Consider the following 57,671-nt stretch of genomic DNA (forward strand, 5'->3'; position numbering starts at 1 on the left):
CTCATCGGGCTGACTGCGAATCTTTACTTTCGCCGGAAAAAGAGGGCGGGATTGGCCAATTGCTTTCTGACCGGCACCGTTGTGGCCTTTCTGATTGCGGCCCATCTGGCCATAAACACGCTGTCCCCGGCTGTCTCTTCTCAGATTCTGGCCAATGCAATCCGGCCGGAAATGGAGACTTCCGATCAGGTCATCATCCATGGCCCGCTGGAAAGCGCATCCTCGATGGCGTTTTATCTGCGGCGGCCGATCCGGGTGCTGGACACAGAAGGCGGGGACCAGACCCAGCAGGGCATGGACCTGTCCGCGTTAGAACAGCTCTGGAACGGCCAGCAGCGCATCTTTCTTTGGACACCTATCGATCAGGCGCCTGCTTTGCCGCAGCCTGTTTTTGTTCTGGGCCGCAGTGGAGGAAAAGAAGTGCTGAGCAACCAGCCCAGCTCTCACGGCGCTGAATTCTAGGCCCACCTAAGGGACGACAGGAAAGGCGCAACGGGCACAGGCGAAAGCCGGAAAATTGACACGCAAAGGAGACACCCTGTTTCCTGCCATCAGGGACGCGCGATGAGCTTTCCCTGGTTCAGATGGAACTGCTGGCCGCGCCATGTGACGGTGTCTCCCGCATAGCTCCAGACCCAGACGCAAAGTGCCAGAAGATCGCGAAGCGGAAGCAGCCAGAGATCGCGCAGGACAGCTCGGTCCCGAAGCACTCCCACTCCGACCGCCAGGGCCAGCAGGACACGAGCGGCCAGCACCATGCTGAGCAGCGCGATGCTAAAAAGATCTGCACCTGAAGCGAGGACATTGAGGAGCGCCCAGGGCAGCCCGAACGTAAACAGGACGCCGGCATATCCCCGCTTGCGCGAATCGCGCATTCCTCGCGCCCAGCGCAACTGGTGCTGCCAGAATTGACGGAAGCTGTAGGCAGGGACCGCGGTCTCGACGACCTCGTCGCACAGCTCCACCTGGAACATCTTTGCAGCAATCCGTGCGCCGACCTCATAATCGTCAGCCAGATACTCGACCAAGGGAAGCAGCCCACCAATGGCGTCGAGCGCTGCCCGGGAAAGGGCCAACGTAGAACCCAATCCAAAACGGACGCCACCTTCGAGTTTGCGTGCTGTCAGCACTCCCGCGGCGAAGTCCGTAGCAATGCCCAGAGATTCGATTTTGGACCAGACCGTTCGATGAGCGCGACCACGGTAAAGGGCCGTAACCAATCCCACCTTTGGGTCCTGAAAAGGGGCCATGACGCGAGACAGGTAATAGGGAGAAACCCGGATATCGCTGTCATTGATGACAATGTATGGATGCCGTGCCTGAGAGAGCATCTGGGCCAGATTGCTGACTTTTCCGTTTGGGCCCAGGATTTCCGGCGTAACCATCAGGCGAATCTGGGTCTGGGGAAATTCGACCCTGAGCCGTTCGACGGCCGCAACTGCGGGGTCTTCGAGGGAATTCACTCCAAAAAGAATTTCGTATTCGCCAGAGTACTGCTGACGGCAATGGCTTGCAAAGGCAGCATACATGTCGGGATCAAATCCCTTGAGAGGCTTCAGAATACTGACCGGCGGGTGGAAGGCATCGTCTTTCCGACGCTTTCTGTGCACAAATGAGCGGGCGCTCCACAGTGCTGCAAAATAAAATCCCATTCCGCACAAAGCAAGAAGGGTGGTGATGCTTTCAACCAAAACGGCGAGCATGAAAAGTCAGTGTACAAGCATCCGTCCGGTTGAAAAAGGAAACGGCCTCCGGAACGAGGAGGCCGCACAAGAAAAATCTCTTGAAACGATGGGCGTTACTTCATGTTGCCCTGGCTGTCCATAACGATACCGCCGGGGGTGTTGTTCTTTTTCTCTTCGTTGGCTTTACGGGTACCCATCGCCTTTTCACGCCATTGATCAGCCTGCGCAATATCTTCCTTGCGGGCCTGGTCGTTACCGCATTCCAGGTTGGCCTTCTGGCGATACATCAGGTTCATGTAGGCCATGGCGTCGTCATAGTTCGGCCGGATATCAAGCGCCTTTTGCAGATACTGCAGACCTTCGCTGACCAAAGGACCATTTTGCTCGGCGAGCTTCTGGCAGGCGGCCTTTGGCATCTTGGGGTTACCATCGCCCTGGTCCTGCAGGCCAACGGCGGAAAGGGCGGCGACCTGATTCTTGTGGGCCACGCCCCAGTCAATCACGCCAATGGTATAAGCGGCTTCAGCATCCTGCGGGTCCACAGCCAGTACCTTCTGCTGCCATTCCTTGGCCTTATCAAACTCGTCAATCTGGAAGTAAAGACTGGCGATTCCCTTCAGACTGCTGACGTCTTTCGGGTCTTTCGCCAGAACGTCCTGAAAGCCCTGAATGGCAAGGTTGGCGTTTTTCAGGTTCTCCGGAGTCTTCAGATCGGGAACAACCTGCTGGGCATAGGCAGTGGCCAGGTAGAGACGCGCCATGGGAAGAGTCGGATCCAGATTCACCGCGTTCTGGAAGTGGCTGATGGCCTCTTCATATTTGGCATTTTTATAAGCGGCGACGCCTTTGTTCAACTGGTCGCGAGCCTTGAGGCGGTTGCACCCGGTCATCATGGTCAGCAACGCCAGGAAAGCCGCCGCCGTGGCCGGAATATGTGCGAGTCGTTTCATTCTGTCTCTCATCTCCTTATGAATCGCCTGATTGCCTGCATGTGCGGACGGTGCATTTCCTGAACCAGCCCTGCGGCCGTCGCCCGGTGCCCCTTGATCGCCCTGAGGACATGGGCGGCTCCCGCTTCCGCAACGCAAAGAGGAACGCAAGGGACTCTCTCTGCGCTGTGATTGTAATTGCTTTCCACGGAATGGCAAACCCCTGGCGATGGAGGCAAGGCCATTACTGGCCAGCCGCAATCTTGGGTGTGACCAGACCGATGTGATCAATTCCCAGTCCACGGGCCATGTCCACGATCTCCGCCACCTCGGAATAGTTCAGGTCCGGATCGCCTTTGATAAAGATGACCTTTTCTGCGCGGATGGAGAAGATTGCGTTGAGACGGTTCTGCAGGTCAGCCTTGGGAACCGTATCCTGATTGATCATATACGTTGGCTGTCCACCGCCATGCGTAACAATCGAAACAACGATATTCAGATCATTTTCTTTCTGCTGGTTGGGGTTCTTCGGCGGCTGGGGCACTTGCGCCTCCAGACCATGCGGCGTGACCGGCACAATCACCATAAAGATGATCAGCAGTACCAGCAGAACGTCAATCAACGGGGTCACATTAATATCAGCATTCAGTCCACCCGGACCGGAGCCACTTCCCATTGCCATAAGTCAAATCCTCATTTCCACAGCAGCCGGAATCATTGGCCGCCAATCTGGTTTGTGCGCTGTTCGGTCAACAGACCCACCTGTTCCACACCCGAGGTACGCACGGCATCAATGGCATCCATGACTGTGCCGTAATGGGCGCGCGCATCTGCGCGGAAATATACCATTTTGTTTATTTTGTTTTGCAGCAGGTCATTGACCTTGGGGCCGAGGTCTGAGAGAGAGACCTGGTTCTGTCCCAGGAAGACCTTGCTGTCGCGGGTCACAGCCACCACGACTGCATCTTCATGGTCGGCATCAGGCATTGCAATGGCATTCTCTGACTTGACCAGGTCCACATTGACCTTATTTTGCAGCATGGGGGTGATGACCATGAAAATAATCAGGAGCACCAGCATCACGTCCACCATGGGGGTGACGTTGATGTTGGAGTTGACCTTCCTGCCTTCGTCTCTAACAACTATCGCCATTTTTATGCTCCGTTGATGTACTTCCCTTCAGGAAAAACCGCCAGAGGGCGAAGCGGAGGACCGCTCCGCCCACAGCGCAGGATTCCCGCCTTCCGGCAAAAGGCCAATCAGCGACGGCCGCTCTGCTTCAGGAAGTAATCAATCAGTTCGCTTGAGGAGTTGTCCATTTCGACGTCAAAGGCCTCCACCTTATTGGTGAAGTAGTTGAACGTCATCACGGCAGGAATGGCAACCAGCAGTCCGAAAGCAGTGGTGACCAGGGCCTCAGAGATACCGCCGGCCACAGCACCGATGCCCGAGGTCTTCTGGGTAGCAATCTGGCGGAAAGCGTTCAGAATACCGACGACCGTACCGAAGAGACCGATGAAGGGGGCGGTGGAACCGATGGTGGCCAGACCACCCAAACCGCGCTTCAGCTTGGCATGCACAATGGCTTCGGCCCGCTCCAGGGCACGCTTGGAGGATTCAATCTGCTCCTCGGTCACAGCGCCTCCGGTCCCGAAGCTGCGGAACTCCTGAAGTCCGGCCGTGACAACTTCAGCCAGGTGGGACTTCTTGTTGCGGTCAGCAATCTTGACGGCCTCGTCGAGCTTACCCTCCTTGAGCGCGCCAGCAACCCGAGGAGCAAACTCACGCGACTGCTTGCGGGCAGCACCGAAATACAGCCAGCGGTCGATCATGACGGCCAGCGACCAGATGGACATAATGAACAGGATGATGACGACGCCACGGGCCAGCCATCCCATGTTGCCCCAAAGTTCGAGGGGGCTGAAACCTACCGTCTGCTCCTGAAAAAATGCCAGAGAAGCCGGGTGAGCTACTGCATGTGTAAGTTGAGCGAGAATCACTGAAATCTTCCTCCTGCGGAGTTTTCTTCTTTGCTGCTGCCTGCGCGATCTTCCGCGCCAGGACAAACCTTCGGTTCGCCCCGTCTCCAGACTTTACACCCTGGGGCCGGGACCGGACAAAACTACGGACCCTCAGCCGCCCAGCGTGAAGACCACGTTGACCTGAGTTTCCACCTCTACCGGCTCGCCATTGAGCAGATAGGGTTTATAGCGCCAGGTCCTCACGGCATCGAGCGCCGCCTGCTGCAACATGGGTGGCCCGCTGACGACATGGAGATTTTCAATCGTACCTTGCTTGGAAATCGTAGCCTGTAAGACCACGGTCCCCTGAATACGGGCCGCTTTGGCGATAGCCGGATACTGTGGTTGCGTCCTTACGATCAGGTTCCCCTGCATAACGCCGGACGAGACGGCAATCTTCTTCGGCGGAGCGGCCTTCACGACCGGGGCCGGCCCATTGCCGATGCCGCCCAAAACACCGCCCAACACTCCACCAGAGGACCCACCCATGCCCTCCATTCCGGCCACACCGGCACTCGGCGGGGGCGCCTCCTCGTGCACCATCTTGATTTCCTTGGGGATCTTGGTGAATGTCATCTGGTTATTCACCAGCTCGGAAACCACCTTGTGGACCACAGGGGCCTGCGGCGGCGGAGGCGGCGGGGGTGGAGGCGGAGGCGGAGGCGCAACCAACAGGGTCGACATCATGGCCTTTGGCAGCGCTTCAGGATAGATCAGCGGGTAAAGAATCATTCCAGCAAGGATGGACCCGTTCAGCACAAACCCGATAATCGTAAAGTATTTGCTCTTGGTCTTGATCCTGCCGCCTGATTCCATCAAGGCATCTTCAAACATGGCCTTACCTCTTCCAAGCGAAACTCGTTACCACCTATAGACACCGCACAGGCATCTATTTGTTCCCAACAACAAATTTATTTTTCTGGAGCGGGTGGAACACTTCCGAAAAAGCTGAGTGAGACAACCTATATCACATCGCGGCCACATCTGGAAACGTTTCACCGCAGCAAAAAAGATTTTTTCTTACTGTCATTGCAAACCGGATTCACACCTCGGCCCTTCAGACCCGGGCCTTCTTCGCCGCTGGCAATACGGCCGCTTTTCCTCGCTGCTGCCTCCACTCCTGATATGCAACCAGCATAGGTGCCGCCACGGCGATCGAGGAATAGGTCCCGATGAGAATGCCGACGACCAGGGCAAAGGAAAATCCGTGAAGCACTTCTCCACCAAAGAGATAGAGAGAGAGCACGGTGAGGAAGGTCAAGCCGGAGGTCAGGACGGTCCGGCTCAGCGTTTGATTGATGCTGCGATTGACCAGGTCGGCCAGCGGTTCGCGACGGGACATGCGGAGGTTTTCCCGGATACGGTCAAAGACCACGATGGTGTCGTTCATCGAGTACCCGACCAGAGTGAGGATGGCAGCAATCACAGTAAGAGAGATCTCTTGATTCGTAAGACTGAAAGCGCCCACGGTGATCAATGTGTCATGGAAGACAGCAACGACGGCCGCGACACCATAAATCAATTCGAAGCGGAACCAGAGATACACCAGCATCCCTAGCAGCGAATACAGGATGGCCCACATGGCCTGATTGCGCAGTTGCGCGCCGACCTGGGGCCCGACAATTTCGACATTGCGGATGGCAAAGCCGGACAGGTACGCATCCTGCCTGAGTGCATCGAGCACTGCGGGAGTCACTTGGCCGGAAAGACTGTCTATGGAAGCAATCAGGCCGCTATGGCGGTCTCTGTCATTCAGGATCGCGGCCGCCTGCTGGGCATAATGCTGCTGGGAAGCCTCGCTCTGGCCCAGATGCTCAGGGTCCTTCTGTGCCAGCCAGCTGGCCAGCGTGCTTTGCCCGGCATTATCAAGGTCCAGCTTGCCCGCATTGGCCTGCCCGCCGCGGACATAGTTGCTCTCAAGCGCCTGCAGGATCGCTGCGCGACCCTGATCGAGGGCATTCTCACTCGTGCGGCTCAGGGCAAGCGATATGATCACTTCATTGTTCGCCACGGCCCCATAGCGCTGAATGCGGACGTCCTTGATTCCGGCCTTGTCCGTGGCCGAACGGATCCGGTCGAGGTCGGGCGCCTGGTCAAACTTGACGCGAACGACGGTGCCACCGCGAAAATCCACATCCAGGGGAAGATGGTGCCAGAAAAGCAGTGAGAGCACCCCCGCCACGCTGAAAATCAGCGAGAAGCCCAGAAAGTACCACTTCTTCCCGAGCCAATCAATCTTTACATCATGAAACAGTTCCACGGAATTTCCTCTGTTTGCCACGAAACGGCCAGCAAAACCACGGCCGGCATCGAAGCAGACCGCTTTTAGCTACTTAAATCGATATCGGCTCACCCGGACGCTTTTTGTTCAGGTGCGCATCAAAAATCACCCGCGAGACAAATACGGCGGTAAACAGGTTTGCCAGCAGACCAAAGGTCAGCGTCACAGCAAATCCCCGGACAGGGCCGGTGCCAAAAATAAACAGAATGGCTGCTGAAACGATCGTCGTCACGTGGGTGTCCACAATGGTCGTCCAGGCATGATCAAAGCCCTGCTCCACGGCGGCCGAGGGCGACTTGCCAGCACGCAGTTCTTCCCGGATACGCTCAAAAATGAGGACGTTGGAGTCCACACCCATACCAATGGTCAGGATGACACCAGCAATGCCAGGCAGAGTGAGCACCGAGTGGGTAAAGCCCATAAAACCGAGCAGGATGACTAGGTTCAGGAAGAGGGCCAGATCAGCATTAATGCCCGCACCACGGTAATACACCAGCATGAAAATCATGACTGCGAGCATCCCGACTACGGAAGCAAGTACACCCTGACGGATGGAATCGGCCCCGAGTGAAGGTCCTACAGTGCTTTCCTGCAGATAATGAATCGAAGCAGGCAGAGCACCGGTGCGCAGCAGCATGGCGAGGTCCTTGGCATACTGCTCCGTAATCCCGCCGCCGGAGATGGTGCCCTGGTCGCGGATGGTGTCACGGATGGTGGCCACCTCACGGATCTTATTATCAAGAACGATACAAAGCGGTTTGCCCTTGTTTTCCGTCGTGAAATCAGCAAAGTGGTTTCCGGCGGCAGCCGTCAGATAAAAGACCACCTCTGGCTCATTTGTATTGGGATTGCGGCCAGGCTGGGCATCGCGAATATCGGTCCCGGCCACCTCGGGTACACGCTTGATTTCGTACACAGACTCATTGCTGTTGGGGCCGGCCGCGCCGGGGATGGCACGCATCAGCTCTGCGTCATAAGGAACAGAGCCGCCCAGGGCCTGCAGGGCCGTCTGCTCATCGGGCCACGGACCACCCTCAACCAGATGGAGCTCCAGGCGTGCGGTGGACTGGATTACGTCCTTGACCCGCGCAGGATCATCCACACCGGGGAGCTCGACCAGAATCTGGTAGGCGCCCAGGTTGTATTCCTGAATGACAGGCTCGCTGACCCCGAGTGAGTCCACGCGGGTGCGGATGACTTCGATGGCCTGCTCCAGGGCGCGTTTTTTCAGGTCAGCAACGACAGTGGGCTTCATGGTAAGGGTGAAGGTGTTGTTTTCACCAGAAGCGATATCGTACTGGGTGCCGTAACGCTGGTTCAGGACCGACCGGAGGTCACCGGTGCGGTCGGCCGGTACTCCGGAGATCTGGATCGTCTCCGGATGGGCGGCAGGATCGGGCTTGGTAATGGAGCCTACGGAGATGCCATTCTGCTGAAGGTCGGTCTGCAGGCGCGCCTCATCATTGTCTGTCTGGGAGGCGACGGCCTCGTCGACCATGACCTGTAAAATCAGGTGCGTACCGCCCCGCAGATCGAGGCCCAGGTGAATGCGGTCCAGAATGGCCTGCTTCAGGGCAGTGCCGCTCAGTCCTTTGGGGATGCCGAAAATTCCGAAAAGAAAGACCAGCAGGACCGCAAAGATCAGAATCGTCTTTTGAGTCAGATTTTTACGCATGGGTTTTTACTTCGCAGGCTCGTCTGTGGTGACCGATGCAATGGCACTCTTTACGACTTCCATCTTAATGTTGTCCGGCGGCACGCGAAGCTGAATGGCGTCGTCCTTAATCGACAGGATGGTGCCGCGGATACCGCCTGATGTGGTGACCCGGTCGCCTGGCTTCAGGTTATGGAGCATCTGCTGCCACTGCTTCTGGCGCGCCTGCTGGGGGCGAATCAGCAGCAGATAGAACACTGCAATAATCACCACAAAGGGCAGAAATGTAACCAGACCCGGCGGTAGAGCGGCGGCCAGCAAAAGATTCGGTGTCAAGCTGCAATCCTTTTCATGACAAAGAACAACGTCTTTGCACAATGAGAAATCATGATTGTATCCAGGGAAGAGGAAATTTGGCAGCACTGGACTGCAAGCCGCTTCCTCCAGGAACACAAACGGTTCCCTGCTTCCGGGCACTACAGAGGAGGAATGCAGGGAGACCCTGGTTTTATAGCTTTTCAGCAGAAACGGTCTCATGTCAAGAAGCGATGGTCTCAGGCCACCGCGGCGGGTTTGACCACATGCAGCGCTGCCGCTATACTCAAAAGGTAATCCTGCGGGAGTAGCTCAGTGGTAGAGCATCGCCTTGCCAAGGCGAGGGTCGCGGGTTCAAATCCCGTCTCCCGCTCCAGTCAGCCGAAGAAAAAACTCCGCGCGGACTGGCTTTCAAGCCGCCTTCTGAAGTAAGATTTCCTGTCCAAGGCGCGGTACCCAAGTGGTAAGGGAGAGGTCTGCAAAACCTTTATGCGTCGGTTCGATTCCGACCCGCGCCTCCAAATCTCCTTTCGGCCCTCCTCATCCGGTCCTCCGTCTCAAGCCCTGCTGCGGGTTCCAGGTATTTTTTTCCTCTGGCCAGGACCTTCCGATTGCGGCCCTCACAAGCCCATTGCAGGAATCCCATAGGCAGCACCTATCCATTGCATGGGAAATATGTATTGGAACTATCTTCTTCCGCGGTGCTACATTCAACTGTCCGGAGAAACAAGAGGGTCTCTCTTTGCGTGGGATGCGCCAGGATGCTGACAGTATCCGGTTCCATGAGAGACATGGTGGTTCTCCGCGAAAGCCAGTTTGAACCTACGCAGCAAGGGAGCAGGAAATATGTCTACAGAAGCAAAATGCCCTTTTCATACGGGCCGGGCGGTGTCCAACCGCGACTGGTGGCCGAACCAACTGGACCTGAGCATTCTGCACCAGCATTCCTCTTTGTCCAACCCGATGGGTGAAGAGTTCAACTACGCGGAAGAGTTCAAGAGCCTGGACTATGAGGCGCTGAAGCAGGACCTGCGGGCGCTGATGACCGATTCGCAGGAGTGGTGGCCTGCGGACTTTGGCCATTACGGTCCTCTATTTATCCGCATGGCGTGGCACAGCGCCGGGACTTACCGCATCTATGACGGACGCGGAGGAGGCGGACGGGGACAACAGCGCTTTGCACCGCTGAATAGCTGGCCGGACAATGTAAGTCTGGACAAGGCGCGGCGCCTGCTATGGCCCATCAAGCAGAAGTATGGAAGGAAGATCTCCTGGGCCGACCTTATGATTCTGGCTGGAAATGTGGCGCTTGAGTCGATGGGGTTTAAGACCTTTGGCTTTGCTGGCGGACGCGAGGACACCTGGGAGCCGGACATGGACGTGAACTGGGGATATGAAAACACCTGGCTGGGCAATGACAAACGCTTCTCAGAAGAACGCGAGCTGACCAATCCCTTCGGGGCGACCCACATGGGGCTGATCTATGTAAATCCGGAGGGTCCGGACCGCAATCCTGATCCAGTCGCTGCGGCACACCATATCCGCGAGACATTCCGGCGGATGGCGATGAATGACGAGGAGACGGTGGCCTTGATTGCAGGGGGCCACACCTTTGGCAAGACCCACGGTGCTTGTCCGATCTCCCACGTGGGAGCCGAACCGGAAGGAGCGGACATCGCAGAACAGGGGCTGGGATGGAAAAACAGCTATGAGACCGGCAAAGGCCCTCACACCTTTACCAGTGGAATTGAAATTACCTGGACAACCACTCCCACACAATGGAGCAATGATTTTTTTAAACACCTGTTTGAATACGACTGGGAACTGACCCAGAGTCCGGCGGGTGCGCACCAGTGGAAGCCGAAGGGAGACGCCGGGAAGGGCACGGTGCCGGATGCGCACGACCCGGAAAAACGTCAGCATCCGGGAATGCTGACGACGGACCTCTCCCTGCGATTTGATCCGGTGTATGAAAAGATCTCGCGGCGTTTTTATGAGCATCCGGAGGAGTTTGCCGATGCCTTTGCGCGCGCCTGGTTCAAGCTGACCCACCGCGACATGGGACCGCGTGCACGTTATCTGGGGCCAGAGGTGCCGGAGGAAGAGCTGATCTGGCAGGACCCGATTCCGGAAGTAGACCACGAACTGGTGGATGAGAACGATGTCGCGGAACTTAAAAAGAAGATCCTTGCATCAGGTCTTACTGTCTCTCAACTGGTCTCCACGGCCTGGGCCGCAGCCTCGACCTTCCGCGGATCAGACAAACGCGGGGGAGCCAATGGAGGCCGGATCCGGCTGGCTCCGCAAAAGGACTGGGAGGTGAACCAACCAGAGCAGTTACAGAAGGTGCTCCAGACATTGGAAGGCCTTCAGCAGGAGTTTAACCGTGCGCAGCAAAATGGTAAGAGAATTTCGCTGGCCGATCTGATTGTGCTGGCCGGATGCGCTGGTGTGGAACAGGCTGCAAAGAATGCAGGCTTCCAGGTAACTGTTCCTTTCCGACCGGGACGTATGGACGCCTCACAGGAACAAACCGACGTGGAGTCCTTTTCCGTGCTGGAACCCTTTGCAGACGGCTTCCGCAATTATTTGAAATACAAGAACGGCGTGCCTGCTGAAGTACTGCTGGTGGACAAGGCGCAACTGCTGAAACTGACCGCACCGGAGATGACGGTGCTTGTGGGTGGAATGCGGGCGCTGAACGCCAACTTCAAACAGTCAAAGCACGGTGTCTTTACCCACAGGCCAGAAACGCTGACGAACGACTTTTTTGTAAACCTGCTCGACATGGGCACAGAGTGGAAGCCAGTCCCGGATTCTCAGGACCTGTTTGAGGGCCGTGACCGCAAGACAGGCGAGCTGAAGTGGACGGCCACTCGGGTAGACCTGATCTTTGGCGCGCACTCGCAACTGCGGGCCCTGGCCGAAGTGTATGGCAGCGCGGACGCGCAGGAGAAATTCGTCCATGACTTTGTGAGAGTATGGAACAAAGTCATGGAACTGGACCGCTTCGATCTGTCGCGGGCCTGAGGATTTCTGCAAGCATGACATAAGCTCCTCAACTGAAGCTGCAGCAGCGAGTTGAGGAGCTTTTTTGTATGTATACAAAAGCAGGAAGTACAGGAGCGGATTGCACGCTTCTGGGAGTGACAAGCAGGCCTGGGCTACACTGAAGGGTGCGGCGACTGCTTGCCATTTCGATGCTGCTGCTATTCGGGTTGCCCCTGCTGGCCCCGGTGCTTGCCTCTGACATCGGTGAGGCGGGCCTTCCGGCATGTTGCCGGAGGAGCGGGAAGCATCACTGCGCCATGGCCGGAACCATGATGCGGCAGCAAGGTCATGCCATCAGCATGATTGCTGAGAAATGCCCCTATACTCCGGCAGTCGCTCGGCTCCTTCCCTGGACTCCCCTTGCGCCATCCATAGAGGCGGCGATCTTTGCCGGAGTCATCCGTCATCCGGCGGTCCATGCTCAGGCAGAGGCGCTGTATCGCGTCTCCTTTGACCGGACGCGGCAGAAGCGCGGCCCTCCCGTGTAATTCCACTTTTGTGTTCTGTTACGGAGACCTGTCGCCTGGCGGGCGCTGGTACCACGCAGTTTTTTCCCTTGCGTGATTCGGGCTTGCTCAGGATGACAGACCCATGCGGGCTTCCGGAACAGCACACTGCCCCTCTCGTTCCCATTTCACTTCTTTTGCCAATAGAGGAGGCTTCTGCCGAGATGCGCAGAGTTGTCATGCTGTTTTTCCTTGCGTGCATGGGTATCAGCCAGCACGCGCGCGCCACTGTTTTTGGACAGGTGGAAGGCATTGTGCACGATCCGCAGCACCGACCCATTGCCGGGACACAGGTCGTGTTGCGGTCCGTGACTTCCGACTTTTCTCTTCATACGCAATCCGACCAGGACGGGGCGTTCCGCTTTGCGGCCGTACCTGTAGGGAAATACGTGGTCCGTGTTGAGCAGCCGGGATTCCGTCCGGAGGAGCAGAACATCACGGTGGTCTCGAATGCGTCGCCTATTCTGCACTTTGAACTGGGCGTGGCCGGGACACAGGAAACCACGGTGGTGACAGCTGTGGCAGAGGGTCCCAATGTGGACACGGCCACGACGACCACTCTGGTGACACGGCGGGAGATCACACGCGCGCCTGGAGCGGACCGGACCAATGGTTTTGAGATGATTACAAATTACGTTCCCGGGGCCTATGAGACCCACGACATGCTGCACATCCGCGGCGGGCACCAGGTGAGCTGGCTGATTGACGGTGTCCAGATCCCCAACACGAATATCGGCAGCAATGTGGGAGCGCAGATAGATCCAAAGGACATTGACTACCTTGAGGTACAACGCGGCAGCTATTCCGCCGATGTGGGCGACCGCACGTATGGTGTGTTCAACGTCGTGCCGCGCACCGGATTTGAGGGCAACAATCAGGGCGAGCTCATTTTAAGCGCCGGAAATTTCTACCAGACGAACGATCAGGTGAACTTCGGTAGCCATTCCGAGAAGTCTGCCTATTACCTGAGCCTGAACGGAAACCGCAGCAACCTGGGGCTGCAGCCGCCCATCAGCAAGGTCTACCACGATGCGGTGAATGGATACGGCGGCTTTGGCTCATGGATTTACAACCGCACTCCGCAAGACCAGTTCCGACTGGTGACGCAACTGCGCACGGATTACTTTCAGGTACCGTATGATCCTGATCCGGACAGCTGGGAAAACCAGGAATACAACTCCAGTGGGTTGCGTGATGGTCAGCATGAAACGGATGGACTGGTCGCCTTCACCTGGGCGCATACCTTTCATGATCAGTCACTGTTACAAATTTCGCCTTTTTATCACTACAATAGCGCAGACTATGAACCAAAACCATATGATTTCCCGGTGGCCACGACCAGCCGGCGGGCTTCCCACTATGCCGGTCTGCAGGGCTCGATGGAAGCGGAGATTGCGCGTAATACTCTGCAGGCCGGGATCTACACCTTCGGGCAGCATGATGGGTACACGTTTGGCAGCATCTTCAACGACCTGAGCTATCCGGATTTTTCCGTCAACGACGCGGCTTCCGGTGGCTTGATTGAAGAATATCTTTCGGACAACTACAAGGTCACGTCCTGGCTGACGCTGATTGCCGGCCTGCGCCAGTCCTGGTTTCACGGTGGGTTTACGGAGAAGGCGACGAGTCCCCGCATCGGGGCCGCAGTGAAGGTGCCGAAGCTGGGCTGGGTCTTTCGTGGATTTTATGGGCACTACTACCAGCCTCCACCGCTGCTGACGGCTTCAGGACCAGTGCTTCAGTACGCGAACGCGACCAACACCTCCTTTCTGCCGCTGCATGGCGAGCGAGACGAGGAACACCAGTTTGGCGTGCAGATCCCATTCCGGGGATGGATGCTGGATGCGGACACCTTCCGTACCAGGGCCAGGAATTTTCTTGACCACAGCACACTGGGCGAATCGAGCCTGTACTATCCAGTGACGATTGACGGCGCTTTGGTCAGGGGGTGGGAACTGACGCTGCTCTCACCGCGTCTCTGGCGCTATGGGCAGGCGCACCTGGCGTACTCTAACCAGATTGCCGAACAGCGCGGCGCGTTGACGGGAGGGCTGGTCTGCAATCCTGAAACTTCAGAAGACTGTGAAGGCGAATGGACATACACGCCGCTCGATCACGACCAGCGCAACACGCTCAACGTTGGCTTTGACGCCTCGCTGCCATGGCGCATCTTTGCTTCGACGAATGTCTACTACGGTTCGGGATTTGTGAATGGCAGCCCGAACAAGGAGTATCCGGGAGCGTATCTTCCGCAGCACACGACGTTTGATCTGTCAGTGGGAAAGACCTTTGCTGAAAAGCTGACGGTGTCCGTTACTTCGCTCAATGTGGCCAACCGCAGGGTGCTGCTGGACAACAGCCTTACGTTCGGGGGGTTCCACTATAACGACCCGCGGGAGATTTATGGGGAGGTGAGATACCGCTTTCGATATTGAAGAAAGGTGCGACGGGCAGACCATGGTCCTGACCATGCCTGCCCGGCATCCATTCACACCTATTTAGTGAGCCTCCATCTGATTGAGCGCTGAAAGCACCTCTTCACTATGGTGCGAGGGGTCTACTTTCGTCCAGACTTTGACGATCTTTCCCTGAGGATCAATCAAAAATGTATTGCGATTGGCGATTTTGAAACCGGCATAGTTGCCAAGCGATCCATACTCGGCCACGACTTTTTTGTCCGCGTCGCTCAGCAGCGTGAAGTTGAGGCCGTCCTTGGCGCAGAACTGTTTGTGACTGTCCACCGAATCCACGCTGACGCCCAGAATGACGGCGTTGGCCTTCAGAAACTTTTCCTGGTCGCGCTGGAAGTTATGGGCTTCAATGGTGCAGCCCGAGGTCATGTCTTTGGGGTAGAAATAAAGGACCACCCATTTTCCACGGAAGCTGTCGAGGCTGACGGGCCTGCCTTCCTGCGAGGGCAGAGTGAAATCAGGCGCCTGCTGGCCGACCTGGGGCATGGGTTGATTGTCGTCCGCAAAACTACGAGCAGCCACAAAAAGCACTCCGACGACAATGACGGCTGCAACTACAAGCAGAGAAATCCTGGACACGGCGAAAGTCCTCCTGTATGGGTGAGCCTATTATCCGCGTTCGAGAGCAATCATCGCAATCCGGGCGGCATTGGCGCGCAAGATCATTGTGTCTTTATCAAAAATGAGTGTGCGTCCCGCTTCGATGGCGAGACAGGTTGCACCGGCACGCTCCATGGTTTCGATGGTTTTTATCCCAATGACGGGAACATCGAAGCGCATGTCCTGTTTGGGTTTGGCGACCTTGACCACGGTGAGGCTGCGGTCGAAGGTCGAGGCCTGCCCTTCGGCAGCCAGGGTCCTCATCAAGGCCCCCGCACGCTCGATGGCAGCATCGGTGCCTTCCATGGCTTCGACCGCGACACAGGCTTGACTGGCCACAATTACGGTCTGGCCAATGTCGAATCCTGACACGGCCTGCGCCACTGCCCGTCCATAAGCAATGTCTTTCTGTTCATTCTCTGAAGGGGCACGTTCCGTCATGACTCCAGGCGTGGCGAGAAGCGGTTCGAGGTAGGAGGTGGAAGAGATCAGCTCGATGCCCTCATCACTGAGCACCTTGGCGACGGCACCCAGAAGCATGTCTGTGTTCTTCGTGCGCAGAGAAAGCAACAGCTTTGCCAGACGCCAGTCGGGACGGATGCTGGAAAAGATCTGCTTGTGCTTTACTTGTCCGGCCATGACCGCGCGGGTCACCCCCTCCTGATGGAAAGTCTCGATGAGCCGGGATAATTCTCCCAGAGAGAACCAGTAGATGCGCACTCCGGGGTCTGCCGCGGCGCGGACCTCCATCTCCGGTTCTGTTTCTTCTTTGATTGCAGCAACCACAACTTCCAGACCGTGCGCGCGGGCCGCCTCCAGGAGCAGAAACGGGAAGCGGCCATTGCCGGCGATGAGTCCCAGCTTGTTTTTCCCTTTTTCCAACACTTCCAATTGATTTCTCCCAATTCCAAAATCAAGCCGGCAATTTTGGATGCAGTTTGTGGAAACCGGTAGCATCCTGGTATGCCTTGGCAAAGGCGCAGAGTTTCGCGTCCTGATAGTGAGGGCCAAGGAAGGTGATACTGACCGGGGTACCCGGCCCACCGATGGAATCGTCCTCGCCCGTATCCTGGCTGGGCGGCGCTAGGGCGTCGTTGCCGCGGATCCCGTTGGGCACAATCACGGCGGGGTGACCAGTAAGATTGGTCACGACCAACTGCTCACTGTTGGTAGAGGCGACGATGATATCCACCTGAGCAAAGAGCTTGGCCATTTCACGAATGGCCAGGGTCCGTGCCCGATTGGCCTGAATATACTCGACGGCGGGATAAAAGCGGGCGACGCGAAAGATATTGGGCCAGTCCTCAGGGCCCTGCTCGGTCAGCAGTTTGTCCCGCCCGCTCATGGTAAGGTCGTCAAAGGCGGCCGCGGCCTCGGCTTCCAGCAGTGGCGTCATCGCGCCGAAAGGCAGATCGGGCAGGTCGAGTGGAACAAGACTTACGCCCATGGCATGGAGCTTTTCGAGGGCCGCCAGATCATATTTGCGGTCATAAGCGCGGCGCGCGCGGGCCGCATCGCGCTCTCTTCGCTTCTTCTTTTCTTCCTCTGTGAAAGGCCCGGAGGACGGCTCCGGTCCTTCTGTGGCCTTCTCCGGTTCAAATTCCTTTTTCAGATATCCAACGCGTAGAGACCTCCAGTCAAAGCCGGCATCCCAGTTAAAAGCGGCCTCGCGTGCGGCCAGGTCCTGACCATCGGGGCCGTAAATGGCTTCCATGACCATGGCGCAATCTTCGACGGCCCGGCAGATGGGGCCGAGCTTGTCCATGGTCCAGCTCAGGGCCATGGCCCCGGTGCGCGGAACAAACCCGAAGGTTGGCCGAAGGCCAGTCGTTCCACACCGTGTGGATGGCGAGGAAATCGAGCCCAGCGTTTCTGAACCAATGGAAAAGGCAACGCATCCGGCAGCGGTTGCTGAAGCTGAGCCCGCAGAAGACCCACTGGACCCCTGTTTCGGGTTCCACGGATTGCGCGTGCGGCCACCGAACCACTTGTCTCCCATGGCAAGGGCGCCGAGAGTGGTCTTGGCAATCAACACTGCGCCGGCCGCGTCCAGGCGCCTGACGACCGTAGCATCTTCATCAAATGCCTGTTTCTCAAATCCGCCTGCCCCCCAGGTTGTGGGATAGCCTTTGACGGCAAGCAGGTCTTTCGCGCCCCAGGGAAGCCCATGCAAAGGACCGCGATATTTTCCCGCCGCGATGTCTGCATCGGCTTCGCGGGCCTGGGCAAGAGCGCGGTCTTCTGTGATCGTCACCACAAAATGCAGCAGCGGATTGTAGCGCCGCAGCCGCGCAATATACATCTCGGTAAGATCAAGCGAGGAGACCTTTCGGCGGCGCACAAGATCACCCAACTCAACAACAGAGGCGAAGGCAAGGTCTTCCAGATTGGACGGGACCGTGATGATGGCCGGAGGACGACTGTAGCGCGGCGGCTGTTTTTCTGTGTTGATTTTTGCGCCCGGCGGCAGCGGATCGAAGATGTAAGCCGGAGGCACACTGTTGGGAAGGTGCAGCTTCCGGATGGCTTCATATGAGCTGCGCTGATCCTTCAGCCCCTGGAGCATCATCTGTTTCTGTTCCGGAGTCAGGCTGATTCCAGCAAGTGCCGCGGCCTGGTCGATCATTGCCGGCGTGATGGGCGGCAGTTTTTCTGTTTCCGCTGTGTCCTGCGCCTGCGCTGCCAGAGTGTAGAGCGCGCCGGGAAAGAGGGTGGAACCCAGACCAAGCTGTCCTGACAATGCCAGAAATGCACGGCGATCGAGTTGCATACGTAAACCAGCCTTTGGAAGAGTGAAAACGGCAGTATAAGCGAAAGAGCGGCTTGAAGGTCACACGAGGTGGACCGGCCCGGACCTGGTTATTTTTTCTTTGCCAGACGCCGGGACCGGCGCAAGGCCTCCCAGTCCTGCTCGGTCTGGTCGGCGTAAGCTTCAGCAAATTTCAGAATGGCTTCAGCAAAACGCTTACCGTTGCCCAGATATCCGGCAATCAGACATGGGTCCCCGGAGCGCGAGTGGCCCCGTGCCAGCAGTTCGCCACACATTTCAGCATATTCAAGCAGGCCCTGCCCCTTGAGGTCTTCAATTTCAATGCTGGCCTTATGATCATTCAGTTGCCGCACCAGGAAATGGCGGTGGCCAATCGTGGTCCAGCCAAGAAACGGGTCGGACTGGAACTGCATGGCGCGCTGTCCTTCGGCCACGCGCTGTCCCTGATGGTGGGGACCGTGATATTCAAGATATTCGGCATAGGCTGAGACCGGCTCTTCCTTTATCTGAAGAAAGAGCGGATCGCCCGAACCGTTGCCTTCCATAAAAACGAGATAGTCACGCAGTCCCACAGAACCGGTGCCAACAACCTTAAAGCCAACATCTACAGGACGATATTGGGCGAAAAAATGGCGGCGCTCCGGCAGCAGCGTTTGTCTGTACTCGTGCAGGGAGGCGAGCACCGCGCGGGCCTGTGCTGAAGACAGCCGCGTCAGCAAGGGCGGATCCTGACGAAAAATGCGTTTGCCGTCCTCTCCGGCCCTTCCCTTTGCGGGCACTGTGAGTTGTTCGAGGGTGTGTATCGGTGTTGCGCGCTCTGCCTTCAACAGCGCCGAAGAAACTGGAGTAATCCGCTGCAAGCGGTGGACCTGGAAGCGCACCATTTCCAGAACCGGCATACGCGCAAACATGTCTATATATTTGCGGTATTGAGAGACAAAGCGGTCCACGGCCTCTTCGCACACGGCACGCTTGTCGCCCACTTCGCGTCCGGCAAGAACAAGGCTGGTGGCCAGGCGCTTCAGGTCCCACTCAAAGGGCCCGCGGATGGTCTCGTCAAAGTCGTTGATGTCAAATACGAGGCGGCCATCAGGCGCGGCATAGGCGCCCAGGTTGCGGACGTGCGCATCGCCGCAGATCTGATTGAGAATGCTGGTGTGCGGCAGCAGAGAAAGGTCAGCCGCCATGACCGGTACGGCGCCGCGAAAGAAGCCAAACGGCGAGGCGGTCATCCGCTCATATTTCAAGGCAATCAGAGAGGGGACCCGCCCGCGCATGGAGGCTTCCATCAAGGCCAGCGGATTGTGACGCCGGGCCTCGGGCCGCCAATGAGCATGGTCCTGCCGCCGTACCTGCCTGCGATGCTGACGGCCACGCTCCCGCCGCTGTTGTGGATCGTGGAAGACCATAGCAAAGATGGTAAATGTATTGCGGGAAATATAGTGAATTGAACCTGATTTGTCAGCAGGGCTTGCTGGGTCTAGCAAATTTGTGAATCTGACGCTTGACAAAGAAAAATAGGTAACAGAATGTCTGGCAAGGAGGCATGGAAAACATGCTGGACAACAATCATGGACCCTCTGAAGATACCCAACCTAAGGCGGCCCATACCGGCGCGAATTTCTGCAGGATGCAGTTTTTACCGCCGACTTAGCAGCCATTTTCGGTAATGTGCAGGCTTCAGCACAAACGAATGACAATCGGACAAGCGGCCTCAAAAAGGCTGTTCGATACAAAGTGGAACGTTGGGGCCTTACACCGAAGACCGACGGACGGGAACTGGATGCTGTTCTGCAGGCGTCTGATGAAGAAGGTTACACCGAACCGATCCACATCTATGCGCGATGGATCGATGCGGGTGACACATACACGGTCTTCCATCATCTCCCCGCTACTGCTTTCTCGCATGGAGTTTCAGCCATAATTTCCGGAACCAAAGGTCCGGTAGAAGGCGATTATCGGCGAGACATGATGTCTACCGTCATCATCTCCGATCAGGGAGAAATTCAAAGGTCTGGCCCGAGTGAAGTAAAAGTCTGGATTAGAAATCCTTACGAAGGAATGTCTTTACAGGACACGATTGATCAGTTTGTTAAGGACAAAGCTGCTGGACGGTGGACCCATTGAGAAAAGAGCCAGGCTGAGGAGGCAGAAATGTACGACGTTGCCACGTGTTTCGCCGTGTGTTTGCTGGGATGCGCTGAGTTTATTGAATTTCCGCCCTTATATGCGACCTGTGTCACCGGTTGTACCGCAGCTTGCAGCGCAGAAGCCCCAAACCAAAGTTAGGCCATCATGTCAGGCGCGGCCCTTGCACCGCGCCTGCTGTCATTACAGTGCTGCAGGCTTTTCCCACTCTGCAAAAACAAACTGGCTGAGATCTTTTCTCTGGCGGGGGGAAAGCTCGTTCTTCTTCAGCTGTTCCGGCAAACTCTCCGGATCGCCCAGATAGCCCAGCGCTGTCACGGCACCCATGTCGTAATCTTCCGGAATATGGAATGCTTTGCGTGCCTTGTCGTGGTCGAATCCGGCCATCGAGTGAGTATGCAGGCCAAGAGAGGTGGCAGCCAGAGAGAGCAAAGCAGTGGCCGCTCCGGTGTCGTGCAGTGCGTGATAATTTGGAGTCCCATTATGCGCGAACTTCTTGCTGGCTACTGAGAGAACCAGCACGGGCGCGCTTTTGGCCCACTGCTGATTGAATTCGACCAGGGAGTCAAAAATTTTCTGGTACGTTGCGTCTCCGCGGCGGCCCACAAAAAACCGCCAGGGCTGCTCGTTGTAGGAAGATGCGGCCCATCGCGCCGCATCAAAGATCTTTCTTAAATCTTCTGTGGAGACACTCTTGTCAGCAAATGCGCGTGGGCTCCAGCGTGCATAGATGACATTGGCAACTCCCTCGGCTGCTGGAGCTTGCTTGAGCTTTTCCACTTCTTCCTGTGCGTGAGGCATGCATTTTCTCCTTTGTCCAAAACATTTCCGAACATTTTGATTCCTGCATTTGCCCCAAAGTAGCGGGGCTTGGTGAAAATCTGGCCATCTATAACTATGATGATTGCGTCGTTCGGGAGTTGTGCTTTGAAGAAAATCATTATATTCACTGCGATCCTCGCCGCGTGTCTGCTTCCCCTTTGGGCCCAGCAAACGCAAAAGCTTCCAGCCAAATGGGAGGAGCTGACCGGACCCGACTTTATCCGGGCCATCGAACAATCGCAGGGCGTTTGTTTGCTTCCTTTCGGCATCATTGAAAAACATGGGCCGCACCTTCCGCTGGGCACCGACCTGATCAACGTGCGTTATGCAACCGAGCAGGCCGCCCAGCAGGAATATGCCATCATTTTTCCTCCCTACTATTTCGGGCAGATTGCGGAAGCAAAACAGCAGCCGGGGACGCTTTCCTACAGCATGAAAATACAACTTGACCTGCTGCAGGAAACGACCGATGAAATGGCCCGCAATGGCTGCAAAAAGATCGTCATCGTGAACGGACACGGAGGCAATGAGAGCCTGCTCCCCTATTTTGCTCAGTCACAGCTGCAAATCCCGCATGACTACGTGGTCTATGTCTACTGGTGGCATCCGGACTACCCTGGCCGTCCGGCCGAGCACTCCAAAGTCGACATGCATGCTGGCGAGTCCGAAACAGCGCACACGATGATTTCCCGGCCCGACCTGGTGCACCAGGACCGCGCAGCACAAGAATCCGGTGCAGACCAGGCCCGCTTGCACCTGCCCGAGGGTGTGTACACCGGAATCTGGTGGTACGCCCGCTTTTCGAACCACTATGCCGGAGACGGCAGCGCGGCAACAGAGGAACTGGGCCAGGCCGATATGAAGGCCTGGGCCAATGGCATTGCCGCTGTTCTCCGTGCGGTGAAGGCGGACCAGACTGCGCCCGCATTGCAGAGGGAGTATTACGAGCAGGCCCAGCATCCGCTGGATACCCAGCAGTAGCTTTGGCGCTGCCGGCTGCGGATTGTGTGCAATTCTGAATCCGCAACGTGTATGGTATCCACATGAGCCTGAACCACCCGCGTCAGTTTTTGGGCCGCTTTGCGCTGGCATCGGCGGCCTGTTGCCTGTGTGCCTTTCTCTGCATTCCTCTCTCCGCGCAGACAGACAAGGAAAAACCTGCGCCAGACAAGGCTTCGGCCGAAAAGTCAGCAGAGAAGCCTTCTCTTCCCCCGCTTCCTCCCGATGCCCACGTCGAACAGACGATGCAGCTCAATGGCAAGACGCTGCGTTATACGGTCACAGTAGGCACGATTCCGGTATATGACAAGGAGGGGAAGGAAGCCGGGCAGGTCGTTTACACCGCCTATACCGTTCCAGGAGCCAACCGCCCGGTGACCTTTGCGTTCAATGGGGGTCCGGGAGCTTCTTCGGTTTACCTGAACTTCGGGGCGATTGGTCCGAAACATCTCTCGGCTGGAAACGAGGGAGACAGCCCGTCAGATCCGCCCACGCTGACGGACAATCCCGGAACATGGCTGGACTTCACAGACCTTGTCTTCATTGATCCAATTGGTACCGGGTTCAGCCGCTCGCTGGTACCGGAAGCTGAAACAAAGAAGCTCTTTTACAGCACAGTTCCGGACATTGAGTATCTTTCGCGCGTGGTCTACGAGTGGCTGCTGAAAAACGGGCGCATGGAGTCGAAAAAGTATCTGGTGGGTGAGAGCTACGGCGGATTCCGGGGCCCAAGGATCACGCACTACCTGCAATCGCAGCTAGGCGTGGCCATGAATGGGGTGGTGCTGGTGTCACCTTATTTGAATCCCACCATCGAAGACAACGGGGACGTCTCCCCTTTGCCCTGGCTGATGACGCTGCCCTCGATTACCGCTGCCCACCTGGAGCGGGAACATAAGTTGACGCCTGAGGCCATGCAGGAGGTCATTTCATACACGCTGGGCGAATATGCGACCGACATTCTGAAGGGCCGCTCGGACCCGGAAGCAACCGCGCGCATGGTGAAAAAGGTGACGGAAATGACCGGACTTGATCCGGAGTTTGTAAAACGATCAGGCGGGCGGCTGGAAACGCAGGCCTACTTGCGCGAGGTCTTTCGCGAACAGGGCAAGATTGGCTCCATTTATGACTCCAACGTTACGGCCTTTGACCCTTTTCCCTTCGCACCTGAGCAGCGGTCCAATGATCCTCTGCTGGAAACACTGATTGCTCCGACGACAACGGCCATGGTCAACTTTGTGACCCAGACGGTAGGCTGGAAGGTGGATGCGCGCTACAACGCCCTGTCCTATGAGGTAAACCGCCTGTGGGACCGTGACGAGGCGCTGCGCAGAGGGTCCGTAGATGATCTGCGCCAGGCCGTGGCCGCGGACCCGAAGATGCGGGTCATCATCGCGCATGGATGGAACGACTTGTCCTGCCCGTTTATGGGCTCCATTCTGACCGTGAATGAGATGCCGCAGATGGGCAGCGACCCGACAAGGGTGCAGGTAAAAGAATACCCGGGAGGGCACATGTTCTATACCCGTGAATCCAGCCGGCTGGAGCTGCGGAAGGACGTGATGGAGATGGTGAACAAGCACTGAGAAACAGGGTCCCGCGCAATGCGTGCGGCTTGGGCGGGACGCATGTATGATGTTGCTCCATGAGCCTTTCTGTCCAAAACATCGCGAACATCCCGGTCCGGCGCAATGACGGGAAAGAGACTACATTGGCAGAGTTTCAGGGCAAAGTGGTCCTGATTGTCAATGTAGCATCGAAATGCGGCCTCACTCCCCAGTATGCTGGGCTTCAGGAGCTTTACCGGCGCTATCGGGAGCGTGGATTTGTTATTGCTGCATTCCCCTCGAACGATTTTGCCGGACAGGAACCGGGCACAAACGAAGAGATCCGGCAGTTCTGCTCGCTCCACTACCAGGTGGATTTCCCTCTTTATGAGAAGATCCCGGTCGTGGGAGAACACAGGCATCCGCTCTACACGGCCTTGATTCAGGCCCAGCCCAAGGCGCGGAGCACAGCCGTCGTCCCTTTCGCAGAAAACCTGATGAAGTATGGCATCCAACCCAACCCGGAGCCGGAAATTTTATGGAACTTTGAAAAATTTCTTTTGTCGCGGGAAGGCGAGGTGGTTGCCAGGTTTTCACCGGACACGGCGCCAGACAATCCTGTGCTTCTGGCAGCCATCGAGAAAGAACTTGGCAAGTAGGCCGGGGGTTGAGCGCCACGCTTCAATCGTAGCGCTCGAAAATAATCTGCTTTTTGTGCCAGCCCAGACCCGTAAGCTTGTCCCGGTTGGCTGAGACCATTTCGTTCAAACCACAAATATAGGCGTGAATGTCAAAGCCTGCCGGCTCCGCCGTACTGACGACTGGGCCGGAATGGACCGTGCCGGCCCGGTCCATCACAATCCGGGCAACATGCTCCTGCACATATCCGCGCAGGCCTTGCCAGTCGTCTTTGGGGCGGCTGAGGGTGCAGAAATAATGGAAGTTGCTGCGCTCAGCGGCGATCTTCTCGAAATACTTCTGATAATAGAGCTCGGTGGGATAACGGGTGCCGTAGACGAGCCAGACGGGACGTCCCTGGCTGCGGTCTTCACCATCCTCGGGGAAAAGCCACTGGACAAATCCCCGCATCGGAGCAATCCCTGTTCCGGTAGCAATCAGGATAGAGTCTGTGAGCGGCTGGCGCAGCGTAAAGAGCCCATGCGGACCATGGAACTGGACGGTCTGGCCGGGCTCAAGATCGCAAAGCAGGTTCGAGAAGAAGCCACCTTCCACGCGGTTTACACAAAGATCAAATGCATTGGCACGGGGAGCAGAGGCGATCGAGTAGGCGCGGGTCTGCATTTTGCCATTTTTATCTTCCGCCACGCAGGAAACAAACTGGCCGGGCGTAAAATCAAACCGTTCCAGCTCCTCCACCTGAAATTCCAGGTGATAGCACTGCGCCGGATCAGAGAGCAGCAGCTTTTGATTGAGGCGCGCTGTATAGAGTTGTCTTGCCAAAGTCCGTTCTCACTTCCCAGGGATTTTGTGCACCCTGCATTCCGATAAAAGTTCATTCTAAAGGAGCGGGCCTTCCCTTAATTCTCATGCCGTGGACTCATCTGGCAAGCGGATTATTCCGGGCCCCCCTTCCTTTGCGGAAGCTGTGGCGCGGATAACCAGTGGACTGCCGCACAGTCAGCCGGGTCGGCACAGGCCAGGCCTTTTTCCCGTGCACGTGGGACGGTTCAACGTGCGAGCGCAAGGCTGAGAAGGCGGCGCGGGCCAGATCGTTGCGCGACATACGCACGGTCGTCAGCGGCGGATAGACGAACTCGGCAAGGTGGATGTCGTCAAAGCCAATGATGGAAATATCGTCTGGAACACGCAGCCCGGCCCGGGCAATGACTCGCAGGGCACCAATGGCGGTCATATCATTGGAACACATCACGGCCGTGGGCAGGTCTTTCTGATGCAGAAGACGTTCCATGGCCTTCATCCCACCCTCAAGCGTATGGTCCCCTTCAAGCATCCAGGCCGCAGGAGGATGGACGCCGATTTCCTCTGCCGCGCTGAGAAATGCTGCGCGCCGCAACTGGCAGGAACGCTGCTGCATAGGGCCGCTGATGAAGCCCAGCTTGCGGTGCCCGAGGGCAGCAAGATGCTGTACGCCTTCACGGATGCCGTGATGATAGTCCACCACCAGGGTACTGACGTTTTCACTGGCCGGGGCGTTGTCCACAAACACCATGGGGATGTTGCGCGAGACCAGCTCGTCGAGCAGCGGCTCTTCAATACCGAAGGTCATCACGGCAACCCCTTCCACATTGCGCTCGATCATACGCCGGATGCAGATTTCCATACGCTGGGGGTCGTAGTTGGTCGAACCAATGAGGATTTCATAGTTGTGCTCGATTGCGACATCCTCAAAGCCCTGAATCAACTCAGGGAAGAATGGGTTGGTGATTTCCGAGATCAGCAAGCCGAAAAGGCGGCTGCGTCCGGAAACCAGGGCGCGCGCCTGCGTGTTGGGAAAATAATTCAGCTCCTCGATGGCCTTCCAGACACGGCGGGCCAGTTCCTTGTCCACGGTAGGGACTTTGTTGATGGTGCGTGATACAGTCGCAATAGAGACCCGCGCATGTTTGGCCACGTCGCGAATGTCGAGCCGTTTCTTATCTGAGGACTTCTGGCGTAAGCGTTTCTTCATGATGGGACAAGGGCTTTTTTCCTTGACGTGGCAAGTGTAAATTGCGTAAGGTCAAAACGCTAGTAAACGTTTGCTCAGAAAATGGTTTTAGCTGGAAAAAATAAAAAGAAGACGATTCATAAATCGCTTTAGTAAGATGGCAGTGCCTAAACTTTGCCCGGCAGCCCCGGAAGGAGAGGTAATGAAGATGCTGGACGGTCTTCGCAGACAGGTCCTGGAGGCCAACCTTGAACTGGTCCGTCGCGGACTGGTTCTTTATACCTTTGGCAACGCCAGCGGAATTGACCGCGAAAGCGGGCTGGTGGCCATTAAGCCCAGCGGCGTACCCTACGAAGAGATGAAGCCGGAGCACATGGTCATTACGGACATGGACGGCAAAGTCGTGGAGGGGAATCTGAGGCCCTCCTCAGACCTGGCCACCCACCTGCTGCTCTATCGCGAGTTCCCGGCCATTGGCGCAGTGGTGCACACACACTCGGAATATGCGACAGCCTGGGCACAGGCGGGACGCAGTATTCCTGCTTACGGCACCACGCACGCGGATTATTTCTATGGTCCGGTGCCGGTCACAGAGGAACTGAGCGCAGAAGAGATTGGCGGCGATTATGTACACAACACCGGGGTGGCCATTGTCCGCCGCTTTCGCGGCCTGGACCCTCTTGCGGTCCCCGGAGTATTGGTCGCCGGTCATGCGCCGTTCTGCTGGGGCAGGACGCCGGAAGATGCGGCCCACAATGCCGTAGTACTGGAAGCCGTGGCCAGAATGGCATATTACACAACAACTTTGAACCCGCAGTGCAAAGGGGTTTCCCAGGCACTGCTGGACCGGCACTATTTCCGCAAACATGGCCCCACGGCCACCTATGGACAAAAAAGCTAACGAACCGACGAGGCACAGCCAGACATGCCATTTCTCTCCAGTAAATTTTTTCTGCCCGGCGCGCTCGCCTTCTTTGAGAACCCGGGAAAGTCGCTCGCACACCTGAATGGCGTGGACATCCTTGTCATCGCCATTTATTTCGGGATGGTCATCTTCATTGGCTTCTACTTAAAGGGCTCTTCCAATACCAGCGAAGAGTTCTTCATGGCAGGACGGGAGATGACGGCATGGATTGCAGGCCTCAGCTTTGTCTCGGCCAATCTGGGATCGCTTGAGCTGATGGGCTGGGCGGGATCGGCCTACCAATACGGCATCCTGGCCACGCACTGGTACTGGATTGGCGCGATTCCGGCCATGCTGTTTCTGGGCATTGTGATGATGCCCTTTTATTACATTTCAAAGACGCACTCGGTCCCCGGTTATTTACATCTGCGCTACGGCGATGGGGCGCGGGCGCTTTCCGCCGTCAGCTTTGCTTTTATGACGGTGCTGATGAGCGGCATCAACATGTACTCGATGGCCATTGTGATGAAGGTGGTACTGGGATGGGACCTGAACTTCAGCATCTGGGTCTCTTCGATTACCGTGGCCCTTTATGTCGCACTTGGTGGTCTGCGTTCGGCCATCTTTAATGAAGTGCTGCAGTTTCTGCTCATCTGGCTGGGCGCCCTGCTGGTGCCGATCCTCGGCCTGGTTGAGGTGGGTGGGTGGAGCAACCTCCGCCAGCAGATCCTGACCAACCTAGGCCGCAGCGATTATGTCCACATGTGGAGCACGCTGGGCCATTTCCATGACAATCCGATGGGCATTCACTGGACGGGCATTGTCTTTGGTCTCGGCCTGGTCATCAGCTTTGGCTACTGGACGACGGATTTTCTCGTCGTCCAGCGTGTCTTGTCGGCCCACAACCTACGCGCGGCGCGCATGGCGCCCATTATCGGGGCAGGCTTTAAGATGTGCGTGCCCTTCATCGTGATTTTGCCCGGCCTGCTTGCGCTTTCTGTCCTTCCGTATCATCTGGTAGGAGAAACACAGGCAGTCGCCACCGGACAGCACAGCTACAACGAAGTGCTTCCGCTGATGCTGGTGCGTTATTGCAGCCCTGGACTGCTGGGGCTGGGTGTCACGGCCCTGATTGCCGGCTTCATGTCTGGAATGGCCGGCAATGTGAGCGCCTTTTCAACCGTCTGGACGTATGACATCTATGGAGCATTCATCAACAAGCGGGCCTCAGACCAGCACTACGTCAAGATGGGCCGCTGGTGCACCTTCATCGGTGTGCTGATTTCCGTCGGTACCGCATACCTGGTGCAGCACGCGGCCAGCATCATGGACTATGTGCAGGCGCTCTTCAGCTTTTTTATCGCGCCGCTGTTCGGCACGGTGATCCTTGGAATGCTATGGAAGCGCGCAACCAAGGCCGGAGGATTCTGGGGCCTGCTGGCCGGGACCCTTACCGCCATTGGGCTATGGGCATGGGTGCATCATGATCCTTCAGCATTACGCTATGTGGCGCTCTCTGCTGACGCAAAGGCGATGGCAGAAGATATGTATCGCGCCCTCTGGTCATGGCTGGTGTGCGTTCTGGTAACAGTGATTGTCAGTTACATGACGCAGCCCAGACCGGAAGCAGAACTCGAAGGACTGGTCTATGGCGCCTCGAAAATTCCTGAGGAGCACGATGATCACTGGTATCAGAAGCCCATTGTGTGGGCCGGGGTCATCGCAACCATCTTTGTCGTTCTTAATATTCTTTTCTGGTAAGGAAGGGCCAAGACATGCGCGAAACAATCTCCATCTGGTTCTTTGCCGGGGTCCTCTTCCTGCTCTATGGCGTCATTATTGTCGCCGAGGGTTTTTGGGAGCTGGTGCACCCGCCGCTGCATCCGCCAGTACTGTTTGACCTGCATCCTGCACTGTGGTGGGGCGGCATGATGGCCATCGCAGGCCTGGCTTATACGATGAAATTCTGGCCGCGGGCCAGGAAGTAAGACCGTTTTCCCAGCACTCCGAGAAGACAAGAGGGTGCGGGTGCTTCACATTCCAACACGGATGTGGATTTTGCAAGGGAAATCTATAAAGGGAACCCACTCAATGAAAAAGCAAATGACGTTTGGAGTGATTGTTGGCAGCCGCGGATTTTTTCCGCACCACCTGGCCAAAGAGGGCCGCGAAGAGATGATCAAAGTGCTCGACGCGGCGGGTTACAAGAGCATTGTTCTCTCGCCGGAGCAGACCCTGCACGGGGCCGTACAGACGCCGGACGATGCACGGAAGTGCGCCGAGCTGTTCAAAAAGCACCGGGAAGAGATTGACGGTGTCATCGTGACACTGCCGAACTTCGGAGAGGAACGCGCAATTGTAGATGCGCTGCGGCTTTCCACGCTGAAAGTTCCGGTGCTGGTCCAGGCCACGCCGGACCGTCCGGACATCATGAAGATTGCCAACCGCCGCGACAGCTTCTGCGGAAAGATGTCGGCCTGCAACAACCTGATGCAGTACGGCATCCCCTACTCGCTGACGGCCCTACACACGGTTTCGCCCAGCTCCGAGGCCTTCAGGAAAGACCTTGCCTGGTTTGCGGCTGTCTGCCGCGTGGTCAATGGCTTCCGGAACCTGCGCATAGGGGCCATTGGTGCGCGCCCGGCGGCCTTCAATACGGTCCGCTACAGCGAAAAGCTGCTGGAGCTGAACGGCATCTCCGTGGAGACACTGGACCTGTCTGAAGTGCTAGGGCGCATCCATCGCATGAAGGACACCGACGACGCTGCCCAGGCCAAACTCGCTGCCATCCAGGCCTATGTACCCACCAGCGGCATTCCCGAGGCAGCCCTGCTGAAGATGGCCAAGCTGGGGGCGGTAATTGAAGGCTGGATGAAGGAAACTTATTGCACCATCAGCGCCATCCAGTGCTGGACATCACTGGAAGAATACTTCGGCGTCGTGCCCTGCACCATTATGAGCATGATGAGCGAGAACCTGTTTTCCAGCGCCTGCGAAGTGGACGTGGTCGGCGTGCTCAGCATGTATGGACTCGCGCTGGCATCGGAGACCCCCAGTGCGCTGCTTGACTGGAACAACAACTACGGTGAGGACCCGGACAAGGCCGTCTGCTTCCACTGCTCGAACCTGCCGAAGCACTTCTTCGCAGACGTGAAGATGGACTTTCAGGAGATCATCGCCGGGACTGTCGGCAAGGAAAACACCTTCGGCACCTGCGTGGGACGGGTAAAATCGGGCGCCATGACCTATCTGCGCTTCTCGACCGATGACTTCCATGGCAAGATCCGCGGCTATGTGGGTGAAGGCGAGTTTACGAAAGATCCTTTGGAGACCTTTGGCGGAGCAGGTGTGGTGCGCATCCCGAAGATGCAGAAGCTACTGCGCTTTATCTGTGAGAAGGGCTTTGAGCACCATGTTGCAGCAAACTTCTCCACGGTCGCCAGCCCCGTCTATGAGGCGGCCACGCGCTACCTGGGATGGGAGATGCATTATCATGAGAATCCGGGAGTATAAACGTTTAAAAAGGTCTGCTGCACACCGGCCGCACGAAAGAGCGGCCGGCCCCGAGGGTGCCTGAAGAGGTCTTCGGTACGGGCCAGCGGCAGGAAACCGGACGCCCAACCCCATGCGTTCCTCATCCCGCAAAGGCTGGGCGTCCCATCTCAGAACCGACAACATCAGGAAAACAGATGTCCATTGTTGCAGGCGTAGATTTTGGAACACTCAGCGTAAGAGTCACGCTGCTTGACAGCGAAAAGGGCCGTCTTGGCACAGCCATTGCCGAATATCCTCTTCACCGCAAACGCGAAGACCCCGACTACGCTACCCAGTCCCATCAAGACCAGATGGACGCGCTGGTAAAAGCCACGCGCAAGGCCATTGCCGATGCCGGCATTGACGGCCATCAGATTGAGGCCATGGCGCTCGACACGACCGGATCCAGCGTCATTCCTGTGGGAGAAAACCTGGAGCCGCTGGATGATTACTACCTTTGGTGCGACCACCGCGCCAAGGAAGAGGCCCGGCAGATTACCGAACTCGCGCACCAGGAAAAGCTTGAGGCCATCGAATGGTGCGGGGGCGTCTATTCCCATGAGTGGGGATTTGCAAAGCTGCTGCACTGGCTCAGGCACAATCCGGAAAAACGCAGCCGCTTTCTTACTGCCCTGGAACATTGCGACATGGTGGCAGCCACGCTTTGCGGTATCACCGATGCGACCCGGGTGAAGCGCAGCGTCTGCGCCATGGGCCACAAGTGGATGTGGAACCCAAAGTGGAACGGTCTGCCGCCGCAGGATTTTCTTTCCAAACTCGATCCACTCTTTGATGGCATCCGCGAAAAGCTTGCGGGCGATTACGAAACATCAGACAAGCTGGCTGGCCGCCTCTCGCCCAAATGGGCCGAGGCCCTCGGCCTCCGTGCCGGAATTCCTATCCCCGTCGGTGCGTTTGACGCGCACTGGGACGCCATCGGCGCTGGCTGCCGCGAGGGGGATGTGGTCAACGTGGTCGGTACCTCGACCTGCATCATTGCCATGCAGAAAAAGGCCAACCTTGTGCCCGGGGTCTGCGGAGTCGTCCCCGGCAGCGTGCATCCGGACTATACCGGCGTGGAGGCCGGACTCTCTGCCACCGGAGACATCTTCGAGGCCATCGCGCGCCGCGCCGGACACAAAGTCTCCGAACTCTCCAAAGGACTCGAAGCCTATCGCGCCGGGCAGACCGGACTGTTGCGCCTGAGCTGGGACAACGGGGACCGCACCGTGCTGGTCAATTCCGAACTGGGTGGGATCACGCTGGGATGGAACCTTGTGCACACGGCCCAGGATGAACTTCATGCAGCCATCGAAGGCACCGCATTCCATACGCGCATTATCCTCGAACGCATGGCGGAATACGGGGTCCCGGTCGACCGCGTGATCAATGCAGGAGGCATTCCGCAGAACAATGCTGTGCTGAACCAGATCTACGCAGATGTTCTGGGTAAACCGGTACTCGTGCCGGCCGGGATCCCGACCAGCCTTGGCTCAGGAATCTTTGCTTTGCTGGCCGCCGGGGCCTTCCCGACCATCGAGGCCGCGCAGGAGAAGATGTGCCTTCCCTACAAAACAGTCGAACCCAACCCGAAGGCACACACCGTCTACAACCGCCTCTTCGCGCTGTACCGCAAGGTCTACTTTGCTTTGGGGCAGCGCAATGCGGAGGCCGCTGCACTGGGCGATGTTCTGCCCGAGTTGCGCCGGATTGCCGCCGAGGTCAGGCGCGAAGGCTAGAAGCCGAGGTCTTTTCTGCTTCCGCCAAGACACCGACGGAGCGCACCATCATGGCCGCGACATAGGCGGCGCCGAACCCATTGTCTATATTCACAACTGCTACGTTAGGGGAGCAGGAATTGAGCATTCCCAGCAGGGCCGTCAGCCCTCCAAAGGCCGCGCCATAGCCCACACTGGTAGGCACGGCAATGACCGGAGCGGCCACCAGCCCGCCCACGACGCTGGGCAGTGCGCCTTCCATTCCCGCACAGACAATTACCACACGCGCTTCGCGCAGCACTTCGCGCTGTGCAAGCAGGCGGTGCAGCCCGGCCACGCCGATGTCATGAACACGCAGGACGCGCAGCCCAAGATATTCCGCCGTGACTGCGGCCTCCTCGGCCACCGGAACATCGCTGGTGCCAGCACACAGCACTGCGATGGGGCCGCCTTCCGGCAGAGTGCCGGACTGGCGCAGACCCACAATCCGCGCCTGCTCATGATACTGCGCCTGCGGCACCAGATCTTTCACTGCGCGACAGGTAGCAATATCGGCGCGCGTAGCGATGACGTCCCCTCCCGCAAGCGACATGCGGGCAAAGATCTCTGACACCTGTGCCGGGGTCTTTCCTGCCGAGTAGATGACCTCCGGCAGGCCAAGACGCAGCGAACGGTGATGATCAATTTTGGCGAAGCCGGCATCTTCATAAGGCAGATGCTTGAGCTTTTCCAGGGCTTCGGATGCCGCCAGATGACCTCGCTCCACTTCCTGAAGCAATTGCAGAATGGCGTCGCGCGTCATGCTTTCACCCTTGTATCAGAGGCCGCCGCCAAGGCCGCCTGCATCACTTGTTTCAAGGGCACATGGTGCTCCTGCGCGGCACGGAGACAGTCCTCATATTCGGGCATCCGGTTCAGGTCTTCGCCATTCCGCGAGGCGACCTTGATACGGATCCGGCCATATTTCGTTTCTGCTTCCATGAACCGCCGCTCCAGTAGGATGCGCTCTTCTTCATGCACGCGAATCCCCAGCGTGGTTGTTTCTGTAAGAAGCAGATTTTCGAGTGCAGGACGTTTGTCAGCGCGGCAAAGGAGCGTCAGAAGGCTGCCCATGCGTCCCTTTTTCATCACCACGGGCGAACACATCACATCAAGCGCACCGGCTTCCAGAGCACGGTCCATCGCATAGGCGATGATCTGCGGAGTGGCATCATCCAGCGCGCATTCGAGGACCGTCACACTCTCTTTTGTCGCTGCGGTGTCTCCGATGCTCAGCCGCAGTACATTCGGAAACCGCTCCGGGTTGCGGGTGCCCGCTCCATAGCCAATCGTGCTTGCCGCAAACGGCGGAACATTCCCAAACTCACAATTAAGCGCCTTCAGCAGAGCGGCCCCGGTAGGCGTGGTCATCTCTTTCTGTGGGCCAGTGGAGAAGGTTGGAACACCTTTGAGCAGCTCGGCCGTTGCGGGCGCGGGAACGGGAAAAGTACCGTGGGCACATTCAACAAAACCGCTGCCCGTGTTCACCGCCGAGGCGTACCACTTGTCTACACCAAGCGACAAAAGCCCCGCTGCCGCACAGACAATGTCGGTGATGGTATCGACCGCGCCCACCTCGTGAAAATGAACGTCCTCGACTTCGACCCCGTGGATTTTTGCTTCCGCCTGCGCCAGAAATGCAAAGGCACGTAGCGACAGGTCGCGGGTCTGCGGAGAAAGCTGTGCGCGCTGAATCAGTTCCTGGACCTGCTTCCAGGTGCGCCCGTGAACGTGAGGATGATGGTCGTGATGTTGCCCCTTGTGAGTGTGCGTGTGGCCTGCTTCGCTCGCGCTGCCCCCGCAGACGGCCGAGATGGCAATTCTGGAGGGGAATGGTCGTGATCATGATGATGATGGTGGTGGTGATGATGAGGATGAGGATGATGCTGGTGCTCCGCAGCCTTGCCCGCTGCATCGATCACGTCCACCTTCGTCGCCGTAATCCCGCTGCGGTCTACGGAAGAAAACCGCAGGGACGCGCCAAGGTCCAGCGCCAGCACGGTCTCTTCGAGCAGGGAGCGGGAAACGCCCGCATCCACAAGAGCACCCAGCAGCATGTCTCCGCTGATTCCGGCGAAACAATCAAGATATCCGATTCGCATAACTTTTTTGAATCCTGAGAGGCCCTGTTCTTTTAACAGTACGGAAGCTGATTGCAGTTTAACTGCCTTCCGCTTTCATCAACGCTTCCAGCGGAAGAATTTCATTCATCGAACCGGAGCGATACCCGTCGCAATCTACCGCAACGTAAGGAAAGCCAGCAGCGCGCACCGCAGCACCCATCTTGCGAAACATCTCCGGGGCAAGCGCTGCCGCCATTTCATTCTCTGCAATCTCAATGCGAGCGATGTTTCCATGATGCCTTACGCGAAAGTTCCGCAGCCCGAGGGCCCGCAGAGACTCCTCGGCATCTTCGACCATGCGCAGCGCTTCCGGAGTGACACGGCGACCGTACTCAATGCGCGAGGAAAGGCAGGCCGATGCAGGCCGGTCCCATACGGCCAATCCAGCTTCGCGCGCCAGCAGGCGGACATCACCTTTGGATAGCCCAGCTTCAGCCAGAGGAGCGGCAACCGAATGCTGCTGGGCCGCGCGCTGGCCAGGCCGAAAGTCTTTTTTGTCGTCGGTATTCAAACCATAAGCGACAGCAGCAAAGCCCAGCTTCCTGCGCTCGACTTCGAGCACCGTAAAAAGCTCGTCTTTGCAGTAGAAGCAGCGGTCTGCCTGATTCACCGCATACTCTTCGCGCTCCAGCTCATGCGTCGAGATGGTGCGCAGGCGAATGCCGTGCTCCTGCGCAAAGGCAATGGCATCACGATAATGGCTGCGGGGCAGGCTGGCGGAGTCCGCGATGACAGCAAGCATCCTTTCGCCAAGAACCTTGTGCGCTGCATAGGCAAGATAGGCCGAGTCCACACCGCCTGAATAGGCCACAATCAGGCTGCCAAGCTCACGCAGGCGCAGTTCCAGCCGATTCTGTTTTTCTGCAAGTTCCATCAGCCCAGCCATTGCGGATTATGAAAGGTCCCGTCAAAGTTATGCGATGTCTTGTAGAGCTCGAACTGCCCATTCAGCGCAACGGTCTCTGTCTTCTTCAGGATGCTGTTCAACTCGGCCTCATCCATTACGTGAAAGTCCTTCGCCGTATCGAGCGCCTGCTGCAGAATGTGCATTGAGTCACATCCGGTGATCACCACACTTACCGGCAGGTGCATGGCGTAGCGAAGACACTCTACCGGAGTCACGGTGTTGGTCTTCAACACAAGTCCGTCACCCATCGGTTTCATGGCAAGAATGCCCATGTTGTGCTTCCGCGCCACAGGGACCACCTTTGCGGCAAAGCTGTCGAAGTGCGCATCCAGCGGATTGAGCGGCATCTGCACCGTATCAAATGTGTAGTGGTGCTTCTCGGCGGTCTCGATCATGTGCAGGTGGATCTCCGGGCTTTTATGTCCGGTAAACCCGATATAGCGCACCTTGCCTTCTTTCCGCGCCTTCTCCAGATACTCAAGTGATCCGCCGGGTGCAAAGACGCGCTCCGGATCGTCCATGCGAATGACTTCGTGAATCTGAATCAGGTCAATATGGTCGGTTTGCAGCCGTTGCAGCGACTGCTCCAGTTGCTCCTGTGCAGATTTCGCTGTGCGCCCATCGAGCTTGGTCATCAGGAAGGCCTTCTGCCGATAGCCGTCCTTGAGCGCAAGCCCCATCCGGCGCTCGCTCTCTCCATCGTTGTAGTCCCAGCAGTTGTCCAGGAAATTTACGCCGGAATCAAGCCCGGTGCGGATGATGCGAATCCCTTCCTGTTCAGAGACGTATTTGCGACCAATGTGATGACCACCAAGGCCGACCAGCGATACTTTTTCTCCCGTGCGCCCGAGCGTGCGATACGGCATCCCCGCGGCAGCGCCACGGGCTTCATGGACAAGGGTGGAGGCCAGTGCCGTGAAAGCCGCAGACTTCAGAAATTCGCGCCGTTCCATGATTGGCTCCTATACAAGTAATCGTACTCCTTCAGTAAGATGCCTGAGGAGGTGCGTGCCCAACGGCCTAGCATCCTCGAAAAGAGAGGGAAAATGACTATCCACAAGGGCGCATGGGCCTTGCCGAAGACCACACGCCCACATCGTCGGCTTGTCCCACCGGGTTACTCTAAATAGGGATGCCCTTCTTTCCGTTACGAACGGCGCTTTCTCCTGAAGAACGGCAGCTGCGCCAGAGGCTCATATTCCGGGACGCGCTGGCGCTCTCCAGCCTTTTTGCCATTGTTGTGGTCCTGTTCTTCATCACGCTGGCACTGTTTCATTCGTTTTCTGTGCATCGTGAGGAGCTGAAGCAACGCTGGCTGGCCCGCGGTGAGAAGGCACTGCAGGCAGGCCAGCCGCAGGCGGCGATTCAGGCGCTGCGTTCAGCGCTGGCCTATGATACGGATGACAAGCGGATACAAATCGAGCTGGCCCAGGCGCTGGCCGCTTCCGGACGCACGCAGGAAGCGGTGGCCTACTTTAATACCTTGCTTGAGTCTCTGCCGGGCAATGGACCGATCCATCTGGAATTGGCCAGACTTGCAGCAAAAGAGGGACAGCAGGCGCAGGCTTTGGAGCACTATCAGGCAGCGCTCGACGGCACCTGGCAGGGCGATGGCTATGTGCGCCGGCGCGAAGTCCGCCTCGAACTTGCAAAGTATCTTATCAGCCAAAAGCATCTTGAGCAGGCGCGCACGCAGTTGTTGATTGCAGCCGGAAATGCTCCGGATGATGCCAGCATCGAGATGACGATTGCGGGAATGCTGGAGTCAGCGCAGGACCCGGTGAATGCTCTGGAGCTCTACCAGAAGGCGCTGCAGCACAAACCTCCCCAGTTGGCCGCCCTGCTGGGAGCGGGGCGATCGGCCTATGCTCTGGGACGCTTCCTGCTGGCCAAACAGTATCTTGAGCGGGCCTTGAACCACCCCGGTTTTGAGAAATACCCCTCCGACCAGCAAACTGTGTATCGCAATATGCTTGCTGACTCCGATCATATTTTGATGCTCGATCCGGGCGAGGACCTGACCGTCCGGGCACGGGCTGAGCGCGTACTCGCCAACCGAAAAACGGCACAGGAAAGGCTTGCCTCCTGTCTCAGCACGAAGTCCACCGTGCCGCAGCCCTTAGAGGACCTGGCCAACCAGTGGCAACAGTTGCCGAAGACCATCCGCCTGATGCAACTGGAACGCGACCCACAACTCGAACAGACGCTGATGCAGCTTGTTTACCAAACAGAAACCATCACTGCACAGCAGTGTGGCGCGCCCACTGGAAATGATGCCCTCTTGCTGAAAATGGCACAGAACCCCGAAGCTGTGGAGCAGCCATGAAGCCCCCAGAATTGACCCAGACTGAGATTCAGAAGATCGCTCCTACGCGCGATGAGCGCCTGTTTCTTGTTCTTTCTATCTTCATCGGAATCCTCTCCGGGTTGCTGGTGGTCTCCTTCCGAATTGCCATTGAGTGGATCAAGATCCTTACTCTCGGCTCGGCCCCGCATCCGGGACAGTATCGCCTGCTGGCTGCTCCGATGCTGGCTGGCCTGGCCGTTGCAGTACTGGTGCAGCGATTCTTTCCCGCAGCCCGCGGCAGCGGAGTCAACCAGACCAAGGCTGCGCTTTATATCTACAACGGATACATTTCTTTCCGGACCGTAGTGGGGAAATTTGTCACATCCGCCCTTGCCATTGGCTGCGGGCATTCGCTGGGTCCCGAGGATCCCTCCCTGCAGATTGGTGCAGGCGTGGCTTCGATGGTAGCGCGCAGACTGAACCTTTCCAGACAGCGGCTTCGCCTCTTTGCACCGATTGGCGCCGCCGCCGGACTCGCCGCCGCCTTTAACGCCCCCATCTCAGCCATTCTCTTCGTCATCGAAGAAGTCATTGGCCGCTGGAGTGCCGCTGTTCTCGGCTCTATTGTGCTTTCAGCCATTTCTAGCGTTGTGGTCGCGCGATGGTTCTGGGGGCCGGAGCCGATCTTCCGCATTCCTCCGGTCACGCTGCGGGACCCCCGCGAGCTGATTGCTTACGCCGTGCTGGGCGTAGTCGGCGGCTTCTCTGCGCTGGTCTTCTCGAAGGCCCTTGCATATCTGCGTCCGCGTCTGCGGCAGTTGCCGCGCTGGACGCAGTATTGGCAGCCCGCCGTCGCCGGGTTGCTGGTAGGGCTTGTCGGATTTGTTGGATTTCCGCAAGTCATGGGTCCCGGATACGAAGTCATCGACCAGGCCATGCACTCGCAGTTTACCTGGCAATTGCTGTTTGCCCTCGGACTGCTCAAGATCCTGGCAACCACGCTCTCGTTCTCTAGCGGCACTCCGGGGGGCATGTTTGCTCCCACGCTCTTTATCGGCGCTATGCTCGGCGCCTCAGTGGGAGCATTTGAGAAGCACTTCTTTCCGCACCTGACCGGGACCATTGGGTCCTACGCACTGGTCGGAATGGGTGTGCTCTTTGCAGGATTTCTACGCGCGCCGCTGACCTCTGTCTTCATGGTGCTGGAGGTCAGTGGAAACTATTCCATCATTGTTCCCGTTGTGCTCTCCAACACCATCGCCTATCTGCTTTCCCGCGGATTGCAGCCCGTTCCCATCTTTGAAGTCCTCACGAAGCAGGACGGCCTGGACCTGCCTTCCATGGAGGAGCAACGCGAGGAGGCAGCGCTGAGTCTGGAAGACGCTTTGCAACCCGTGGATGTTCCCGTGTTTCAGGGTACTGATCCCATCGAGAAAGTCTCAGCCGCACTTTCTGCGGACCACGTACCGGCCTGCATCATTCAGTTGTGTGACGGCTCCTGCTATGTGACGACGCGGGACGAACTCATCTCAGCCAGTGCAACGCTCACTCCCGAGGCTCCCACGCAGAGCATCCTTCCTCCCGAGCGGGTCCCTGTCCTCTTTCCGGACATGCCACTGGACAGCGCACTGGCGCATTTCGAACGTTGGCCCCTGCTTCCGGTCATGAATCGGGCCAGCAGAGGAAGACTGGAAGGCGTGGTGACGCTGCAAGGTGTGTTGTCGCGCTACCAGAAGCATTGACGGCTGAAAGACCCTTTTGCCGGGAGAAATCCTGGAGATACAAAATTTCTTCATCCACCGAAACATCTCCGGGAGATTTGCCGTCTAAGTCAGATTGCCCCGTTTTCCGGATTTCTCCGATGAGGTTGCCGATTTGCGGTCTTCCACGCTAGCTTCGCCTTCTTTTCCCCGCACGCAGCTATGGAGCAGAGTCAGCGCAGTCAGTGAGCTTGCTCTCATTACACTTTTGACCCCAGTGGTCCTGCTCGTCCACGGGTATCATCCCTTTGCGGATGATGCGGGAATCTATGTGGCTGGAATCCGGGCCATGCTCAACCCGCAGCTTTTTCAAGTGGACGCGGATTTCGTCACCGCACACACACGTCTTTCGGTCTTTTCCCATGTGTTCGCCTGGACCATCCGGACCTTTCACCTTCCTCTTGAACTGGCGCTGCTGTCTGCGTACCTGCTCTCAGTATTTGCATTTCTGCTTGGGTCCCTGCGGCTGGCGCAGCGCATTTTTCAGGACGGGGTTCGTCCATGGGGCGCCACGCTGCTGGCAAGCGTACTCTTCACGCTACCCGTCGCCGCAACGGCACTTACTCTGATGGACCCTTACGTAACGGCGCGCTCGTTTTCAACGCCTTTTTCATTATTTGCGCTGGCGGCCTGCATGGACCGCGCATGGCTTCGCACTGCAGCGTGGCTGCTGCTGGTTTCCTTGATGCATCCGCTGATGGGGGTGTATCTGGCGTCGTTTCTTCTTGTCTATCTGCTGGTAAGCAAAGAGGACTGGACGTGGCTTGTCGTCACCTGCGTCGCCGCATTTCTCTCCGCTTTTGTCATCTACGTGTGGACGATGCAGTCTGCCTTGCCGCAAGGGTATCGTGTAGCGGCATTGTCCCGCGGCTATTTCTTTCTTTCCTGCTGGCATTGGTTTGAATGGCTGGGGCTGGCCCTTCCTCTGCTGCTGATGCTGGTCGCAGTCCTCCGTTCCGAGAACCTCGCCGTGCGCAATCTCTGCCTGACCTGTATTGCGACAGGGACTACGGCATGGCTGGTCTCCGTATGTTTCATTCATACGAGCGGCAGTTTTTTCCTTGCGCGAATCCAGCCGTTGCGGACATTCCAGATGATTTACCTGATTGGCGTCCTGCTGCTGGGTGGGTTTCTCGCCCACTTCTTTCGCGGAAGGCTGGCCATTGTAGGCGCTGGGACACTGATGTTCACGGCAGGCCTGATGATGCTGGTGCAGCGTCAGACATATCCAGCTTCGGCGCATGTAGAATGGCCTTTTGCCGCTCCGCGCAACCCGTGGCAACAGGCCTTCGTCTGGATCCGTTACAACACGCCGCAGAACGCCATCTTTGCCCTCGACTCAAACTACACAAAGTCAGGTGCGGAAGATACCCAGGGCTTTCGTGCGACCGCAGCCCGCAGCGCACTGGTCGATGACCTGAAAGACGGCGGCGTCGTGGCCATCTTTCCAGCACTGGCCCCCCAATGGAAGAAGCAGCGTGACCTTGAAGAGGGTCTGGATGGCATCAGTGACCACGAACGCATGACCCGGCTGAAACCCATGGGAGTGACCTGGCTGTTGCTGCGCTCCAGCGCTACGACACAGTTCGATTGTCCCTACCGGAACAGCGTGGTGAAAGTTTGCAGGCTCCCTTGAGTATGCTGTAGCGCTTGCAGGTAAAAATCGATTTATACATTGAATTTAAAGAACAAGATATCTCCGTCGCGGACGATATATTCCTTCCCCTCGGAGCGGTAGAGGCCTTTTTCCTTGACTGCCTGCTCGCTGCCCAGCGCGAAGAGATCGTCGCAATGATACGCCTCGGCGCGAATAAACCCGCGTTCAAAATCCGAGTGGATAACGCCGGCGGCCTGCGGGGCCTTGGTTCCGCGGCGGATGGTCCAGGCCCGGGCCTCCTGCGGACCGGCGGTGAAGTAGGTAATCAGGTCCAGTAGTTTGTAAGCTGACCGGATGAGGCGGTCCAGTCCTGGCTCTTCCAGCCCCATTTCCTGCAGAAATTCGGCGCGCTCGGGGGGATCAAGCTGCGCAATTTCGGCCTCCATGGCACCACAGATGCGGACGACCTGACTGCCCTCTTCTGCCGCGCGCTTTTCCACGGCTGCTACCCATTCATTGCCGGAGCGGAGCCCGGATTCATCCACGTTGGCAACATAGAGGACCGGCTTGGCCGTGATGAGCTGCAAATCGCGCGACGCGCTCCTTTCCTCCTCGGTCAACGCCACCACCCGGGCAGGCCTTCCCTCCTGAAGAGCATCGCGAAGCTGGGCAAGCGCTGAGGCCTCGGCCTTCACCTTCCCGTCCGTGGAATTCTTTGCGACCTTCTCCACCTTGGCATAGCGCTTTTCCACCGTTTCCAGGTCCGCTAGCAGGAGTTCTGTATTGATGACGTCCACATCATCCAACGGGCTGACCTTCCCAGCGACATGAATGACATTAGGATCATCAAAGCAGCGCACGACATGGGCAATGGCGTCGGTCGAGCGGATGTGCCCGAGGAACTGGTTGCCCAGACCTTCACCCTTGCTGGCCCCCGCAACCAGCCCGGCAATGTCTACGAACTCCATGGTGGTGGGCACGACACGCTTGGGCTGAAAGATGGCCGCAATCTTGTCCAGACGGGGGTCGGGCACGGTGACGACACCGACGTTCGGGTCAATCGTGCAGAAAGGATAGTTGGCTGCCTGGGCTTTGGCCGAGGTGAGCGCATTGAATATTGTGCTTTTTCCTACGTTGGGCAGGCCAACGATCCCGCAATTTAGTGGCAAGGCTTTGTTCCTTTACAAAATAGGCACATCTCTCGGTCACATATTTGTGTGACCGTGGCGCATTTCTTCGTTGAAGGTCGGCTTGGTAATATCGAGCGCAGCCTGCAGCTTGGCATGATATTCCTCGGTCAGCGCAATCAGCGCGGGCAAGGCCGTGGCATAATCCTCGCGGAGAGAAATCCAACCCTGCTTCTCCAGGTCCGTGGCCATGCGCTGCAGCTCTTCCGGAGTGGTGTTCAGATACTGCGCATCGCGCGGATCTGCAATCCAGACCGGCTGGCAGTTACCCAGCACACCGGAAAGCCAATATGTTTTGAGCTTCAGAAACTCCATGCGCGACTGGTCGTCCGTGTCTGTAAAGAAAAACTTCTTCTGCCAGCGGCTGTAGTATCGGGTGGTCACAGGGACCGGCTGCCGGTTTCCGCTTCTGAGCAATTCAAGTTGTCCCTGGTCAAAAGTCTTGCGAATGGCGTTGTAAATGAACGTCTCCGCATAAGGCTGCTCGGGGGCCGGAACGATTTCGGCAAAGGTGACCGTCATGCTGGCGGAGACCTTCGCATGCAGCGGAGAATTTGTGCCGTCTTCCAGATGGACGATGCCATGGACGATATACGTGTCCGCACCGGAAGTCGAGCGATGGAAAGGCCAGCCAAAATCGCTGAACCGGACCGGGAGTCCGGCCAGTGTAACGTATGTGTTTGGCCGTGGATTGCGCAGGCGTTTGGCCTCTTCGCGCAGGTGCGAAGTCATTTCCGGCAGAAGATGTGGTTTTTCAAAATCAAAGGCATCGCTCAGCTCAAGCTGCAGGGTACGCTCCGCAGGTGCATCGGCAGAAAGCGCCAACTTGAAGATCGCGGTGGGGTGCCCGTTGAAGTCCTTGCCGGCTTCGGCAGAGAGGACGGTCAGACCGGCCTCGCGCGCGGCCTTTTCCAGCATGACCGTCAAAGCTGTTACCAGGTTCGTACTCATCACAACTTCTATTCTACTTGGCAGAGGGGACATTACGCAGCGTCGGCGGCCCGTCGCCGCCGGAAGCGGCACGGCATTGTAAAGCAGGAGGAAAATGCGAGTGCAGGCGCCGCGTTCCTGATGGGACAGCGTGCCTTCAAAGGAAAAGCACCTGACCAGGATTCATGCACGCAGGTCGCGGTCCACCTGCATTTTTTCTGCGGTCAAGCGTAAAACCGAGGCGCTGTCTCCCCTCCGTTCGGCCTCAGCAATGGCAGTGCGAAGCTCTCGCTGGCGGCGCTCCAGATAGCGACGCCGCAGGGTTTCAAGTGCCGCGGCAACGTGTTCTGTATCCAGCGGAGACAACTCGTCCATGAGCGCCTGGGCCAGCAGGCTGCGGTCGCGCGGATCGGCAAGGACATCCATTGGCTCCTGTGCATTACGGTGCCGCAAAAGACCAAGAATGTGGGAAACGGTAAGTCCTGCAAAGTAGGTCCCATTTGCGTCGAAAGCTGCCGCGGCAGCCTGAAATTCAGCACTGGCTGGGGGAGAAGCCAGCGCCCGCAGCATCATCTTTTCCGCCTCACTGACAGCGGGCCTGGCACTGGCGAGAGTATCGCGTCGTTTGGCCGCGGCCTGTTTCAATTCCTCGCGGACCAGTGCGGAATCAATGCCCAGCTTCTGCGCGGCGTCGGCGGCAAATTCATCCCGGGCAATACGGTTGGGTATGCGCCGGATATGAGGAAGCAGAAAATTAAGCGCCTCGATTTTTGCGCTGGCTGTGTTCGGGGGATAAAGCTGCCGCGCCCGTTCCACAAGATAGTCCTGATACCGCTTTGCTCCACGCAAGGCAGCAATGTAGGCCTTCGGTCCCTGTTCCCGGATGTAGCGGTCAGGATCGAGCCCACCTTCAAGCGTGACTACGCGCACTTGAAAGCCTTCTTCGGTCAGAAGGGCGATGGACTTTTCTGCAGCGTTGGCACCGGCCTTATCGGGATCAAAGTTCACGATCACCTGCTTTGTATAGCGGCCCAGCAGACGCACTTGCGCTTCAGTAAACGCAGTGCCGCTGGTGGCAATCACATTCCGCACGCCCGCCAGGTAGGCCGAGATGCAGTCCATCTGGCCTTCGACCAGGACGGCAAAATTCAACTCGCGGATGGCCTGCCGCGCCTTGTCAAGATTAAAGAGCACATTGCTCTTGGAGTAGAGCGGGGTTTCCGGCGAGTTGAGATATTTGGGGCCGGCCTTTTCGCCTGCTTCAAGCGCACGCGCCGTAAAAGCAATGATGCGCCCAGATTCGTTGGCAATGGGAAACGTGACGCGCTTGCGAAAGCGAGAATAGAGCGGCCCCGGCGATCCGTCCTCCTGCTCCCTGAAGGAAAACAACCCGGAGAGACGCAGTATTTCTGTGTTTGCCAGGGCCTGCATCCGCTCGCGCAGGGCATGAAAATTGTCCGGTGCATAGCCAATGCGGAAGGTCTTCATATCTTCGGGCCTAAGGCCGCGTCCGCTAAGATATTCCCGGGCGAGGGCCCCTTCCGGCGAGCGCAGCTGCTCTTCAAACCACGTGCAGGCAATCTCATGAAGTTCCAGAAGCCTGGCCCGCAGGCGGCCTTCCTGCGCCTCTTCCTCTGAGGAGAACTCGCGTTTTGGCAAAGGGATGCCGCATTTCTGCGCGACAAACCGCACGGCCTCAGGAAAGCTGACGTTTTCTATCTTCTGGATGAAGGTGAAGACGTCTCCGGAGACGCCGCATCCGAAACAATGAAAGAATTGCCGCGTGGAATGGACGGAAAAGGACGGCGTTTTTTCTTTGTGAAAAGGACAGAGGCCGCTGTAGTTCTGTGCGCCGGCCTTGCGCAGACGCACGTATTCGCCGATGATCCTGACGATGTCGGCCTGCTGTTTTACTGATTGTGCAAAGTCTGACACAAAAGCAAGTCTAAGAATACAGGGGCTGCCTCTCCTCTGCGAGCATCTTTCATGATTCAAACATGCTGATTACTTCCTCTGGCCATACGCCTTTCTCACGCAGGCGCCTCAAGGAAAGCGCGTCATGGCGCTTGGCCAGGCGGCGGCCGGTTTCATCCCGCATCAACGGACAGTGATACCAGGCTGGAGGGTCCAGTCCCAGGGCACGATAGAGCAGAATCTGCCGCGCCGTAGAGCGTAGCAGGTCGGCACCGCGCACGACTTCGGTGATGCGCATGGCCGCATCATCGACCACAACGGCAAGCTGGTAGGAAGGAAGATCATCGCGCCGCCAAATAAGGAAATCACCGAAATCACGTCCGGCCATATAGCTCCGCCGTCCAAAATGACCATCGTGAAAAACGATCTCCTCACCATCCGGAACACGAAAGCGCCAGTTCAGCCCTATGGGCGATGCAGGCAGGGTGATTTTCTCTGCGGGGCGGCAGGTCCCCGGATAGACAGGTTCATCGTCTTCCTCATGCGGGGCCTGCGCACTGCGGGCCAGGTCCTTGCGCGAGCAAGAACAGGGATACACCAACTGCGCCTCGACCAGATGCCGCCATGCCTCCACATACAGGTCGCGACGGCGACTTTGCTGGTATGGAGCATAGAGACCGCCGATGTCAGGGCCCTCCTGCCAGCGGATGCCTAGCCAACGCAGGTCTTCAACCATGGCACAGGCATATTCTGGCTTCGAGCGCTGGGAATCCAGGTCTTCGTCGCGCAACACAAGGGTCCCGTTTGCAGCAAGGGCGCGCTGATAGGCAGTCCAGAATGTACGCGCATGGCCAAGGTGCAGGAATCCAGTCGGCGAAGGCGCCAGCCGGCCGCGATAGCCTCTCATCACAGGAGCTATTTGGCTCATCGGTGTTGTTTGCATCCCAGAATCAATCCTACGGCTCGTCTTCCACCTGCTTTTCTTTTATCCGCCTCCTCTGGCAACGCTTTTTTCTAAAACCTCAGCAATTTTCCCCAGGCTTCGCTGAATCACCTTTGGTTCAAAGGAGGTAAATCCGAACAATAACCCGGACCGCGACCGCGTGATTGCGTATCGGGACAACGGCGGGACATCAAAGCCGTGAAGTCGGAGCTGCTCCGATGCATGTGCATCGTCCGTCGTTGGGGGAAAGAGTCCAGCGATGTTCATCCCACCGTCCTGAATGGGAAATTCCAGCGGAAGCCCATATCGGGAGACGGCATCGAGAAAGCTTTCATGCCGTTCGGCGTAATGGCGGCGGCAACGGCGCAGGTGCGTATCGAAAGCCCCGCTTTCCATAAACTCGGCCAGGGTGGCCTGGTCCATCAATGGGCCATGGTCTTCAGCAATATGCTTCAGGCTGGCAAATCGATCGACCAGCCCCGGCGGGAGAACCACGTAACCAATCCGGAGCGAAGGAAACAAGATTTTGCTAAATGTGCCGACGTAAATGACACGCCGGTGTTTATCGAGATTCTGGAGGCTGGGCAAAGGAGGATTGCTGTAGCGGAATTCTGAATCATAGTCGTCTTCGATGATCCAGGTCCGCAGGCGGACCGCCGTTTGCAACAACAGCAGCCTCCGTTCCAGAGACATGCAGATGCCAAGAGGAAACTGCCGTGAAGGCGTTACATAAATGAAGGACAGAGATTTCAGCTCGGGTCCGGGCAGAACAATGCCCTCCTGATCGACCGGAGCAGGAAGGACCTCTGCCCCGGCCTGCCGAAAGGCCAGACGCGCGCCCAGATATCCGGGATCTTCCATGTAGACGCGGCTTCCAGGCTGGAGCAGCAAATGTCCAAGGAGAAATAACGCCTGCTGCGATCCGGAGGTAATCACAATTTCGCGCCAGTCGCAGCGGACCCCTCTGCTGTCACGGAGATACGCTGCAATGTTCTGACGGAGCTTATCGAATCCCGAAGAAAAGATGGACTGGTAATGCAGAAGATTCGGGTTTTGCTTGAGCACGCGGCCGCGATGACGGTTCCAGATTTGAAGAGGAAAGAGACGGACATCGGGCTGGGAGGGGCGAAAGGGCAACGGAGCACGAAACTGGAGATGAGGCCCTGCACCCTCAAGGCCCGGCGTTTTGCGCGGGGCCCCGCGGACAGAACGCTGCAACTGAAAAGCCTGGGCTGCCCTTCCTACATAAACGCCGCTGCGCAGCTCGCTTTCCAGGTATCCCTCACCGATGAGAACGTCGTAGGCCGCAATCACTGTATTGCGCGAAACACGCAGCGTCGCCGCCAGCTCTCGGCTTGAGGGCATCCGCTCACCAGCCCGAAGCTCGCCACGCTGGATCATCATCTTCAACTGCATGGCCAGGCTGGACTGTAAGGAAGACCCATGACTGCGATGAATGTCAATTGTTTCCAGGGTCTTCATAAAGCAAAAGCTGGACCTAGTATAACGTCATTTTCTGGACCTTTACTGGGACCACAGTTCAGGATACTTTTTCACCAATCCACCTCTCCCGAAACTGTCTGTCGGTCTTTCATGGCTTTGCTTGTTTCTAACTTCAGGGCCGGGTAGATACGGTATGGTTGCGTCATCAGATTTTCATTCCGGACGGGAAACTCTTCCGGAAAATACAAGCGTTCTCTAGGTAGACCGAGGAGTGATGCAAAAACAACTACTGTTTCTCTGTGGAACTCTCCTGACATCTCTTTCACCGATGTACAGGGCACCTGCTCAGGTGGACATGATTGCGACACACGGAAAAATCTGGACGGAAAACCCCAGTCAGCCAGAGGCCGAAGCCATTGCGGTGAGCCATCACCGGATTGTGGCGGTGGGAAGCTCCGAGATGGTCAGCAAACTGGCCGGACCCGGAACCAAAATTTTGGACCTTCAGGGACGCCGCGTGGTCCCTGGCTTTAACGATGCCCATGTTCATTTTTTCTGGGGTGGACAAGGCCTTGCCAGTGTGCAGTTGCGCGATGTCACAAGTGAAGCCCAGTTCCGTCAGAGAATTGCCGACTTTGCCCGTACCCGCCCCAAAGGCGAATGGATTGTGGACGGCAATTGGGACGAGGAAAAATGGTCGCCTGTCCGGCTGCCGACCCATGAGCTGATTGATGATGTGACACCGAACAATCCGGTATGGGTGAACCGCTCTGACGGCCATATGATGCTGGCCAATGCCCTCGCCATGAAACTGGCCGGCATCACGAAAGCAACAAAAGATCTTCCCGGCGGCGTAATTGTGCGGGACAAGGACGGCAATCCGACAGGCATTTTCAAGGATGCGGCCAAGGACCTGATTGAGAGGGTCATTCCACCGCCTACCGATGCGCAAATTGATACCGCACTCCTGGCAGCGCAGAAATACGCGCTGGAAAATGGCGTGACCAGTGTTCAGGACATGGGCTTCACCGGAGCCAAAGCGGCTGACATGCAGGCCCTGGTTGTGCGCGGTTATCAGCGCCTGCTTGAAGAAGGCAAACTCAAAGTCCGGGTTTCTGCGCGGTTTCCTCTCAGCCAGTATCACCGGTTGGCAGACCTGGGGATTATGACGAATTTCGGCAACGACCATCTGGTACTTGGCTCCTTGAAGGCCTTTGCCGATGGTTCCCTGGGATCAGCCACTGCCTGGTTCTTCCAGCCCTATGACGATGCTCCAGACACCAGCGGCGTGCCCAGTGACGAACTTCGAAATCCTGAGCAAATGTATGCAGAAATGGTCGCCGCAGACCGGGCAGGACTACACATTGCTACCCATGCGATTGGCGACCGGGCCAACAAAACCATTCTCGACATGTATGAGCGGCTGGAAAAAGAAAATGGTCCAGCTGACCGCAGGTTGAGGATTGAACATGCACAGCATCTGCGCCCAGAAGACATTCCACGCTTTGCGCAGTTACACGTGATTGCCTCAGTGCAGCCCTACCATTGCATCGACGACGGCCGCTGGGCGGAAAGGCGCATTGGCCCGCAGCGGGCCCTGACCACTTATGCATTTCGCTCGCTGCTGGATGCAGGGACCACGCTGGCTTTTGGTTCTGATTGGTTTGTCGCGCCAATGAACCCTCTGGCGGGAATCTATGCGGCAGTAACGCGGCGCACACTGGACGGAAAACATCCAGGAGGCTGGATCCCTGAACAGAAAATCACCGTGCCGGAAGCCGTACATGCTTATACGGTCGGCTCGGCTTATGCGGAAAGTCAGGACAGCGAAAAAGGGTCTCTTGAAGCCGGCAAGCTGGCGGACTTCACCGTGCTGTCAGAAGACATTTTTCACATCGACCCCGTGCGGATTCAGGACGTGAAGGTCGAAATGACCGTCTCCGGCGGTGAGATTGTGTATCAACGCTACGAACCGTAGCTGAGAGGTGAAGCAGATGTTTGTTCGGCCATGTTGGCGGCCACTTTCAGAGCAGGATGCATTGGAATTGATCGAGAAGAACCCCTGGGCGCTGCTGGTCAGCAACGGAGCGAAGGGTCCGTTGGCGACGAACCTGCCCTTGTTGTTCGATCACAGGCGCGAAGACAAAACGGTGTTAGTAGGGCACCTTGCACGGGCCAACGAACATGCGCTCCTGCTGCAAGAGAGCAGTGTTCCGCATCTTGCCATCTTCGAGGGGCCATACAGCTATGTAACAGCGAGTTGGTATCCAAACCGCGACATGCCGTCTACCTATTACTACACAGCGGTGCACTGCTACGGACGGATCAAGATACAGGATGAGGCCGCGCTGGATGCATGCGTCGAATGGCTTACACAGGTGATGGAGGCTCCAGTGCCGAGAGGATGGCAGACCCATGAGATTGAACGGGAGGCCATAACACGCCGCTATAAGGCCATCGTTGGCTTTGAATTTCACATCGATCGAATCGAAGCGAAATTCAAACTGGGCCAGGATGAGCCGTTGAAAGATGCTCTGGCAGTAGCAGAGCATCTGGAAAAACGCGGCCGGGAAGAGGATGTGGCATTGGCCGCCATGATCCGCAGGCAGAATTCCGGCCGCAAAGAGTAATCACTCACAGTGAAGAACGAGGAAGCAAAAGAGCAAAAACAGGCAGCAAAGCAATAAATCTTAATCTTTGGGGGATACGCCATGAGAAAGCGCAATTTGCAACTTATCATCATGCTGCTGACGATGTGTTTCTCAGCACATTTTTCTCTTCAGGCCCAGATTGAAAGTGGCAGCATCCATGGTCAGGTCATAGATTCACAGGGAGCCTCCGTGGCAGGAGCTACGGTTACGGCCATCAACGTCGGCACCGGCGTTTCCATCATGACGAAGACGAACGACAGTGGCTCCTATGTTTTTTCGACTCTGCACCCGAGCCGCTATAAGATCGAGGTCCAAAAAGAGGGTTTCAAGATCGAGGTCAACCCTGATGTTGACCTGCATGTGCAGGACAAACTGGAGGTCAATTTCACGCTTTCCGTAGGATCTTCTAATGAGACCGTGACCGTGAATGCGAGCTCCAGCATGAACCTGGATACTTCCGCCGCTGTGACCACAACAGTGGACCGTCACTTTGTAGAAAACATGCCGTTAAACGGACGCAGCTTCCAGGCGCTGATTGCGCTTACTCCCGGAAACGTGACCGCGAAGACCTACTACACCAATTCCGGACAGTTCAGCGTCAACGGCCAGCGTACTGATGCCAACTACTTTTCCATTGATGGTGTGAGCGCGAACGTGGGCATTACGCAGGGAAGCAATGTTTATCTTGGTTCCGCAGGCGCGGGAGCGGCCCAGGCTACAAGTAACAATGGCGGTTACAATAACCTGGTCTCTATCGACGCCATGCAGGAGTATAAGATCCAGACTTCGTCCTTTGACCCGGAATACGGACGGACGCCAGGAGCACAGCTGTCCATCGTCACTCGCTCGGGAACCAACCAGTTCCATGGAACAGCTTTTGAATATATCCGGAACGATATCTTTGACGCTAACAACTGGTACAACAACAACGCCGGTCTACCGCGGCCTGCAGAAAAGCAGAATGATTTTGGCGGCGTATTTGGCGGCCCCATCTGGCGGGACAAGCTGTTCTTCTTCTTCTCTTACGAGGGCCTGCGGCTGCGCGTGCCGGAGTCGCGGCAAGACATTGTGCCTTCTACTTCACTGCGCGCACGGGCCGATTCCGTGGTGGCCCCACTGCTCAATGCATACCCACTGCCGAGCCACGGGCTGCCCGGGTATCCAAACAATGATGCTCCCGGCGCAGACACAGCTATCTTTGCAACGACATTTTCTAATCCCTCAACGCTGGATGCGACCAGCCTGCGGCTGGACTACGCCATCAGCTCGAAGCTGACCGCGTTCATACGCGGGGACTATGCCCCATCGAACGGAGCACAGTATGGCGCCTTCGACTTCTACACGCGGTCCACGCTGAGCCATACCATCTCCAACGTAGATACGACAACGGCCGGCCTTACTTACATACCAACGGCCAGTATTGTGAATGATTTTCGCTTCAATCTCAGCCATGCGAAAGGCGCAACGGTAGTGAATGCCACCAACTTTGGCGGTGCTACCGTTCCTTCTGATTCTTATCTGTTTCAATCCAACCCGGCCTACTCAACTGCGGACTCAGTATTTGCCGTCTTTTTCAACGACGGCAGTACCGACTATTACGTAGGCAACGACGCTACCAACCATCAGCGGCAGTTGAATTTTGTAGACACCGTGAGCTGGGCCAAAGGTCGGCACAATATGAAGTTCGGCGTGGACTACCGCCGCCTGACGCCGAAGAACGGTTATCGTCCCTGGGACATCTCCTATGACTTCGATTCGTTTGCCGCGTTACTGACGCACGTCCCGGTCTACGCCGGGGTGGATACGACAGACACGACTGAGTTGCGCCCCATCTTCTATGATCTGTCCTTCTTTGCGCAGGACTCCTGGCAGGTCTCTCCCAGGTTCACGATGACCTATGGCGTACGCTGGGACTATGATCCGCCCCCGGGCGAAGATTCGGGGCATCCCTTCTATACCGCCTTGAACCTCAATGACCCTGCCAATGTGGCCCTGGCTCCGAAAGGCACTCCGCTATGGCATGCAAGCAAGCATAACTTTGCTCCGCGCCTTGGAATTTCCTATGTGCTCCGCAACACTCCGGGCAGAGAGGTTGTGCTGCGGGCGGCAGGCGGCATCTTCTATGGCCTGGGCAACCAGCAGGGTGCACAGGGGACCCTGGGTTTCCCCTATTCCCGCAGCAAATATCTCTACGGGGCTGACGGCACATACCCCGTAAGTCAGGCCAATGCTGCTCCTGTACCTTTTACTCTTGATCCCCCTTACAGCTTCGTCTTTGCTTTTGAACCGGACCTGAGAGACCCGAAAGTCTATCAATGGAATGTTTCTCTTGAACAGGCATTGGGGGAATCACGCGCTTTCCAGATCGGCTATGTAGGCAATGTGGGTTCTGATCTGCTGCGACGCGACATGCTGCAACCTGCGATGGGAGGCAATCCCAACTTCCAGTATCTTGATGTCGTGACCAATCAGGGATGGTCAAATTATCACTCCCTGCAAGCCCAGTTCCGGCAGCGGATGTGGAGGCATGTACAGGTGCTTGCTTCCTATACCTGGGCCCACGCTCTGGACAATGGCTCCAGCGTGGCGCTGCCCAATCCCTACTACACGGTTTACAACCCGGACCTTGACCGCGGAAACTCGGACTATGACGTGCGCAACACCTTCTCCGCAGCAGCAAGCTATGAATTACCGGGGACACACACGAGCAACCATTTTGTAAATTATCTGACCAATGGATGGGCGGTGGACAGCCTCTTCCGCTCCAACTCAGCACAGCCCGTCAATATCACCACCGGGCAATATTCCTTCGGACTGGTCTGGAACAACGACGCCATCAATCAGCGTCCGGACGTTGTGACCAGTGAACCGCTTTACATTTACGGACCTGCATGTGCGGCCGCAAATGGTGGAGCACGCTGCCCAGGCGGAAAACGTCTGAATCCTGCTCATTTCTCTACTCCTGCAAGTACATTCACACAGGGCAATCTGGGGCGGAACCAGTTGCGCGGCTTCGACGCGGTACAGGAAGACCTTGCCCTTCGCAGGACTTTCCCTATCCGCGAAAGTGTCTCGCTCGAATTTCGCGCTGAGGCGTTCAATATCTTTAACCATCCGATGTTTGGCGACATTGGCACACAATCGGATGGTCGCAATCTGCTGAATAATTCCCTGTTTGGGATTTCTGCGCACAGCCTCGCTGATAGCCTTGGCTCCGGGGGAGCAGATGGGGGATTCAGCAGCCTCTATCAGATTGGGTCTCCACGCTCCATGCAATTTGCGCTCAAATTGAAGTTTTAAGCTGTCGGAACAGGGGTACAGGAAACCGTGCTGTACCCTCTGCAAATTCCATAAAAGGGTGACGGGCCATGCGCAGTCTTTTTGACCAATGGAAAGACCTTCTTCTCCACACCTGCTTTTCTCTCCTGTGGCCAGGTGTGCTTTTTGCACAGCAGGCTACACTTCCTGCACCTCCGCCTACGGCATCCATTCCTGTTACCGAGACGATCCACGGCATCACTGTTCGTGATCCATATCAGTGGCTGGAAGACAAAGACAGCCCTCAGACCCGGGCGTGGATCCGGGCACAACAGACGTATACAAAATCACTGCTGGGCAGGCGCCCAGAGCTGGATGATTTGCGGAAAGAAGTCCGGGCACTTACAGACATCGAGCAAGCACAACGTGTGCTCTATCGAAACGGCAAGTACTTCATCCTGAAGAAAATCCCCGGACAGGAACATGCAGCATTGTATGTAAGGCAAGGGGAATCCGGTACGGAGAAACTTCTGATCGACCCGGCGAAAATCAGCGGCGATTCTACGGCCACGGTGGAACTGCTGAATGTGTCAGAAGATGCACAGCTGGTGGTCTATGGCATACGAAGAGGGGGACGGGACCAGCTAAGCATTCATTTTTATGACGCCGCCGCAGGGAAAGAGCTGCCAGATGTACTACCGGAAGCGCGTTACATATACTGGTCGCTGCCCATGACTCCTGATGGGCGCTCTGTCTATTACGTAAAATTTGAGGACCAGGGACCGCGCCTGTATGAACACCATCTGGGTACAGAGGCACATCAGGACCCGCTGATTTTCGGACAGAGCATCGGCCCGCAGATGATCCTTGCTCCTTCGCTTTCTCAGGACGGGAGTCTGCTCCTGATTCATGTGCTGCATGGCGCTTCCGGAGCAACAGACATTTATTTCAAAGACCTGCGCAAAGGAACCGGCATCGCACCCCTGATCAAAGATGTTCCAGCGACATTTACCGCAGATGCTGCCGAGGGAAAGATTTTTATTCAGACCAACTGGAATGCGCCAAATGGACGCATGATGGAAACGGACGTAGACCATCCGGATCCGGCACATTGGCGCACGATCGTACCGGAAACCGGCTCCGTGATTGAAATGTTCCGCCTAAGCGGCCATAAGCTTCTACTGAACTACATCAGCAATGCGCATTCGGAACTCCGCCTGTTGGATGAGAACGGCAAGGGGGAGGGGAGCATTCCGTTGCCCGGTATCGGATCGGTTGAGCATATTGACAGCGAATGGAACTCGCCCGTCGTCTGCTTTTCCTACTCTTCTTTTGAGACTCCTACCTCATTCTTCTCGTATTCTGTTTCCTTAAAGAAGACGAGCACGATCTCTGCTCCGCCAACGCCGGTCGGATTGAAAGACGTTGTTGTGGAACAGGTCTGGTATCCCTCCAAAGACGGCACGCGCGTGCCGATGTTCCTTGCCTACAAGAAAGGCATGGTGAAAGACGGCAATCGTGCAGTTCTTCTTTATGGATACGGCGGCTTCAACTGGGCCCAACTTCCGACCTTTTCGCCAGAGACAGGCGTGTGGCTCGAAATGGGCGGTATTTATGCCGTGGCCAACATTCGCGGCGGAAATGAACTGGGAGAGGCCTGGCACAAGGCCGGAGAGCTCGATAAGAAGCAAAACTCCTTTGATGACTTCCTTGCGGCGGGACAATGGCTGATTCGCCAGGGATACACAAATCCTCATCGTCTTGCCATTCAAGGAATGAGCAATGGCGGCCTGCTGGTGACTGCCTGCATTACGCAGCGTCCGGATCTGTTTGCCGCAGCCATAGCGCGCTATCCCCTGATTGACATGGTGCGCTACGAGCGGTTCTCCATCGCACGCTGGTGGACCACAGAATATGGTTCCGACAGCGACCCACGGTACTTCCGCATTCTGTATGCTTATTCTCCATACCATCATGTGCGGCAAGGAACTTCGTATCCGGCCGTCCTGCTGATTTCCGGAGACGGAGACACGCGAGTGGACCCTTCCCATGCAAGAAAAATGACGGCCATGCTGCAAAATGCCACCAGCTCAGGACGACCGGTCTTGCTTTTGTATGACTCGACTTCAGGCCACTCCGGCACTCTTTCCACTGACGCAGAGGTGGAACAGACATCGGATGAACTTGCATTTCTATTCTGGCAATTGAACTTTTTGCATTGATCCGGGCATAAGGAACTCACAGGCGTGGCACAGGCAGTGGAAAAAGGAAACAGACAGTTGGAGCCAAGCGGACGGGTCCGGACATTTTGGCAGCACCCCAGAAAAACCTGGATTCGAAGCGCATGTTTACAGGTCCATCTCTGGAGTGGAATCAGCATTGGCATCCTTGCAACACTGGTCGGTGTCAGCGGAAGCGCCATTGTGTATAAGGACTCCCTGGACAGGGTCATCACTCCTGGACTGTTTGCGACCTTACCAGGCACTGCCCGGCTCACTGTGGATCAGCTGCTGGACCGTGTACGGGAAGCCCATCCGGACTCAGCCATCAGCTATCTTCTGGTCCAGCATGGGCCGAACGACTCGCATCCTGCGCCCTGGGTATTTTATTTCTCGCCGTCAAGGAGCAAGCCGGCGGAACTGACTCTGGCCTATTTTGATCCCTCCACCGGAAAGGAACTTGGCACAATCGGGGAGTCATCGGGATGGATGAACTGGCTGGCGGACCTCCATTTCAACCTGCTGGGCGGCCAGAAAGGAAGGACCATCAACGGGATCGGCGCCCTGTTTCTGTTTTTGCTTTGCATGACAGGTCTTGTCCTATGGTGGCCCGGGCGCAGCCGCCTTCGCAACGGATTCAAGATCCAGTGGCATGCGCGATGGCCGCGCCTGAACTGGGACCTGCACAGTGTTGTCGGCTTCTGGTCCAGTATCCCTCTGGCCATTGAGGCGTTAACCGGCGCCTATTATTGCTTTTTCGTACCGATGGCTACGGCCCTGGTCTTTCTGCTAGGCGGTAACGTTCATCGCTGGCAGGAAATGTCTGTTCCGCCTCGCTCCACCGTGGTCCCATTGCGCAGACCGGTGGCCATGGAACCACTCGTCCAGGAGGCTTTGCGGCGGCATCCCGACTGTTCGCTGCGCGGGCTTGCGCTGCCAGTGTCTCCAACAGATCCGGTCTCGGTACAACTCGACCCACCCCATGCGGAAGACCGCGGGGCCTATGCGCAAGTAGTGTTTGACACCTACAGCGGCAAGGTAATCAGCGATATTGACTCCCGCCAGCAATCGCTTGCGATTCGACTCGTGCTGTTCATCCGTCCGCTGCACTTCGGGACCTTTGCTGGAAACTGGTCTCGGATTGCATGGATCCTTGCCGGATTCATGCCCGGCTTTCTTTTCTTTACCGGCTTCATCCTCTGGTGGCGGCGCGTCCCGGCCCGTCTTTTACACCAGAAGAAAGCCCAGACCTTTGCATCATGAGAGGAACCTTCCAAATGAAATCCGCCCTCTTGCTTCTTGTTTTTTCCTCTTTGTCTTTGGCCTCAGCCCAGCAGAACAAAATGGTTGATCCTGCAGACATTGCCAATCTGAAGCAGGTTTCTTCTCCACAAATTTCCCCCGACGGAACCCTGGTGGCCTATGTTGTCCAGACTCCGGTAGCAGCTGGCGAGCACCGAAATGCGCACATCTGGATCGCATCCGCAAAAGAAATCGGCACCGCGCGTCCCTTTGTTACTAGCACTGCCGCGGACACAGACCCAAGGTGGTCTCCAGATGGCAAATTTTTGGCCTTTCTCTCCGACCGCGCCAATCCGCTCGCCATGCCACAGCACGATCCATTTCGCTTTTCGATGGCAAACGTAGAAGGCAGGACTGATCTGGAAATTGAACCTGACAAGAATGCTGATCCTGGGATGCAGTTGTGGCTGATCTCCGTGGATGGAGGAGAAGCCGTGCCGCTGACTTATATCAACGGTGGAATCAAGAGCTTCCGCTGGTCCCGGGATGGAAAGTCCATTGCTTTTGTCCGCACCGACCAGGAGACT

The 57,671-nt window shown here is 57.0% G+C and carries 48 protein-coding genes and 2 tRNA genes (2 of these 50 cut by a window edge); 24 read left to right on the forward strand and 26 right to left on the reverse strand.

Annotated features, from left to right (window positions below; translation table 11 throughout):
* Window positions 1-462: the 3' end of an ArnT family glycosyltransferase gene (locus N655_RS17460; RefSeq protein ID WP_044934027.1), read on the forward strand. Its footprint begins 1,248 nt before the window's first position; the window shows 462 of its 1,710 coding nt (coding positions 1,249-1,710); the start codon falls outside the window, past its left edge; its stop codon occupies window positions 460-462.
* Window positions 463-551: 89 nt separating this feature from the next.
* Here N655_RS17460 and hpnI read toward each other — a convergent pair whose 3' ends face one another.
* The 9 genes from hpnI to yajC all read right to left on the reverse strand — a co-directional run bounded on the left by hpnI (window position 552) and on the right by yajC (window position 8,906).
* Complete coding sequence (gene hpnI / locus N655_RS0105225; protein WP_026442134.1) at window positions 552-1,703, reverse strand: bacteriohopanetetrol glucosamine biosynthesis glycosyltransferase HpnI; 1,152 nt, start codon at window positions 1,701-1,703, stop codon at window positions 552-554.
* A 95-nt stretch (window positions 1,704-1,798) separates the two neighbouring features.
* Window positions 1,799-2,635, reverse strand: a complete 837-nt coding sequence (locus N655_RS0105230; RefSeq protein ID WP_044934029.1) for a tetratricopeptide repeat protein — start codon at window positions 2,633-2,635, stop codon at window positions 1,799-1,801.
* Between the two features lie 223 nt (window positions 2,636-2,858).
* Window positions 2,859-3,296 (reverse strand): ExbD/TolR family protein, encoded by a 438-nt coding sequence (locus N655_RS0105235; protein WP_026442136.1) that lies wholly within the window; start codon window positions 3,294-3,296, stop codon window positions 2,859-2,861.
* Window positions 3,297-3,328: 32 nt separating this feature from the next.
* The gene (locus tag N655_RS0105240; RefSeq protein ID WP_026442137.1) at window positions 3,329-3,766 is read right to left on the reverse strand and encodes an ExbD/TolR family protein; all 438 of its coding nucleotides are present in this window, start codon (window positions 3,764-3,766) and stop codon (window positions 3,329-3,331) included.
* A 107-nt stretch (window positions 3,767-3,873) separates the two neighbouring features.
* Window positions 3,874-4,614, reverse strand: a complete 741-nt coding sequence (locus N655_RS0105245; protein WP_026442138.1) for a MotA/TolQ/ExbB proton channel family protein — start codon at window positions 4,612-4,614, stop codon at window positions 3,874-3,876.
* Window positions 4,615-4,746: 132 nt separating this feature from the next.
* Entirely contained in the window at window positions 4,747-5,469 is a 723-nt protein-coding gene (locus tag N655_RS0105250) for an energy transducer TonB (RefSeq protein ID WP_026442139.1), read from the reverse strand.
* Window positions 5,470-5,692: 223 nt separating this feature from the next.
* Window positions 5,693-6,895 (reverse strand): protein translocase subunit SecF, encoded by a 1,203-nt coding sequence (gene secF / locus N655_RS0105255; protein WP_026442140.1) that lies wholly within the window; start codon window positions 6,893-6,895, stop codon window positions 5,693-5,695.
* A 73-nt stretch (window positions 6,896-6,968) separates the two neighbouring features.
* On the reverse strand, window positions 6,969-8,591 hold the full coding sequence (gene secD, locus N655_RS0105260; protein WP_026442141.1) for a protein translocase subunit SecD: 1,623 nt from the start codon (window positions 8,589-8,591) through the stop codon (window positions 6,969-6,971).
* A gap of 6 nt (window positions 8,592-8,597) precedes the next feature.
* Complete coding sequence (gene yajC / locus N655_RS20860; RefSeq protein ID WP_044935263.1) at window positions 8,598-8,906, reverse strand: preprotein translocase subunit YajC; 309 nt, start codon at window positions 8,904-8,906, stop codon at window positions 8,598-8,600.
* A 280-nt stretch (window positions 8,907-9,186) separates the two neighbouring features.
* Here yajC and N655_RS0105270 point away from each other — a divergent pair.
* The 5 genes from N655_RS0105270 to N655_RS0105290 all read left to right on the forward strand — a co-directional run bounded on the left by N655_RS0105270 (window position 9,187) and on the right by N655_RS0105290 (window position 14,877).
* Window positions 9,187-9,261, forward strand: a tRNA-Gly gene (locus N655_RS0105270).
* Window positions 9,262-9,331: 70 nt separating this feature from the next.
* A tRNA-Cys gene (locus N655_RS0105275) sits at window positions 9,332-9,406 on the forward strand.
* Window positions 9,407-9,731: 325 nt separating this feature from the next.
* Window positions 9,732-11,915 carry a catalase/peroxidase HPI gene (katG, locus tag N655_RS0105280; RefSeq protein ID WP_026442143.1) on the forward strand — a complete coding sequence of 728 codons (2,184 nt, stop codon included), beginning with the start codon at window positions 9,732-9,734 and terminating at the stop codon, window positions 11,913-11,915.
* A 146-nt stretch (window positions 11,916-12,061) separates the two neighbouring features.
* Window positions 12,062-12,424 (forward strand): DUF2946 family protein, encoded by a 363-nt coding sequence (locus N655_RS0105285; RefSeq protein WP_026442144.1) that lies wholly within the window; start codon window positions 12,062-12,064, stop codon window positions 12,422-12,424.
* A gap of 182 nt (window positions 12,425-12,606) precedes the next feature.
* Window positions 12,607-14,877, forward strand: coding sequence for a TonB-dependent receptor (locus N655_RS0105290; RefSeq protein WP_044935266.1), 2,271 nt, complete (start codon window positions 12,607-12,609; stop codon window positions 14,875-14,877).
* Window positions 14,878-14,940: 63 nt separating this feature from the next.
* Here N655_RS0105290 and N655_RS0105295 read toward each other — a convergent pair whose 3' ends face one another.
* The 4 genes from N655_RS0105295 to N655_RS0105310 all read right to left on the reverse strand — a co-directional run bounded on the left by N655_RS0105295 (window position 14,941) and on the right by N655_RS0105310 (window position 19,770).
* Entirely contained in the window at window positions 14,941-15,492 is a 552-nt protein-coding gene (locus tag N655_RS0105295; RefSeq protein WP_026442146.1) for a peroxiredoxin, read from the reverse strand.
* A gap of 30 nt (window positions 15,493-15,522) precedes the next feature.
* Window positions 15,523-16,395, reverse strand: coding sequence for an LpxI family protein (locus N655_RS0105300; protein ID WP_026442147.1), 873 nt, complete (start codon window positions 16,393-16,395; stop codon window positions 15,523-15,525).
* Between the two features lie 31 nt (window positions 16,396-16,426).
* On the reverse strand, window positions 16,427-18,283 hold the full coding sequence (locus N655_RS0105305; protein WP_026442148.1) for an amidase: 1,857 nt from the start codon (window positions 18,281-18,283) through the stop codon (window positions 16,427-16,429).
* Window positions 18,284-18,372: 89 nt separating this feature from the next.
* A complete protein-coding gene (locus tag N655_RS0105310; protein ID WP_238324506.1) occupies window positions 18,373-19,770 on the reverse strand; it encodes a DUF2252 domain-containing protein in 1,398 nt (465 codons plus the stop codon).
* A gap of 250 nt (window positions 19,771-20,020) precedes the next feature.
* Here N655_RS0105310 and N655_RS0105315 point away from each other — a divergent pair, with 250 nt between their 5' ends.
* Window positions 20,021-20,410, forward strand: coding sequence for a hypothetical protein (locus tag N655_RS0105315; protein WP_155987518.1), 390 nt, complete (start codon window positions 20,021-20,023; stop codon window positions 20,408-20,410).
* 204 nt (window positions 20,411-20,614) lie between these two features.
* On the opposite strand, the gene N655_RS0105320 is transcribed toward N655_RS0105315, so the two are convergent.
* On the reverse strand, window positions 20,615-21,232 hold the full coding sequence (locus N655_RS0105320) for a nitroreductase family protein (RefSeq protein ID WP_026442151.1): 618 nt from the start codon (window positions 21,230-21,232) through the stop codon (window positions 20,615-20,617).
* Between the two features lie 126 nt (window positions 21,233-21,358).
* Between N655_RS0105320 and N655_RS0105325 the strand changes: the two genes are divergently transcribed.
* The 3 genes from N655_RS0105325 to N655_RS0105335 all read left to right on the forward strand — a co-directional run bounded on the left by N655_RS0105325 (window position 21,359) and on the right by N655_RS0105335 (window position 24,458).
* Window positions 21,359-22,234 (forward strand): creatininase family protein, encoded by an 876-nt coding sequence (locus tag N655_RS0105325; protein ID WP_238324508.1) that lies wholly within the window; start codon window positions 21,359-21,361, stop codon window positions 22,232-22,234.
* A gap of 62 nt (window positions 22,235-22,296) precedes the next feature.
* Window positions 22,297-23,838, forward strand: a complete 1,542-nt coding sequence (locus tag N655_RS0105330) for a S10 family peptidase (protein WP_081823585.1) — start codon at window positions 22,297-22,299, stop codon at window positions 23,836-23,838.
* 59 nt (window positions 23,839-23,897) lie between these two features.
* Window positions 23,898-24,458 (forward strand): glutathione peroxidase, encoded by a 561-nt coding sequence (locus tag N655_RS0105335; protein WP_026442154.1) that lies wholly within the window; start codon window positions 23,898-23,900, stop codon window positions 24,456-24,458.
* 22 nt (window positions 24,459-24,480) lie between these two features.
* Here the strand turns inward: N655_RS0105335 and N655_RS0105340 are convergent, their stop codons facing one another.
* The gene (locus tag N655_RS0105340) at window positions 24,481-25,260 is read right to left on the reverse strand and encodes a ferredoxin--NADP reductase (protein WP_026442155.1); all 780 of its coding nucleotides are present in this window, start codon (window positions 25,258-25,260) and stop codon (window positions 24,481-24,483) included.
* 97 nt (window positions 25,261-25,357) lie between these two features.
* Window positions 25,358-26,449: a LacI family DNA-binding transcriptional regulator gene (locus N655_RS0105345; RefSeq protein ID WP_044934034.1), complete on the reverse strand. Its 1,092-nt coding sequence runs from the start codon at window positions 26,447-26,449 to the stop codon at window positions 25,358-25,360.
* Window positions 26,450-26,630: 181 nt separating this feature from the next.
* On the opposite strand from N655_RS0105345, the gene N655_RS0105350 reads away from it, so the two are divergent.
* The 5 genes from N655_RS0105350 (at window position 26,631) to N655_RS0105370 (ending at window position 32,605) form a co-directional block, all read left to right on the forward strand.
* Window positions 26,631-27,329 (forward strand): L-ribulose-5-phosphate 4-epimerase, encoded by a 699-nt coding sequence (locus tag N655_RS0105350; protein WP_432757643.1) that lies wholly within the window; start codon window positions 26,631-26,633, stop codon window positions 27,327-27,329.
* A gap of 24 nt (window positions 27,330-27,353) precedes the next feature.
* Window positions 27,354-29,093, forward strand: a complete 1,740-nt coding sequence (locus N655_RS0105355; protein ID WP_081823586.1) for a sodium:solute symporter family protein — start codon at window positions 27,354-27,356, stop codon at window positions 29,091-29,093.
* Window positions 29,094-29,107: 14 nt separating this feature from the next.
* Window positions 29,108-29,320, forward strand: coding sequence for a hypothetical protein (locus N655_RS0105360; RefSeq protein WP_026442159.1), 213 nt, complete (start codon window positions 29,108-29,110; stop codon window positions 29,318-29,320).
* A gap of 103 nt (window positions 29,321-29,423) precedes the next feature.
* Window positions 29,424-30,845 (forward strand): L-fucose/L-arabinose isomerase family protein, encoded by a 1,422-nt coding sequence (locus tag N655_RS0105365; RefSeq protein WP_026442160.1) that lies wholly within the window; start codon window positions 29,424-29,426, stop codon window positions 30,843-30,845.
* Between the two features lie 176 nt (window positions 30,846-31,021).
* A complete protein-coding gene (locus tag N655_RS0105370; RefSeq protein WP_026442161.1) occupies window positions 31,022-32,605 on the forward strand; it encodes a ribulokinase in 1,584 nt (527 codons plus the stop codon).
* Here N655_RS0105370 and larB read toward each other — a convergent pair.
* From larB to N655_RS0105395, 5 genes are read right to left on the reverse strand one after another with little or no spacing between them, the layout of a single operon-like run.
* Window positions 32,589-33,386 carry a nickel pincer cofactor biosynthesis protein LarB gene (gene larB / locus N655_RS0105375; protein ID WP_026442162.1) on the reverse strand — a complete coding sequence of 266 codons (798 nt, stop codon included), beginning with the start codon at window positions 33,384-33,386 and terminating at the stop codon, window positions 32,589-32,591. The genes N655_RS0105370 and larB overlap by 17 nt on opposite strands.
* Entirely contained in the window at window positions 33,383-34,321 is a 939-nt protein-coding gene (larC, locus tag N655_RS17465; protein WP_432757651.1) for a nickel pincer cofactor biosynthesis protein LarC, read from the reverse strand. The genes larB and larC (N655_RS17465) overlap by 4 nt, the downstream gene beginning before the upstream one ends.
* A complete protein-coding gene (gene larC, locus N655_RS21170; protein ID WP_238324510.1) occupies window positions 34,318-34,725 on the reverse strand; it encodes a nickel insertion protein in 408 nt (135 codons plus the stop codon). The genes larC (N655_RS17465) and larC (N655_RS21170) overlap by 4 nt, the downstream gene beginning before the upstream one ends.
* A 58-nt stretch (window positions 34,726-34,783) precedes the next feature.
* Window positions 34,784-35,620: an ATP-dependent sacrificial sulfur transferase LarE gene (gene larE, locus N655_RS0105390; RefSeq protein WP_026442164.1), complete on the reverse strand. Its 837-nt coding sequence runs from the start codon at window positions 35,618-35,620 to the stop codon at window positions 34,784-34,786.
* On the reverse strand, window positions 35,620-36,606 hold the full coding sequence (locus N655_RS0105395) for an aldo/keto reductase (protein WP_026442165.1): 987 nt from the start codon (window positions 36,604-36,606) through the stop codon (window positions 35,620-35,622). The genes larE and N655_RS0105395 overlap by 1 nt, the downstream gene beginning before the upstream one ends.
* 179 nt (window positions 36,607-36,785) lie before the next feature.
* On the opposite strand from N655_RS0105395, the gene N655_RS0105400 reads away from it, so the two are divergent.
* The 3 genes from N655_RS0105400 (at window position 36,786) to N655_RS0105410 (ending at window position 41,336) form a co-directional block, all read left to right on the forward strand.
* On the forward strand, window positions 36,786-37,979 hold the full coding sequence (locus tag N655_RS0105400) for a tetratricopeptide repeat protein (RefSeq protein WP_026442166.1): 1,194 nt from the start codon (window positions 36,786-36,788) through the stop codon (window positions 37,977-37,979).
* Window positions 37,976-39,682 (forward strand): chloride channel protein, encoded by a 1,707-nt coding sequence (locus tag N655_RS0105405; RefSeq protein ID WP_026442167.1) that lies wholly within the window; start codon window positions 37,976-37,978, stop codon window positions 39,680-39,682. Before N655_RS0105400 ends, N655_RS0105405 begins: the two co-directional genes overlap by 4 nt.
* A 133-nt stretch (window positions 39,683-39,815) precedes the next feature.
* Window positions 39,816-41,336, forward strand: a complete 1,521-nt coding sequence (locus N655_RS0105410) for a hypothetical protein (RefSeq protein WP_155987519.1) — start codon at window positions 39,816-39,818, stop codon at window positions 41,334-41,336.
* Window positions 41,337-41,368: 32 nt separating this feature from the next.
* On the opposite strand, the gene ychF is transcribed toward N655_RS0105410, so the two are convergent.
* The 5 genes from ychF to pdxR all read right to left on the reverse strand — a co-directional run bounded on the left by ychF (window position 41,369) and on the right by pdxR (window position 47,753).
* A complete protein-coding gene (gene ychF / locus N655_RS0105415) occupies window positions 41,369-42,466 on the reverse strand; it encodes a redox-regulated ATPase YchF (protein ID WP_026442169.1) in 1,098 nt (365 codons plus the stop codon).
* A 36-nt stretch (window positions 42,467-42,502) separates the two neighbouring features.
* A complete protein-coding gene (locus N655_RS17470) occupies window positions 42,503-43,435 on the reverse strand; it encodes a winged helix-turn-helix domain-containing protein (protein ID WP_044934036.1) in 933 nt (310 codons plus the stop codon).
* A gap of 162 nt (window positions 43,436-43,597) precedes the next feature.
* Window positions 43,598-45,349 (reverse strand): DNA primase, encoded by a 1,752-nt coding sequence (dnaG, locus tag N655_RS0105425; RefSeq protein ID WP_026442170.1) that lies wholly within the window; start codon window positions 45,347-45,349, stop codon window positions 43,598-43,600.
* Between the two features lie 49 nt (window positions 45,350-45,398).
* On the reverse strand, window positions 45,399-46,256 hold the full coding sequence (gluQRS, locus tag N655_RS0105430; RefSeq protein WP_238324512.1) for a tRNA glutamyl-Q(34) synthetase GluQRS: 858 nt from the start codon (window positions 46,254-46,256) through the stop codon (window positions 45,399-45,401).
* 57 nt (window positions 46,257-46,313) lie between these two features.
* Entirely contained in the window at window positions 46,314-47,753 is a 1,440-nt protein-coding gene (gene pdxR / locus N655_RS17475) for a MocR-like pyridoxine biosynthesis transcription factor PdxR (protein WP_049961267.1), read from the reverse strand.
* A gap of 316 nt (window positions 47,754-48,069) precedes the next feature.
* Here pdxR and N655_RS0105445 point away from each other — a divergent pair, with 316 nt between their 5' ends.
* The 6 genes from N655_RS0105445 to N655_RS0105470 all read left to right on the forward strand — a co-directional run.
* The gene (locus tag N655_RS0105445) at window positions 48,070-49,692 is read left to right on the forward strand and encodes an amidohydrolase (protein WP_238324514.1); all 1,623 of its coding nucleotides are present in this window, start codon (window positions 48,070-48,072) and stop codon (window positions 49,690-49,692) included.
* Between the two features lie 16 nt (window positions 49,693-49,708).
* Window positions 49,709-50,344: an FMN-binding negative transcriptional regulator gene (locus N655_RS0105450; protein WP_081823589.1), complete on the forward strand. Its 636-nt coding sequence runs from the start codon at window positions 49,709-49,711 to the stop codon at window positions 50,342-50,344.
* A gap of 81 nt (window positions 50,345-50,425) precedes the next feature.
* The gene (locus N655_RS0105455) at window positions 50,426-53,665 is read left to right on the forward strand and encodes a TonB-dependent receptor (protein ID WP_049961268.1); all 3,240 of its coding nucleotides are present in this window, start codon (window positions 50,426-50,428) and stop codon (window positions 53,663-53,665) included.
* A 68-nt stretch (window positions 53,666-53,733) separates the two neighbouring features.
* Window positions 53,734-55,845, forward strand: a complete 2,112-nt coding sequence (locus N655_RS17480; RefSeq protein WP_049961269.1) for a prolyl oligopeptidase family serine peptidase — start codon at window positions 53,734-53,736, stop codon at window positions 55,843-55,845.
* A gap of 36 nt (window positions 55,846-55,881) precedes the next feature.
* Window positions 55,882-57,105, forward strand: a complete 1,224-nt coding sequence (locus N655_RS0105465) for a PepSY-associated TM helix domain-containing protein (RefSeq protein WP_238324822.1) — start codon at window positions 55,882-55,884, stop codon at window positions 57,103-57,105.
* A gap of 80 nt (window positions 57,106-57,185) precedes the next feature.
* Window positions 57,186-57,671, forward strand: partial view of a S9 family peptidase gene (locus N655_RS0105470; RefSeq protein ID WP_162173499.1) — the start only. The gene runs 1,485 nt beyond the window's last position; 486 of the gene's 1,971 nt are visible here — the first part of the coding sequence; the start codon lies at window positions 57,186-57,188; its stop codon lies off the right edge, out of view.

The organism is Pseudacidobacterium ailaaui (genome assembly GCF_000688455.1).
Taxonomy (GTDB): domain Bacteria; phylum Acidobacteriota; class Terriglobia; order Terriglobales; family Acidobacteriaceae; genus Pseudacidobacterium; species Pseudacidobacterium ailaaui.

Excerpts from the sequence above, each read along its gene's own strand:
- hpnI (WP_026442134.1), bottom strand. The coding sequence starts at position 1,703 with ATGCTCGCCGTTTTGGTTGAAAGCATCACCACCCTTCTTGCTTTGTGC.
- N655_RS0105230 (WP_044934029.1), bottom strand. The coding sequence starts at position 2,635 with ATGAAACGACTCGCACATATTCCGGCCACGGCGGCGGCTTTCCTGGCG.
- N655_RS0105235 (WP_026442136.1), bottom strand. The coding sequence starts at position 3,296 with ATGGCAATGGGAAGTGGCTCCGGTCCGGGTGGACTGAATGCTGATATT.
- N655_RS0105240 (WP_026442137.1), bottom strand. The coding sequence starts at position 3,766 with ATGGCGATAGTTGTTAGAGACGAAGGCAGGAAGGTCAACTCCAACATC.
- N655_RS0105250 (WP_026442139.1), bottom strand. The coding sequence starts at position 5,469 with ATGTTTGAAGATGCCTTGATGGAATCAGGCGGCAGGATCAAGACCAAG.
- secD (WP_026442141.1), bottom strand. The coding sequence starts at position 8,591 with ATGCGTAAAAATCTGACTCAAAAGACGATTCTGATCTTTGCGGTCCTG.
- katG (WP_026442143.1), top strand. The coding sequence starts at position 9,732 with ATGTCTACAGAAGCAAAATGCCCTTTTCATACGGGCCGGGCGGTGTCC.
- N655_RS0105290 (WP_044935266.1), top strand. The coding sequence starts at position 12,607 with ATGCGCAGAGTTGTCATGCTGTTTTTCCTTGCGTGCATGGGTATCAGC.
- N655_RS0105305 (WP_026442148.1), bottom strand. The coding sequence starts at position 18,283 with ATGCAACTCGATCGCCGTGCATTTCTGGCATTGTCAGGACAGCTTGGT.
- N655_RS0105320 (WP_026442151.1), bottom strand. The coding sequence starts at position 21,232 with ATGCCTCACGCACAGGAAGAAGTGGAAAAGCTCAAGCAAGCTCCAGCA.
- N655_RS0105330 (WP_081823585.1), top strand. The coding sequence starts at position 22,297 with ATGAGCCTGAACCACCCGCGTCAGTTTTTGGGCCGCTTTGCGCTGGCA.
- N655_RS0105335 (WP_026442154.1), top strand. The coding sequence starts at position 23,898 with ATGAGCCTTTCTGTCCAAAACATCGCGAACATCCCGGTCCGGCGCAAT.
- N655_RS0105345 (WP_044934034.1), bottom strand. The coding sequence starts at position 26,449 with ATGAAGAAACGCTTACGCCAGAAGTCCTCAGATAAGAAACGGCTCGAC.
- N655_RS0105350 (WP_432757643.1), top strand. The coding sequence starts at position 26,631 with ATGAAGATGCTGGACGGTCTTCGCAGACAGGTCCTGGAGGCCAACCTT.
- N655_RS0105355 (WP_081823586.1), top strand. The coding sequence starts at position 27,354 with ATGCCATTTCTCTCCAGTAAATTTTTTCTGCCCGGCGCGCTCGCCTTC.
- N655_RS0105360 (WP_026442159.1), top strand. The coding sequence starts at position 29,108 with ATGCGCGAAACAATCTCCATCTGGTTCTTTGCCGGGGTCCTCTTCCTG.
- N655_RS0105365 (WP_026442160.1), top strand. The coding sequence starts at position 29,424 with ATGAAAAAGCAAATGACGTTTGGAGTGATTGTTGGCAGCCGCGGATTT.
- N655_RS0105370 (WP_026442161.1), top strand. The coding sequence starts at position 31,022 with ATGTCCATTGTTGCAGGCGTAGATTTTGGAACACTCAGCGTAAGAGTC.
- larB (WP_026442162.1), bottom strand. The coding sequence starts at position 33,386 with ATGACGCGCGACGCCATTCTGCAATTGCTTCAGGAAGTGGAGCGAGGT.
- larC (WP_238324510.1), bottom strand. The coding sequence starts at position 34,725 with ATGCGAATCGGATATCTTGATTGTTTCGCCGGAATCAGCGGAGACATG.
- larE (WP_026442164.1), bottom strand. The coding sequence starts at position 35,620 with ATGGAACTTGCAGAAAAACAGAATCGGCTGGAACTGCGCCTGCGTGAG.
- N655_RS0105395 (WP_026442165.1), bottom strand. The coding sequence starts at position 36,606 with ATGGAACGGCGCGAATTTCTGAAGTCTGCGGCTTTCACGGCACTGGCC.
- N655_RS0105400 (WP_026442166.1), top strand. The coding sequence starts at position 36,786 with ATGCCCTTCTTTCCGTTACGAACGGCGCTTTCTCCTGAAGAACGGCAG.
- N655_RS0105405 (WP_026442167.1), top strand. The coding sequence starts at position 37,976 with ATGAAGCCCCCAGAATTGACCCAGACTGAGATTCAGAAGATCGCTCCT.
- N655_RS17470 (WP_044934036.1), bottom strand. The coding sequence starts at position 43,435 with ATGAGTACGAACCTGGTAACAGCTTTGACGGTCATGCTGGAAAAGGCC.
- gluQRS (WP_238324512.1), bottom strand. The coding sequence starts at position 46,256 with ATGAGCCAAATAGCTCCTGTGATGAGAGGCTATCGCGGCCGGCTGGCG.
- pdxR (WP_049961267.1), bottom strand. The coding sequence starts at position 47,753 with ATGAAGACCCTGGAAACAATTGACATTCATCGCAGTCATGGGTCTTCC.
- N655_RS0105445 (WP_238324514.1), top strand. The coding sequence starts at position 48,070 with ATGATTGCGACACACGGAAAAATCTGGACGGAAAACCCCAGTCAGCCA.
- N655_RS0105450 (WP_081823589.1), top strand. The coding sequence starts at position 49,709 with ATGTTTGTTCGGCCATGTTGGCGGCCACTTTCAGAGCAGGATGCATTG.
- N655_RS0105455 (WP_049961268.1), top strand. The coding sequence starts at position 50,426 with ATGAGAAAGCGCAATTTGCAACTTATCATCATGCTGCTGACGATGTGT.
- N655_RS17480 (WP_049961269.1), top strand. The coding sequence starts at position 53,734 with ATGCGCAGTCTTTTTGACCAATGGAAAGACCTTCTTCTCCACACCTGC.